The 57671-nt window shown below is 68.4% G+C and carries 30 protein-coding genes and 6 pseudogenes (1 of these 36 running past the window's edge); 11 read left to right on the plus strand and 25 right to left on the minus strand.

Translation table 11 applies throughout. The features are described 5' to 3' along the window. Nucleotides 1–45: 45 nt before the first annotated feature. From GTY47_RS39225 to GTY47_RS39245, 5 genes and pseudogenes are all read right to left on the minus strand, one after another. On the minus strand, nt 46–3357 hold the full coding sequence (locus GTY47_RS39225; RefSeq protein ID WP_010042594.1) for a WD40 repeat domain-containing protein: 3312 nt from the start codon (nt 3355–3357) through the stop codon (nt 46–48). Further along, nucleotides 3354–6224 carry a WD40 repeat domain-containing protein gene (locus GTY47_RS39230; RefSeq protein WP_010042596.1) on the minus strand — a complete coding sequence of 957 codons (2871 nt, stop codon included), beginning with the start codon at nt 6222–6224 and terminating at the stop codon, nt 3354–3356. The genes GTY47_RS39225 and GTY47_RS39230 overlap by 4 nt, the downstream gene beginning before the upstream one ends. A 6-nt stretch (nt 6225–6230) precedes the next feature. Continuing rightward, entirely contained in the window at nt 6231–8189 is a 1959-nt protein-coding gene (locus GTY47_RS39235; RefSeq protein WP_010042598.1) for a hypothetical protein, read from the minus strand. Beyond that, nucleotides 8186–9319, minus strand: coding sequence for a caspase family protein (locus tag GTY47_RS39240; RefSeq protein ID WP_158688427.1), 1134 nt, complete (start codon nt 9317–9319; stop codon nt 8186–8188). Before GTY47_RS39240 ends, GTY47_RS39235 begins: the two co-directional genes overlap by 4 nt. A gap of 1406 nt (nt 9320–10725) precedes the next feature. Beyond that, nucleotides 10726–11292, minus strand: a pseudogene (locus GTY47_RS39245) (helicase); the annotation flags it as partial. Nucleotides 11293–11797: 505 nt separating this feature from the next. On the opposite strand from GTY47_RS39245, the pseudogene GTY47_RS39250 reads away from it, so the two are divergent. After that, nucleotides 11798–13039: pseudogene (locus GTY47_RS39250) on the plus strand (IS3 family transposase). Nucleotides 13040–13082: 43 nt separating this feature from the next. Here GTY47_RS39250 and GTY47_RS39255 read toward each other — a convergent pair. The 7 genes from GTY47_RS39255 to GTY47_RS39280 form a co-directional block, all read right to left on the minus strand. After that, nucleotides 13083–14699, minus strand: a complete 1617-nt coding sequence (locus GTY47_RS39255) for a hypothetical protein (protein ID WP_010042608.1) — start codon at nt 14697–14699, stop codon at nt 13083–13085. Nucleotides 14700–14714: 15 nt separating this feature from the next. Next, the gene (locus tag GTY47_RS39260) at nt 14715–19304 is read right to left on the minus strand and encodes a hypothetical protein (protein ID WP_010042609.1); all 4590 of its coding nucleotides are present in this window, start codon (nt 19302–19304) and stop codon (nt 14715–14717) included. Next, complete coding sequence (locus GTY47_RS39265; RefSeq protein ID WP_010042611.1) at nt 19301–21997, minus strand: hypothetical protein; 2697 nt, start codon at nt 21995–21997, stop codon at nt 19301–19303. The genes GTY47_RS39260 and GTY47_RS39265 overlap by 4 nt, the downstream gene beginning before the upstream one ends. Before the next feature lie 19 nt (nt 21998–22016). After that, entirely contained in the window at nt 22017–25373 is a 3357-nt protein-coding gene (locus tag GTY47_RS39270) for a DUF6603 domain-containing protein (protein ID WP_050810271.1), read from the minus strand. Between the two features lie 43 nt (nt 25374–25416). Next, on the minus strand, nt 25417–26838 hold the full coding sequence (locus tag GTY47_RS39275; protein WP_158688428.1) for a hypothetical protein: 1422 nt from the start codon (nt 26836–26838) through the stop codon (nt 25417–25419). A gap of 759 nt (nt 26839–27597) precedes the next feature. Further along, nucleotides 27598–27867 carry a hypothetical protein gene (locus GTY47_RS40570; protein ID WP_040903498.1) on the minus strand — a complete coding sequence of 90 codons (270 nt, stop codon included), beginning with the start codon at nt 27865–27867 and terminating at the stop codon, nt 27598–27600. 115 nt (nt 27868–27982) lie between these two features. Then, nucleotides 27983–28951 carry a hypothetical protein gene (locus tag GTY47_RS39280; protein ID WP_010042618.1) on the minus strand — a complete coding sequence of 323 codons (969 nt, stop codon included), beginning with the start codon at nt 28949–28951 and terminating at the stop codon, nt 27983–27985. 202 nt (nt 28952–29153) lie between these two features. Here GTY47_RS39280 and GTY47_RS39285 point away from each other — a divergent pair, with 202 nt between their 5' ends. Continuing rightward, nucleotides 29154–30146, plus strand: coding sequence for a hypothetical protein (locus GTY47_RS39285; RefSeq protein ID WP_231911026.1), 993 nt, complete (start codon nt 29154–29156; stop codon nt 30144–30146). A gap of 355 nt (nt 30147–30501) precedes the next feature. Here the strand turns inward: GTY47_RS39285 and GTY47_RS39290 are convergent, their stop codons facing one another. From GTY47_RS39290 to GTY47_RS41525, 3 genes and pseudogenes are all read right to left on the minus strand, one after another. Then, on the minus strand, nt 30502–30651 hold the full coding sequence (locus GTY47_RS39290) for a hypothetical protein (protein WP_158688429.1): 150 nt from the start codon (nt 30649–30651) through the stop codon (nt 30502–30504). A 38-nt stretch (nt 30652–30689) separates the two neighbouring features. Then, nucleotides 30690–31196: a sigma-70 family RNA polymerase sigma factor gene (locus GTY47_RS41515; protein WP_267880844.1), complete on the minus strand. Its 507-nt coding sequence runs from the start codon at nt 31194–31196 to the stop codon at nt 30690–30692. Then, nucleotides 31182–31607 (minus strand): annotated as a pseudogene (locus GTY47_RS41525) (WhiB family transcriptional regulator); the annotation flags it as partial. The pseudogene GTY47_RS41525 and the gene GTY47_RS41515, both read right to left, overlap by 15 nt. Before the next feature lie 443 nt (nt 31608–32050). Between GTY47_RS41525 and GTY47_RS41530 the strand changes: the two are divergent. Together GTY47_RS41530 and GTY47_RS39310 are read left to right on the plus strand one after the other, a co-directional pair. Next, a complete protein-coding gene (locus tag GTY47_RS41530) occupies nt 32051–32626 on the plus strand; it encodes a hypothetical protein (protein ID WP_234025773.1) in 576 nt (191 codons plus the stop codon). Nucleotides 32627–33416: 790 nt separating this feature from the next. Beyond that, nucleotides 33417–33809 (plus strand): hypothetical protein, encoded by a 393-nt coding sequence (locus GTY47_RS39310; protein WP_158688430.1) that lies wholly within the window; start codon nt 33417–33419, stop codon nt 33807–33809. A 10-nt stretch (nt 33810–33819) separates the two neighbouring features. Here the strand turns inward: GTY47_RS39310 and GTY47_RS39315 are convergent, their stop codons facing one another. The 5 genes from GTY47_RS39315 to GTY47_RS39335 form a co-directional block, all read right to left on the minus strand. Next, a complete protein-coding gene (locus GTY47_RS39315) occupies nt 33820–37332 on the minus strand; it encodes a Helicase associated domain protein (RefSeq protein ID WP_158688431.1) in 3513 nt (1170 codons plus the stop codon). A gap of 17 nt (nt 37333–37349) precedes the next feature. Then, nucleotides 37350–38405, minus strand: a complete 1056-nt coding sequence (locus GTY47_RS39320) for a TniB family NTP-binding protein (RefSeq protein WP_231911015.1) — start codon at nt 38403–38405, stop codon at nt 37350–37352. Next, a complete protein-coding gene (locus GTY47_RS39325) occupies nt 38402–40531 on the minus strand; it encodes a Mu transposase C-terminal domain-containing protein (protein WP_063738914.1) in 2130 nt (709 codons plus the stop codon). The genes GTY47_RS39320 and GTY47_RS39325 overlap by 4 nt, the downstream gene beginning before the upstream one ends. 29 nt (nt 40532–40560) lie before the next feature. Beyond that, nucleotides 40561–41319 (minus strand): TnsA-like heteromeric transposase endonuclease subunit, encoded by a 759-nt coding sequence (locus tag GTY47_RS39330; RefSeq protein WP_078602882.1) that lies wholly within the window; start codon nt 41317–41319, stop codon nt 40561–40563. A 439-nt stretch (nt 41320–41758) separates the two neighbouring features. Further along, nucleotides 41759–42661, minus strand: a complete 903-nt coding sequence (locus GTY47_RS39335) for a hypothetical protein (RefSeq protein WP_010042635.1) — start codon at nt 42659–42661, stop codon at nt 41759–41761. A gap of 533 nt (nt 42662–43194) precedes the next feature. On the opposite strand from GTY47_RS39335, the pseudogene GTY47_RS41535 reads away from it, so the two are divergent. The 3 genes and pseudogenes from GTY47_RS41535 to GTY47_RS39345 all read left to right on the plus strand — a co-directional run. After that, nucleotides 43195–43500 (plus strand): annotated as a pseudogene (locus GTY47_RS41535) (WhiB family transcriptional regulator); the annotation flags it as partial. After that, a complete protein-coding gene (locus GTY47_RS41540) occupies nt 43474–44028 on the plus strand; it encodes a sigma-70 family RNA polymerase sigma factor (protein WP_010042637.1) in 555 nt (184 codons plus the stop codon). The pseudogene GTY47_RS41535 and the gene GTY47_RS41540, both read left to right, overlap by 27 nt. Then, entirely contained in the window at nt 44025–44249 is a 225-nt protein-coding gene (locus GTY47_RS39345; RefSeq protein WP_010042638.1) for a hypothetical protein, read from the plus strand. The genes GTY47_RS41540 and GTY47_RS39345 overlap by 4 nt, the downstream gene beginning before the upstream one ends. A gap of 163 nt (nt 44250–44412) precedes the next feature. On the opposite strand, the pseudogene GTY47_RS39350 reads toward GTY47_RS39345, so the two are convergent. The 5 genes and pseudogenes from GTY47_RS39350 to GTY47_RS39370 all read right to left on the minus strand — a co-directional run bounded on the left by GTY47_RS39350 (nt 44413) and on the right by GTY47_RS39370 (nt 50401). Further along, nucleotides 44413–45680 (minus strand): annotated as a pseudogene (locus tag GTY47_RS39350) (IS701 family transposase). 506 nt (nt 45681–46186) lie between these two features. Next, nucleotides 46187–46303: pseudogene (locus tag GTY47_RS39355) on the minus strand (helicase associated domain-containing protein); the annotation flags it as partial. Between the two features lie 1857 nt (nt 46304–48160). Continuing rightward, the gene (locus GTY47_RS39360) at nt 48161–48457 is read right to left on the minus strand and encodes a hypothetical protein (RefSeq protein ID WP_158688432.1); all 297 of its coding nucleotides are present in this window, start codon (nt 48455–48457) and stop codon (nt 48161–48163) included. Beyond that, nucleotides 48445–48777 carry a DEAD/DEAH box helicase gene (locus tag GTY47_RS39365; RefSeq protein WP_078602885.1) on the minus strand — a complete coding sequence of 111 codons (333 nt, stop codon included), beginning with the start codon at nt 48775–48777 and terminating at the stop codon, nt 48445–48447. The genes GTY47_RS39360 and GTY47_RS39365 overlap by 13 nt, the downstream gene beginning before the upstream one ends. 769 nt (nt 48778–49546) lie before the next feature. After that, nucleotides 49547–50401 carry an IS5 family transposase gene (locus GTY47_RS39370; protein ID WP_040903500.1) on the minus strand — a complete coding sequence of 285 codons (855 nt, stop codon included), beginning with the start codon at nt 50399–50401 and terminating at the stop codon, nt 49547–49549. A 1217-nt stretch (nt 50402–51618) separates the two neighbouring features. Here GTY47_RS39370 and GTY47_RS39375 point away from each other — a divergent pair. From GTY47_RS39375 to cas7e, 4 genes are all read left to right on the plus strand, one after another. Beyond that, entirely contained in the window at nt 51619–54687 is a 3069-nt protein-coding gene (locus GTY47_RS39375; RefSeq protein WP_231911013.1) for a CRISPR-associated endonuclease Cas3'', read from the plus strand. Nucleotides 54688–55018: 331 nt separating this feature from the next. After that, entirely contained in the window at nt 55019–56557 is a 1539-nt protein-coding gene (gene casA / locus GTY47_RS39380; RefSeq protein ID WP_010042648.1) for a type I-E CRISPR-associated protein Cse1/CasA, read from the plus strand. After that, entirely contained in the window at nt 56557–57198 is a 642-nt protein-coding gene (gene casB / locus GTY47_RS39385; RefSeq protein ID WP_010042650.1) for a type I-E CRISPR-associated protein Cse2/CasB, read from the plus strand. The genes casA and casB overlap by 1 nt, the downstream gene beginning before the upstream one ends. 263 nt (nt 57199–57461) lie before the next feature. Beyond that, a protein-coding gene (gene cas7e / locus GTY47_RS39390; protein WP_010042652.1) for a type I-E CRISPR-associated protein Cas7/Cse4/CasC crosses the window boundary here: on the plus strand, nt 57462–57671 show its 5' end (the start). The gene runs 954 nt beyond the window's last position; the window shows 210 of its 1164 coding nt (coding positions 1–210); it begins with the start codon at nt 57462–57464; its stop codon lies off the right edge, out of view.

Below are 57671 nucleotides of genomic sequence, written 5' to 3' on the forward strand. Positions count from 1 at the left end.
CCGTTCGAACCAGACCGAGCACACGACCGGATAGAGAACGGCCAGTTAGGGAGCATCGGCACCGCACAGGGCCCTCCCGCGTACGGACTCGGGTGCGTCCGGCCATACCTCCGCGGCAGTAGTCGGGGCGCTCTCGCCCAGCAGTGCACAGGCCCGGCTTAGGACGGCCGCTTCGTTTAGCGGGAAGGTGGTGACGGACGACGTGTCCTCGAAGATACGGACGGCGGAACCGTCGAAGTTCAGCGCGGTGGGCAGCAAGCGTCGCACCTCCATGTCGACGACCTGCGCGCCGGTTCGGCCGTCGTAGACGGCGATGTGGGAGGGCACGGTGACGACGATCTCGCGTCCGTAGGGCTGTATGAGGCCGATGCTGTCTCCCTTTCCGGCGAGCGGGAGTTCGGTCCAGGAGTCGCCGTGAGGCCGGTAGACCGCCAGCGCTCCGGTAAGGGTGCTGGCTACCACGCCACCGTCCTTGAGTGCCTTCGCCTGCATAAACACACCTGAGCTCAACAGCACGCGGTGCGCCCACGCGTACCGGCCCTCGCGGTAGGGCAGCGCGTACAGGTGCTGGTCGGTGGCGACGAACAGCCGCTTGCGCCCCGGGGCCGCGCTGACAGCGACGACCCGCTCCGTGTCGGGCAGGGTAATCGAGTACCTACGTTGCGGCTGCGACGTGGACTGTGCCAGTGAGTAGACGCGGATCTCATGGGCCCAGGCCGCGTAGAACTCCCGGTGCGGATCGTCGAACAGAGTGACCGATGCTCTCTGCCCGGCCGGTCCGGTCAGCTCGATGGCTGAGCCGAAAGAGAATGTGGCGGCTTTGACGTGGCGGAGCCGCACCAGGCCGTCGGTGCTCGCGACCGCGGCCATGCGCAGCCGCGGGCTGAAGGCGGAGGGCTGCTTACCCGAGACGGGGCCCATGTCCACGAGTTGCTTTCTGCCCTTGCGCCTCGTGGGGTCGTACACCCCCATGCGGGCGTGGCCGTAGGCACCGGTGACATAGAGCAGTGACGAGCTGTCGGGGATGCTTTCGACGAGTTGCGCGCCCAAGACGTAGAGGTACCGCCTGTCCGGAGCGGCAAGGCTGTAGAACACCAGGGCGCCGCTGCTGGAGGGCGTCACCAGGTGCTCTCCGTCGCCGCTCACCGCTAGCTGGGAACGTCCGCTGTTGGAGGACGCGAAGTAGTCCGAGGCGGAGGCGCGTTCATCGATGGTGTCTTCACCGGAGTCCGAGCCCAGGTCCTGCGGATCGGCGGAGTAGGCGGCGATCGTGTTGGCGGCCGCGAGATAGAGGGAGGAACGGGCAGAGCTGTAGCCGAGCATGGCCAGGTACGGCACATTGACGGGCATGTGTTCGACCTTGGCCGTGTCCGGCGCCAGGGTCAGGAGCCGGCCGCCGGACAGTGCGTAGAAGCACTTGCAGGCTGCCGCGTACAGGAGGTTCCGTGCGGGGGCGGGGAGGTTCGTGGCAGCGTGCTTCGGGCGGGCTGTGGTCCGCCAGTCCCACATGCGTACCGCGGTCGCCGTACCGATGGCCAACGTGGAGCCCGAGGGCGTGAACGCAAGTGTTGTCGGGCGGCCGTCATCGGCGAGAAGGGTACGGCGGCCGGCCGCCGTGGAGCCGGTTTCCTGGACCTCCACCGTGCCGTCGCGGCCGCCGATGGCCAGGCGGGATCCGTCGGCACTGTAGGCGACCGCGCTCGCCGGGGTCCTGGTGGACCACTGCGGAGCGCCCTCTCCGGCCGGATCCCATCGTGCGACTCCCCGTTCGGTGGCCACCGCGAGGGCGCCGTCGGTCTGCGGGAATCCGATCGTGTTCACCTTCCGGAGTTCCACAGGCACGGTCACCGGTGAGGCGCTGCGGGCGTCCCACACCCGCAGTCGCCGCTGCGCGTCGATCCCGGCGGCGTAGCGGCCGTCGTGGCTGAGGGCCAGGCTGTGCAGTCCGGTGGCCTTGGTACGGATGACCTTGCTGATGGAGGTCTCACGGTTGACCGCGGACAGTAGGGCGTCACGACTCCCCGGCGAGTTGGGGGCGAGGGCACGAGCGGTCAGCGCGTCCACGAGGGCCTGGTCCGGCGTACGGGTCTCCCGTTGCAGTGCCCGGTCGGCGAGTTCCTCGGCCTTCGTGGCGATGCGATCGCGGTCGGCGCGCTTCCTGCTCTCGTCGCCGTACCAGAGGCCGAACATCGTGGCGATGACGGTGAAGGCGCAGGCAGTGGCGACGAACCGCCGGGGCAACCGGCGAGAGCGGCGCAACGCCTGTGGCACGTCCCGGGCTTCGCGTACACGGTCGCGCGGAATGGCGGTCACCGGGCGGGTGTCCTGCTCACCCGGCGCGAACAGCAGTACGTGACCGGCGGCAAGCGCGTCGTGGACGGCGTCCGGCTGGGCGGGCACGGCGTGCAGGCGAGCGGGGGGTTGGATGCCAGCGTGCACGACGACGCGCGGGTCCGCGTCGCGGGGGTGTTCGCCCGCACGGGTGAACAGACCGCCGCGGCGACGGTGGAGGGCGCGGGCCAAGGCCACCGCGGCGGCCGCACCGACCTCGGTTCCGGCGGGGATGTTGGCCGCGACACTGTGCGGGCCGCCGAGCCGCCAGCGCATGCCGTGGCCGCGGGGGAAGTGTTCCTGGGCCCGGGCCCAGGAGAACGCCGCGGCCAGAGAGGTCTCCAGGGTCTCCAGGCCGGTGGTGAACAGCATGGTGTCCGTGTCCGGCAGGACCTCCTCGGCCGCGTCCTGGACCAGGTCCACGGTAAGGACGGCCACCCCCTCGGGGGTGACGCCGTCGGCGAGCACCTTGGCCGCGACGGACTCATGGCGGCGGCGCGGCCCGCGCAGACAGCGTTCCACCAACTCCTCGGCCAGCTTCCATGGCAGCTCAGGATGATCCGCGCGGAAGGTGGCCCGTTTGACATCGGCGAGGAGGGCGGGGGCGGCGGCGCTAGGGTAGGGCTGGCGGGCCGCGTCACACCACACGGCCGTCGCCCCTGTCTCGGCCCCGGCGTCGGCCAGGGCGCGGTCGGAGGGTATGGCTTCCCGCTCCAGTGCGGCTGCCCGTGCGGCGTGCCAGATCGCCCGTGCCATGGGGTGGTCACGCGTCGATCCCTTGTCGCGCAGCAGCCGCAGGGCCGCTGAGACCGGACCGTCCTCAGGCGGGCCGGTGAGCGGAGAACCGTCCAGGAGCCGGTCGCCGGACTGGGCGGCGGCCGCGCAACCGCGCAGCCACAGGCCGTCCCGGCACAGCCTGTCCGCGATCGCGGCCGCCGACAGCTTGGGGGCGGTCACGATCCGGCCCATGGCACAGGCCGCCAGGAGAGCGGCCCACTCCAGGAAGTCGTCCGGGCGTCGGCTCATCGGCACGCCTCCGAAACCTCATCAGCCCGTGTGCGGGCGTCGGTGAGTGCGCACAGGCGCCGGACCAGCTCGGCACCGTCGAGTGCGAGAGCGGTCAGGCGACCGGTGGTGCTGCCCAGGACCACCCACTTGCCGTCCGAGGTGAAGCCGCCCGCCGACCAAGCCCCGCCGTAGTAGGGGTCGTCGTCCGGATCCTCCGGGCTGGTGGCCCGGAACAGCTCGGCGCCATCGGGCAGTTGCTGCAACAGCGCGGTGTAGTCGACGCTCACGGTCAGCAGCGCGGACTCGTCCGGGGCCAGGGCGGTGCCCAGGACGGTCTGGTTATGCCGTTGGGGAAGCTGCTCGCGCAGTCCGATCTTCGGGCCGTACCGGGCGATGCGTCCGTCGCCGAAGCCGGCGAGGTAGCCGTCCCGGTAGGGAACGGCGGCAGCGAGGTCTCCCAGCCCGTCGTCGGTGCCGACGGCCGCGAAGTTCCGGGTGACGGTGGGGCGTGCGGTTCGGGGGTCCAGGACCTCGGCCCAGCCGAGCCGGTGCCCCACTAGCAGCCTGGTGCCGTCCGGCCGCCAGGCGAACGTGCCCACCGCGCCCGCGTCCCGCTCCGGCTCGGGGGCGACCTTCACCGTCCGGTGCGCCATGTTCCACAGCTGCACCTCACCCGCCGAGTCGCCGACGGCCAGGATCTGGTCGTCGGGGGAGAAAGCCAGGCGGAACACCGGGCTGTCCGCATGGTGCAGCGGTCGTCCCTTCGGTCTCATCGCGGGGTAGTCGTAGAGGGTGATACGGCCGGAGGCGTCGCCCACGGCGAGGGTCCGCCCCCTCCCGTCCACCGCCAGGGCCATTGTGGCCTGCGAACCGGCCTTGCGCAGCACCGTCGTACGCCCGTCACGGGCCCGATACCGGATCAGCCGGCCGTCAGCGCGGAGCACGAGGACGCTGCCGGGGGAGTGCGGATCGCCGACGACGGCTCCGACCTGTTCCTGTGCGTCCGTGCGCAGTGGCGGGGCGTACAGGAACACCCGGCTGCGGCCGGAGAGCGGGGCCGAGGCCACAACCGGTGCGCCGGTGATGGGGTGGACGGCCAGGACCGCGGTGAGCGACTCGGTGGCCTCGCTGTAGGCGACTCCCAGGGCACGGCCGCCGTCGGACATGTCCAGCGCGGTGACCGTCGGGCTGGCGGATGTGGTGTCGATGGGGGGGCGGTACGCGGGCCATTCGCGTGTCGCGGCCAGGACCGTGCGTCCGTCGGCGCTCGCCGAGAGGGCGTAGACGTATCCGTCGAGACTCACGGTCTTCTTCAGCCGCAGGGTTCGGGTGTCATAGACCTGCAGATCGATCCGGGACCCGCCGACCACCAGTGAGCGTCCGCCGTCGGTGACGGCCATGGTGGAGACGTTCTTCCGTAGCAGCCTCATCGCCTTGGTGGCGGTCAGGAGTGTCTTGGGCGAGGCGTTCGCCCGGTCGGCCGGGTAGACCTGAAGGGCGGGGTCGTTGCCGTCCGTCAGCCGTCCCACCGCGAGACGTCCGTCGGGCAGGAACGCCAGGGAGGTGACCAAGGGGTCGGTCGGCCGTACCTGTACCGGGGACGGCGAGCCGGGCCGGGCGACGGCCTCCACTCCGGCGCGCGTGGCCCATGCCACCCGCCCGCCCTCGCCCGCGGTCAGGGCCAGGACCGGTCCGTCGGCGTCACGCAGCACCCGCAGACCGATGTCGTCGCCCTCACCGAGCACCCCGTACAGAACCTCGCCGCGGTCGGTGCCCAGGATGAGCCCACGGCCGTCGGCGCTGAAAAGCACCTCGGTCACCGTGCCCGCTCGTGCGCCGGTGCGGGCCCGCACTCTTTGTCCGTCGGACTCGTACACCGTGACCTTGCCGCCCGTCGCCACCGCCAGCAGACGGCCGTCGGGGCTGTACCGCATGGCCCCCACCTGGTGTCCGGCGTCGATGACACCGGACAGCCGCAGGTCGCCGTAGGCCGCCGACAGCATCGCGGCGGTGGCCACGGGGGAGGTGGGGTCCAGGAGATGGGCCTGTAGGGCTGCACTCGCGGAGCGGTCCGGGGCCGCGCCGTGGTAGGCCCGGGCATGTGCGCTCAGGCTCTCCACCTGTGCCTGGGTGCGGGCATCGGCGCGATCGGCAGCGTTCGCGGCGGCCCACACCCCCGTCGCCGTCGCCGCCACGAGTGCGACGAAGGCCACCGGTAGCGCGAGGGACCGCCGCAGCAGACCGGCTCGTACCGCGTCGGCCACGCTGGTGACGGCCACCGCTTCGGGTCGCCCGCTCGACTGCGCGGCCAGCGCCCGTTCATGGGCTGCGCCCGCCACGAGCAGCCTGCCATGGTCGATGTCGGCCACGAGCGCGGCTTTCTGATCGATATGGGTAACCGGGCCGAGTAGTCCGAAAGCGTCGACCTCGGCGCTGAGCACCGCGCGCCGATCCCAGGGGCGCCTGCGGGCCAGCGGGGTCAGGCCGAACAGGAACGCCAGTGCGACCGCGAAGGCCCCTCCGGCCGAGGCTCCGCCGATCGGCGTCGTCACCTGCGATCCGTCGACCGTTCGCACTGTCCAGGTGATCCGGCCCCGGGTGGGAAAGCCCGCCTGGCCCTCGGCCCATCGCAGCGCCGTGGCCACTGCCTCGTCGAAGGCGGCGTCGGTGGGAGGCTGCGGATCGAGGCGCTCCAGTACTGCCGGGCCCTCGGCCTTACGGGGCCCGCGCTCGTATCGCATGACCAGGGTCAGCAGGGCGGAGGACTCACCGACGGCGAGCGTGATGCGCGCGCCGCGACGCCACTTCCGCGGGAGAACGGGAAGCCATGCGCGCCCGGATCGAAGCAGGGTCCACAGGAGGCGTCGTAGACGCGAGGAGCCCATGGGCGGTCATCCTTCCTCCGCTGTCGGCGCGGTCAGCACCTTTTGGATGGCTTCGCGCGTCCACGAGTCCGCTGCCCGCGCGAGTGAGCGCCGCAGGATCGCCTTACGTCCCGCCGCCGGCAGCTCGTCGACCGGCTCGGGCACCATGTACCAGTCGAGCGGCGCGGACGCCTTTCCCAGCAGGACGGTCGGCTCCGCGCCGAGTTCGGCGTCCTCGCCCGCCAGCGGCAGGGCGAACGTCTTGTACGGCCGGTCGGCTGCCGAGCGCTGCCCCACCAGCACCCAACCGGCCGAGGATTCGGGCACGCGAGAGCGCGCCGTCAACCGCCAGCGGTCCGCGCCACGTACCGGCTCCAGCAGGAATTCGAGCTGTGGGGTCACGACGCGGTGGTCCTGTTCGGGACCAGAGGCCGCCGCGTGCTGCAACACCGGGGGCGGAAGCACGACGGCGTCCTCCGGCTCCGCCGGCTCCGGGGTGACCAGTTTCGCGGTGGCGGAGCCGGTAAGACTGAACGTAGCCGTCCCCGCATCGGACAACCTGGCCACTTCCATCCGCCAACCCTCCGCCCCCACGAGGACCACCCCCATGCCGGCCAACGCCTTCGCCCGGCCGTGGCTGTCGACCGACAGCATCTGTCCGCCGCCGTCGGGCCGGTCGCTCCAGGTCAGAGTGAGCAGCGGGAGAGAGATCGTCCGTGTAAGCCCCGCGGTGACCGTGCCGAGCAGGTCCAGCGCCTTGGCCAACACCCCTGCGGAATCCGCGTCGTCCGACGCGACACTCGTAGCGGAACGGACGGCCGGCGCGTCCTCCGCCACCAGCGGTGTGTGGAGACCTGTGCCGGTGTAGGAGACGAACGGGTTCGCGGGATCGGCGGCGAGGAGATACGTGTTCACGGTGTGTGTCGCCGAGGTGAGCCGGGGATCCCACTGGCCGCTCGCACGGTCCGAACGGCTCAGTCGCTCCAGCGCGGTCCGCAGCAGCCGCAACCCCGCGAGATAGACGGGAAGGTCTTCTCCGGCCTCCGCAGCCGTGATCAACCGCTCTCTGGCATCTCGGGGCACGGGCCCGTCCTTCTCCAGAAGGAACCAGTCCGCCAACAGCGACACGTCGTCGGAGGAGGGGAAGGCGTCGGCCATCAGCCGCACCCACTGGCGTGCGCGGTCACGATCCGGATGGTCCATCAGGTGGTAGGCGACGGCGCAGCCCGCGGCCGGGTCGCCCCGGCCGGCTTCGATCCGGGCGCCGATGCTGCGTACAACGTGATCGGTGATGGCAGCGGCGGCGCCCAGGCGGCCCTGGGCGCGGTAGTCGAGCAGGGCGCGGGCGTCGGGGTCCGCCGGCCGCACCGTCACGTCTCCCTCACCGCCGTCGGGCTGTGCCGGGCTACGGATCCGCCCGACGCAGTTCGCTGGCAGAGACACGAACCGTGCCAGGTGGTCCTGGCCCTGTGTCACGCAGAGGTACGTCGAGCGGCCTTCGCCGGATGCCGGACGGCTGACCACGTACTCGTCCGCTACCTCGATCGGTCTCAGCAGGGTGCCGTCCGTGTCACAGACGAACAGACCGGTGCCCCGCAGCTCCCGGGCTGTGTGCAGCGCCTCGTCGGGCGGGAGTGCCGCCTTGCGCCTGGTCCCGGGCAGCAGGAGCCGCTTCAGAGGGGAGGGATTCACGGGCCGGTCGGTCGGCACGGCCTGGCCGCTGCCCGGTGAGGGGTGAGGATCGTCGAGGACGAAGTCCACCGTCAGTGCCGCTGGGCCTTCGGGAGGCACCACCACCGTGGCGCTCACGCGCTCGAGACCCGGAGGCGCCAGCCGTACGACGTAGGTGCCCGGCGGGAGTTCGGTCTCGAACGGCCGGCCGGACACCACAACCGCACTGCGCACGTTCCCCGATTCCGTGTCCAGGATCTCCGCAGCCACGGGGATACCCGGTGAGAGAGCGACCATCACACGCGTCAGGGTCATCGGACACGCTCCACGGCGACGGTGAACTCCAGGTCCGGCGGCAGGAAGGCATGAACCCCTGCCGGGGACGGGGCGGTGTAGTGGCCGTCGGGAAAGTCCATGCCCACCGCGTACACACCGGCCGGCGCGACGGTCCTCCACACCGTGTCGTGCAGTTCGAGGACCGGCCGCTTGTCCTCGGCGCCCCCGAGGCCCGACAGGGAGACATCGGCCAGACGGGCGGCGGCGTCGGGGTCGCACCGTACGCCTAGAGGCACATCCGGAGGGCCGTCGAGGACATGCAGGACCAAGTCCCCGTGCACGCTCATCCCCGGCACCTGAACCGGCGGGGCGGTACGGGTCAGTGTGTACACGGCCTCGTAGAGGTCCAGGCTGGTCACGCGCCACCGGCCGTCGCGCGTGGAGGCGGCGCGTCCCGCCAACGCGTCGAGGAGAGCACGGGTGTAGTCGCTCACTCGGTGCTGGTCCGCGTGCGCGGTGCCGCCGGACAGTGTCGCCGGCAGCACTGCGAGATCCCTGCGATGCTCGGGACCCTCCCGGATGTCCAGCAGCGGCAGTGTGTGCGTGTCCCGGAGGCTGGACAGCCGGGCAGTGCGTTCCCGGCAGGAGTCGAGGAAGTAGTACTGGTATCCCGCGCCACAGGCTCGCATCCCCTGGACGAAGCTTTCCAGGTTGACGGCGGCGTCTAGGATCCGGTTCCTGCTGCGCGCGAAGTCCTCCAGCAGCAGCAACGGGCTGCCGTTGTCCAGGCCGTGGCCGCTGAAGTAGAAGAGGGCGACGTTGGACGGGTGGCTGTCGCAGCGGCTCACCCACCGGTCTACGGCTCGCTGCACCGCATCCGCCGAGGGCACCTCGACCTCACGTAACCGCCCATCGGGCTCCGGTGCCTCGCCCGGGGACAGGAGCACGTCGACACTGCCGAGTCCCGCCACGGGGTGGCGCAGTTCATCCCTGACCCAGCGGGCGAAGGCCAGCGCGGACAGGGGAGGGGAGGTGAGTTGGCGGGTGACGATGGTGTCGTGCCGGACAGGATCGGAGCCGCCGCGCAGGTGCCGGTAGCCGCCCACCCCGATGACCAGCGCGTGTACCTGAGGTCCGTCCTGGACGGCGGTGTCAACGAGATAGGTCACCGCCACCCGTCCTCGGCGGCGAGGGCATGCGGCCCGGACCGCAACGGCCCCAGCCGCTCGCCGAGGCGGGCGTAGAAACTCGGCGCGAGGAAATAGGCACTGTGGGCGCGCAGCCGACCGGACCGGAAACTGTGGTCCTCCACACCCTCGAAGACGGGTTCGGCCCGGAACGACAGCAGGTCGTTCATGTCGTAGACGTTCAGCCACCGGCGCACTGCGGGCGGCCTCGGCAGCTTGAGGCCCGCCGTGCCGGGGATGTCCGGCGGGTGCGGCGAGAACAGGCTCAATTCTTCGAAGAAGGCGACCTGCGACCCGGCGGTCACCAGGAGATCGACGGTGAAGTCCTCGGCGGCCAGCGGTCCGGAAAGCAGGTCGTAGACGATGTTGCCGCCCATGCTGTGGGCGACCAGCACGAAGGGATCACGCGGACCGCGCTGGGCGTTCGCCTCCCGCAGGACATCCGCGATCTTCCCGCCGATGCCGGCGCCCGCTCCGGTGGCCGGCCGCCGACGGTAGTAGGTCAGGACGTCGCCGAGGAACTCGGTAATGCGCGGAGCGAGTTCGGCTCGCAGCCGGTCGGCGACCGGCGACGTCGTACGGTCCGCCAGCGTCTCCCGGATCCGTACGACGCCCTCCTGCAGCGCGGCGCGGACCCGCCCCGCACCGAAGCTCTCCCGGCCGGGGCCCGCTTCCTGTCCGCGCTCGATGTCCTCCAGGGCCTGGCACAGCCGGACGGTGAACTCCTCGTCGTCGTCGACCTCTGCCAGCCAGGTCGGGGCCGCCTCGACCACGGACGGTGTCAACGCCGAGGCGGCCGCCAACTCCTTCGCACTATCCGGTGACGCGAGGAGCGCGGCGGTCCACAGCAGATCCAGTGCGTCACCCATCGACGTCCGCGCTGTGGTGACGAGCCGTTCGCGAATCCGGGCGTCGTCGGGTACGACCTGGGCGACGAGGTCCGACAGCGGGCCGTCGCCTACACCTTCCCCGAAGCGTTCGGCGACCCGTGCGCTGTTTGGGACGCTCGCTCCGCCCCAGGCCAGGGAGGCGCCATCACCGCCCCAATACGGCTGGAGAATTTCGGCCGGTCCACCGTCCGCGCGCGACCATCCCGCCGTCACATACTGCTCGAACAGAGCCTTCCGGACCCTTGTTTCCTCCACATGTGGGCCGTCGATGCGATTGGCCACCCCATGGACAAAAACCAACGGCATCCGTGTCCCCCTCGACCCCCATCCGAGCACTTGCGACCCGGAGAAGGACACCGTACAGATGCAGCCTCGCCATGTGATGAGTTTTCGCGATAGTCGTAATGATGACGCGATTCCGGCGAAGCCGACGTCATGCAGAAGGCGTTGTAGCCGTGTGTGCAGCGCGCCGGGTTGAACGGGGTGGAGCAGTGCGGCGATGCACGTGCTGAGCCCGTGCTGCGCCATCGTGTGCAACAGAGCGGCCTGGAGCGCCCCCAGGCGCTGCCCGCGCACCTCCTCGCTGCGCCCGTCCTCGCCCTTCAGCCGCTCCGGGGTGACGACCGGGTCCTGGAGCTCCAGCACGATGATCTGGTACCGCGCCAGCAACCCGCGCGAGACGGCAGACGCCAAGCTGAGCTTGTACAGGACGGGCCCGAAGATCTCCTCGTGGTCCATGGAAGCCGCCATCTCCCGCGGCAGCGGGTCGCGCACTCCCTCGGCGACTTCCCGGTTGGGCCGTTCCTCCCAGATCCGCGGTGTGGCCGTCAGGTACAGCCGGCGGGCGGCAGGGATGACCTCCTGGTCGTGCACGGCCGCCCAGGCTTTGCCCATAGACCCGCTTGTCCTGTGGGCCTCGTCGACACACACCAGGTCCATCGGGGCCAGTTGCTGCCCGTAGGCGCCCTCGAAGGCCTCCGCGAGGACACCGAGACTGGCGTACGTCGCGTAGATGGTCACCGGGCCCTGCCCGTGCCACAGGGCCAGCTGCACGGGGTTGGTCGTGTGACAAATCCGCTGTGGATCACTGGACTGGTGATGCTCTGACCTGTGGATCTAGTGATCGTTCAGGATTTCTTGCCGTCATGTCGTGTGGATCTGGGCTGGGGTTTCCCTGGGAGGTCTGGAGGCTGGCAGGGCTCTGAAGTGCAGGTTTGTTGATCGTTTCGGAATGTGGTGATCGTCGTAGGACTTGTTTTTCGCTGCGTGGCTCAGGTGGCTGGTGTCTGCGCTGCACCGACGATGCGGCTCGGTCCATGATCAGGCGAACTGCGGTGGTGCTCAGTCCAACTGAGGTCTTTTTTCGCGGTCTTGTTCATACTGTTTCCCGGTGGGTTGTCAGTGCCCGCTCCTAGTCTGTGGGGCATGACGTCAGCGAGGCCCAAGCGGCCAGTCAGTGAACTCCCGGGCGATCCTGCTCGTTCACCTGCACTACGTTCACGGACATCCCGCAGTGCGTATGAACCGCTCCGGGTCTGATGGAGGCTCGATTCCCTGAGAGGATCGAGTCATGGCGCGTCCGTCCCCCTACCCTGCCGAGCTTCGTGAGCGCGCGGTGCGCATGGTCGCGGAGATCCGTCCCAACTACCCAACCGAGTGGGCCGCGATGAAGGCAGTCGCAGCCAAGCTGGGGATCGGTGCGGCTGAGACGGTGCGGACCTGGGTCCGCAAGGCCGAAGTCGACGCCGTCCAGCGGCCCGGCGTCACGTCCGAGGACGCTGCGGAGATCAAGCGGCTGCGGGCCTGGAACGCCGAGCTGCGACGGGCCAACGAGATCCTGAAGGCGGCGTCGGCTTTCTTCGCGGCCGAGCTCGACCGGCCGTCGAAACGCTCGTAGCGTTCATCGACGCACACCGCCAGGTGTTCGGAGTCGAGCCGATCTGCCGTGTCCTGACCAGCCACGGACTCAAGATCGCAACGAGCACCTACTACGCGGCGAAGAACCGCACCCCCAGCACCCGGGCGGTCCGCGACGCGGAACTCAAGACGCACATCAGCCGCGTCCACACGGACAACTTCAGCGTCTACGGGGTCCGGAAGGTGTGGCGGCAACTGCACCGCGAAGGCATACCGGCGGCACGCTGCACCGTCGCCCGGCTGATGCGCGACCTCGGCCTGGAGGGCGCCCGACGCGGGAAGAAGATCCGCACCACCATCCGCGACGACGGCCAGGAGCGGGCCGCGGACCTGCTCAGGCGCGACTTCACCGCGCCCAGTCCGAACGAGCGGTGGGTGGCTGACTTCACCTATGTCGCCACCTGGTCCGGGGTCGTCTACGTGGCGTTCGTCGTGGACGTGTTCTCGCGGGCGATCGTGGGCTGGTCCGCCGCCACCAGCAAACGGGCCAAGCTCGTCCTCGACGCCCTAGACATGGCCCTATGGCGGCGCAATCGGGCTGGAACTCCCGCTGGGCCGGGACTGATTCACCATTCCGACGCGGCAGTCAGTACACATCTTTCGCGTTCACCGCGCACCTTCTCGACGCCGGCATCGACGCCTCGATCGGCACCGTCGGCGACGCCCTGGACAACGCGCTCATGGAATCCCAGATCGGCCTCTACAAGACGGAGTTGATCAAGGCCAGCAAGCCCTGGCCGGCCTGGCGGACGTTGAACTGGCCACCGCGGAATGGACCGACTGGTTCAACAACCAGCGCCTTCACACCGCGATCGGCAACATCCCGCCCCACGAGCACGAGACCAACTACTACGCTCAACACCAGCCCCAACCGGCGGCTGGAGTCAACGCATAGAGCCTCCACCGATCCCGGAGCGGTTCACGCATGCTGGCTGGGCTCAGCGGATCGGTTGTGTGTGCGTGTCCTCGGCTAGTACGTCGAAGCGCATAGTCGTTCCGGGTGGGTGGAGTGATGGGGCTCGTCGATGCTCCCGCCACAGCAGTGGTTGACCTGTCACGTCACGGGCTAGGACGTATCGGCGTTCAAACACCATGCCGATCGATGGGACTGTTGAGGGCGCAATCTGGTGGATGGTTTCCGTGCCGGCGACCTGGGCTCGGAGGAGCTCCGTGGTCGGGGCGGGCATCAGCTCTGGCTGCGTCCGGGCGAGGTCGGCCAGGCGGCGTTGCACGAACCGGCGTCTGGGCACCCCGTCGGGTCCGGGTAGGTCCTCGACCTGGTAGGGGTGCCAGTACGGGGCGAGATCACGGCCTGGCACGTATGCGAACCGTTGGCGCCCGCCGGGGGCACCGCCGCGGTCGGGCAGCGCCAGTGTCGGGTTTAGGGCCTCCTGCTCGCGAGTGCGCTCGGGTGGGGCGAGAGTGTGTCCACTGACCTTCCGCTCGATGGCCCAGAGGATGTTGCTGTACTCGTCGAGGCCGAGGAGTACGTCCTCGATTGCGGGTCCCTCGATCGGGGTGAGTGCGCGGAGCCACATGACGAGCGAGTGATCGTCCAGTCCGGTCGTGCGGAACAGGGACCAACTCTTGGGGGGCGCCAGGTCGTGGGGCTGCCCGAAGCTGTCGATCACGGTGGGCCGCAGCAGTGTCACGACGTGGCCGACCCGGGCCGGGACGGGGAACATGAACCAGTCGTCGCTGTGTGAGGCAATGAGGTCGATCAGCAGTGTGGTGGCGAAGTGGCTGGTATCGGGTGGGTAGCCGCCGATGTCGACGGCCGCATCCTCGATCTCCCACCAGCGGGCCCGTGGCGCGCCGGGGTATTGCAGCGAGGTGGGGTAGCAGGTGATTGATGGTTCTTCGGGCTCGGGCGGCACGACGGCGGATGTCTGTGTTCCTTCGGCGTCGGCGGAGAACCAGTCGACTCGGCCCCCGCGGTGCCGGGGCAGCTGCAGGATTCGGTCGCTTGATGAATTGCCGAGGGGGAAGCCTGTCTCGTATACGAGTTCGTCGCTCTGCCAGTAGTTGGTGCTCGGGGTAGGGATGCCAAGCCCAGTGAAGGCTGTGTCGCCCATGCCGAGCTCAGCCCGGTCGCGCCACAGCGCGTACCCGTCGAATCCCCCGGCCAGCCTCTCGTATGGCGGGGGCAGTTGGCGGTCGGTGTTGGCGGAGTACGGCGGAGGTGGGGAGGCCAGCAGGTATTTCGGATCAACGGTGGCTGGATCGAGATCCTGCTGTGCGGCGACGACAGCGCCGACGCGGATGCGGCGACCGGTCGTCCACCACTCATCGGGTTCGCCTTCGATGATTGACTCAGCCGGAACGGAGGCGGGGTCGCGGTCAGGGCTGGCTGGTTCCGGGCGGATGGGGGTGTGAGCCGCGGTCAGGTTCACCAAGACCGGGGTGGTCGCATTCTCACCTTGGTGCTCGCCGAGTTGCCACTGCCGGGCGAGGAACCACAGGGGGTCGTGCAGGGTGGCGGCGAACCCGGCTGCGAACGTACGCGCCCGGGGATCTGGCTCCAGCCGGCGGTACAGGTCGTAGCGCTGCGCCATCAGTTTCCTCTCGATCTACAGCGGAAAGTGACTGCCGGTCTCCAGCCGCACTTGAGACCGGCCGGTGGCGCCAAATGCTGTCATTGGTACTGCCGCGAGGTAGCTGCCGATCGCGTCTGGGTCGGCCGCCCGGGCATGTGCCAGCTCACGTGTCTCGGCCAGTACCTCGATGAGTTCTGGTGTGTCGAGCCGTGCTCCGTAGCCGGCGTCGAGGTCGGAGGGGACAGCCAGGAGGATCGCTTGCTGGGCCCTGGCGGCGGGCCCATTGAAGCCGAATGTGGCGGTGGTGACCTGGTCTGAGTTGGGGGCGGTCTCGCTCCATGCATCGAGGAGACTGGCCGCGATGCGCTGTCCTTTGGCCCACGCAGGTGAGCCGACTGTATATGCGGCGACGAACCGTGGCATGGCGTCCCGTTGGCTGCCTGCCTCTTGGCGTCGGCGCCGCAGATCCTCGAGCGCAGTAGTCTGCCAGGGGTCTCCGGGAGAGCTGGTCCAGCCGGTGAAGCCTGGGAAGTCGCCCCCGGCGTAGGTGGCCGTCAATTGCAATGCCTCTACGGCGGCCAGCCTGGGTCGCACGGCTGCAGCGACGGTGAGCCATTCGGTATCCAAGCTCGGGTCCGGGGCTTCGGTGTGCAGACCCGCTGCCTGGGCGAAGTCCCCCGCATCGATGCCACTGAGTACGGCGAGCTGCCCACTGGGGGCTGCCAGTTCGGCGATCGCCTGTCCGAGTGGCTCTTCGGTGTTGGGCGCCGGGGCGGCGTTGAGCCTGGCACGCATTGCCTCCTCGGCTCGCTGGGCCAGGATGACGGCCACCGGTGTCAAGTCCGCGACGATGCCTGGGTCCTGGGTGAGGAGTCGGTACAGGGCACGGGGATCGTTGTCGTCTGCCAGGGGGGTGACTCCCCAGCGCAGTGCCCGGAACAGCGCCTGGTGAAGTGCCGAAGCGTCGCCCCCAGCCCGCGCGGCGGCGAGTTCATCAATCAACCGCTGGGCGCTGTCGCGCAGCGTCGTGTACCGGGTGCGGAGGTCGGCCAGAACGCCGGCATCAGCGGTACGGACTTCCTCGGCTTGCGCCGAGGACATGACGGACGGGGCGATATCGCGCAGGAACAGTGGCGTCCCGCCTAGTGCCTGGACCACGTCTCGGGCAAGTTCGTGCCGGGACCGGCCGCTGCCGGACAGTTTCACCTCCGGCTCGGCACCCAGAGCCGCCCGGGCCAGGTCGTCGAGCTGTTCTGAGGACAGGGACAGAGTGTCGGCCGGCTCCAGCCCCAGCTGGTTCAAAGTGATCTGGTTGCCATGGGGAGCCTGCCAGGTCCAAGTGGTGGCCTGGCCGACCAGGGCAGGCAGTGCGTCGGCGACCGATGCGTCGGCCAGACGGGCTGCGGGGATGGCAGGGTCCGAATCATTCGGCGCTGGCTTGTACGGGATCACCGCGACCGCAGCGGTGCTGAGCCCTTCGCCGTCCAGCGGCGTCTCGGTGAACGCCATGGTGGGGGGCTTGGTCAGTCCGGCGGCCGCGTCCATCGCTGCACCGGCCCGGTCTGCTTGACCGCTGACGACCTGGTGCACCGCTTCAGCGACGAGCAGGTCCCCGTAGGTGTCGAGCACTGCCTGCAGCTGTTCTAGTTCGGTGCGCTGTTCGGGGGTCGTGCCGAGGGGTGGATTCGGGCCCAGTAGGCCAGCCAGTGCGTCCGGGCCGTGGCACACGCGGCCCAGCTCGGCTCGGCCGGTCCGCATGGGGTATTTCTGCCGCAGGACATCGATGCGGCTGGTTGCCTCCACTACTGGACCTTGTGGCGTCCGGACGCCGATGATGTGCTCCACGCGCCGGCCGAGCGCCTCGTGCACGTGGCTGCCCAGGCGCACCTCCTCTGCCAGTTCCTCAGCGGTCCGGATCTGCCGCGAGTCGAGCTGCATCGACCACAGATCGGGGCGGCTGGGTTCCTCGGCGTGCTCGGTGATGCTCTTGTCCCGCAGGATCGCGGCGGTGAGCGCCTGTGCATGCGAGGGTGCATGCAGCAGGCCCCCTTCGGTGGGGCCCGGCGTTCCCAGGAGCGGGCCGTCGACCCAGCCGTACACACCGAGGCGGAACCGTGACTCGGGGCGGTCGCGCAGGTGCTCCAGTCGGCGGGCGGCCATGCCGGTCAGCCATGGGTCGATCCGGTGGGTGGCAGTGTCCAGGGTGGCGCGGAAGGCTCGCTCCAGCTGCGCGAGGACCTGTCTTTCAGGAGGCCAGCCGGCGATCTTGGCCAGTCGCTCCAGGCCGTCACGTACGGTGGTGCGCACCTTGCCGGCCGGATGATCGTGTGAGGCCTGCGGATCGTATTCATTGCTGAGCTTGGTGAGCACAGTGGGCTGGCTGGTGTCGCTGATCAGCGGCTCGCGAAGCGGCGCCGGAGCTCCTGCTGCGCTTTGGGCGGCGGCTGCCGCACTGAGCACGCTGGCGTGCAATGCGAGGCGCACCAATAGGCTGTCGGGCAGCACCCCCCGCCACATCTCGTAGACCTGATCATGCCGGTGTCCGTACTCGAGCAACGTCGCCAGCAGCCGGGCGATGCCGGCCTCGACGGTCATCACTGGAACGGGTTTGCCGTTCTCGTCGTACTCGATGTGGCCATCGTCGTGTTCATAGAACCAGTGGGGCCAGATGGTCGGCACCACCAGCGGGATGGCGAGCGGTTCGGGGCTACCGCCGGTGACCATCTGGCGGACACCTGGTGGCTCGGTGGGGTCGCGCCCGAGCAGCTCTTTCACGGGTGAGAAGGTGCTGTGCACCCAATCGTCGAAGCGCTGTTGATCGAAAGGGGCCATACTGCCGTACAGCGCAGCCCACAGCTCGACGGCGAGGAACGGGCGGTAGGCGTATCCGGCCGACACTCCATCCCGGCTGATCAAGTCCAGCAGCCGAGCGGTATTCGCACCGACTGCGGTGCCGGCGCCCCGTGCTGTGGCCGCCCAGTGGGCCCGCATCGCTAGGAGCGCCTGGCAGAGCCGCGGCTCCCAGCTCGCGAGGGGATCTTCGTCGGCCGACACCTGCCAGCGGAGTTGCCCGCCTCGCCCCATGGCGGCGACGGGCAGGAGCCCGTAGGGCTGTTGGTCGATCCGTAGGGGCGGCAGCGGCCCCTCCGGGCGCAGATTGCGGGCTGCCCAGGCGGCGATGCCGTCTGCGTCGTCGACGCAGCCCCACAAATCGCGTAGCTGGTGTCCCCACAAGGCTGGCCACAGCGCGCGCACCAGGGTGGCATCGAACCCCTCGACCACTGGCGCGAGCGGCATGGCGGGCAGCTTCGCGCCGTACCCTGCCAGCGAGCAGGTCAGGATGCTCTCATCTGGCGCGTGGCCAGTTTGGTGCAGGCGGTCTTGGGCGACGCGCCGCCAGAGCGCCGGGTCCTGGCCCAGGCTGGCTGCCTGCGCCCCGTCGACGGCGTTCGTGGGCGCCCCCAGGGGGAGGGTAGCCATCTCGCCGGCCTCGACCCGGGCCCGGAAGTGTACTTCGGGCGCCTCGTCGCCGATACCGATCACATACAAGGTCCGAAGATCGTCCAGAGACCGGTCGGGCGGCAGCGGAACCTCGACGCCCAGGCCAACGTCCTTGGCCGCCTGCCAGGAGACCCACCACCGATCGCTCTCATGTACCGGATCGGCGTCCGGACCGGCACGGCGCGTACCGATCACGTCGAAGCGGAGCGCCGCGCGATCCACCTGCGTCGTGGCGGCAAGAATGGGTTGCTCTTCGCCGAAGGCCAGCCACACCTCCAGTCGCTCGGGAAAGCCGCCGACCCGGTTGGGCTCGGGAGGTACGTCAGCGACCTGAGCGGTGTTGACGGTGACCGTGTCGCCGAGCCACTTCGGGTAGCAGGCTCTGGCCAGCCACGCCGCCCGGCCGGGGCCGACCTGCGTGCACAACGTCTCCCAGGCTCGCTGGCCGACTGGGGTGTCGAGCCAGTAGGGGAATGGCCAGAGCCGCTGAGCGTTGGTGAGGCCGGCGTGGATCGTCTGCCACATGGCGGCCACCCTGCTCGCCTCCACCGGCTTGGGCGTGGGGTCATGGCGCAGGATCGAGGCCTCGTCAGGAATGATGCGCAACCACAGCTGCCGATCATCGCCGTCGGGGGGCACCAGGGTTTCCAAGCGGGCCGGCAGGAGGACTGCGACGTCGCGTTCCAAGTACGGCCGCTCCTCGCCGGCGGTCGCCAGCCACCGAGCATGCGCCACGCCGGCCAGTTCCTCAAAGGGCAGATCGCCGCCGGCGGCCGCCCGCAGTGCGGGCACCTCCGCCAGACCGACGCGTTCACCTTCCGCGCGGCGCTGTGCGGCGACCCCCGCCACGGCCTGGGCAGCCGAGCCCGTCAGCGCCGGGGCCCGTCCAAGCGCCAGCAGCGCAGGGTCGGTGGCCATCATGTCCATCAGTTGAGGCCCGCCGGGCGGAGGCAGCGTCGCCAACCGCGCCAGCAGCGCCAGCTGGCAGGCCCGGTCGGTGAGGTCCCGTGGTGTGGCAGCCGCCAGACGGGCGGATTCGGACGTCAGCGACTCCAGTTGTGCCCCACCACCCGTGGCGAGGGCTTCGTCCAGCAGCGCACGACGGCGCTCCACAATGGTCATGGCCGCAATCCCAGTTGCTCGAGGTGCGGACCCGAGATGGCCACTCGGGTTCTGCGGTCGATGGTGGCGAGCGCGTACGCCGCACTGTGTGCGGCCGAGGCGCCCAGGAGCTGGCCGGTCTGGCCATCGCGGGCCCGGAATCGCAGCTCCGACGGCGGCTCATCGAGCACCAGCCAGTACTTGCTCAGCTCGGCGGGTGCGATGTCGAAGGCGAAGAATACGATGTCGCGGCCGAGCGCTCCCTGGAACGTCGGGCCGATATAGACCCGCTTGTCACGGTCAGCCGCGGACATTTTGAAGTCCGGCGTGGCTGTGAGGACAGCGTCGTCGGCAGCAGTGCCGCCTGGTTGCGCCTTCACCAAGTACACCTGCGTCGCCGGGTATCGCCAGAACAGGTCCGAGCGGAAGGCGATGACGAGGTCTTCCTTGCCCGTGGTGTCGCCCGGGTGCAGCACCTGGTGCTGCAGGCCGCCGATGATCGACTTACCGTCCCAGTCGGCGATGGGCCGGATCTCCGCCACCCTCTGGCCAGCTTCGAAATCGACGTGCCCCCAGAACATCAGCAGCGGCGTACCCGTCCGGTCGGCCGGTACATTGCGCCAGTGCAGTTCAGCCAGCAGCTGCTCATTGAGGCCAGCGAGGTAGGCGTCGATGAACGCCGGGTTGGTGCGCAGCGCCACCACGGAATCGCAGGGCATCCGCTCAACCCCTGGCAGAATCCATTCTCTCGCCCGGTCGCGCAGAAGCGTCCAGGTGGGAAAGTCCAGTCCTACCGGCACTTCCGGTGGGCGTAGGTCACCGATGGTGAGGCCGCCGATGCGTGACTGGATGCGCCGCCAGGCCGGCGTGTTCGGCCCGTGCGGGTCGACGGCCGCTGTCACCACGGCCGCGAAGTGGTCAAGGTCGGCGGGCCGGCAGCGGTCGGGCGGCGGCGCGCCGAGAAGCCCAGCGAGCGTCTCCCGGAGTCGGCCGATACTGACCTCCTGATCCTCGACCGGGGGCGGGGAAAAGTGTGGCTCCCAGCCAGTGGCCAGGACGCATCTGCGGGCCGCGGCGACGAGCAGCTCCCGAGTGGCGACTTCGCCCTGGTGGTCGCGTAGGAGAATGATGTGCAGCTCGCACGGTTCGTACTCGGCTGCGATCGCCTCGGTGAGCTCCCACACGTCACGGAAGAAGCCGTCGTCGATGAATCGGCCGGTCAGGTTGGCAATGGCCTGCTCAGTCCGTGGCCCCAGCGGTCGAAGGTCGAGCATGGTCGGGTCCTCGGCTGGCATCAGGCCGAGGGCCTCGCTGAGGCCGTCTGCGTGCGGTAGCCCTTCCACCACCCGCCGGGCGGGCCGCGGGCAGCGGTTCGCCGCCGCGACGAGATCGTCGCGGCCGACGACGCCTGCGGCGCTGTGCCGAACCCAGGCCGTGCTGCGACGCAGGGCGCGCCGCGCCGCCGAGGAGAACAGCGCCGCATCGAGCGGACTGTCTGGGCCCGTGACAGCAGACAGGGCAGTACTGCTGGTCGTCGCGCGCATCCGCCGCATCAGGGGCGCGAGCAGGTGCACCTGCCGGGCGGGCTCCGCGGGGAGCTTGCGGCGCCACAGCGACTGGGCGGCCATCAGCCCGCAGGCCAACCCTTCGATCAGATGCGCAGCCAGGCGTACTCCGCCGAGCTGCTCGAGCGCTGCGTCGAGCAGCTCCTGCTGGGCCTCGATGCCCATCCAGGTGCCAAGCCCGGCAGTACCGCGCAAGCGCGGGTCGCCATTGAGCGCCGCTCCCCAGGTGGTGGCTTCCGGATCGGCAGCCCAGGTGCGGCCGTAACGGGGAGGCCCGACGACCTTACGGCCGAGCGGGTCTGTGGCTGCGAGGCCGGCAACAGCCAGCTGATAGGCGGTCAGGTCGGCTTGAGCGGAGGCCTCGTCCGGCCCATCAGGCGTCCCACCGAGGCTGGTAATGGCGCCGCGCACTTCCAGTTCGACCACCACAGGTCCTCGGCGGTACGCCAGCGGGGCGCGTCCCAGACCCGGCACCTGTGCGGGCACGATGGCGAACGCCAGGGTCTCGAAATCCCCTGCCGGCCCGGTCCAGAACCGCCAGGAACGGAACGCCGGCAGCGCCGCGGGCACCCGGCCCTGCTCCGCATCCCAGGCGAACTCGCCTTTCTCGTTGTAGGCGGGCACCAGCGCAGCCACGTACGCGGTGTCGGGCTTCAGCTCCCGAGGGGAAATGAGCCGCGACAAGCGGCGCACCCCGTCGTCGTGCACGTGGGCCCAACGATGAGCTTGGACCGGTGGGTAGGCGTCGAACACCTCCCGGCTGCCGACCCGTAGCAACGGCCCGTCGACACGTACCTCGTCGGCGGTACCAACCAGCACGGCCAGCCAGGGCGGCAGCTGGTCACCAGACGCCCGGCGGGGAGTATAGCGCCACGGCATGTCGGGATCGGCGAAGTCAACGTGAACCAATTTGGTGGCCTCGACATCGCGGGCCAAGTCGCCAGGCACTGTACGAAGCACGGCGCGCTGCGCCAGCCCGCCTACGTCGTGCGGGCCCATCAGGTGGAAGCCGACGCTGCTGGTGGCGGTTTCGCCGCTGATGTCGTCGCGCAGTGTCAGCGGCAGCTCGCCCTTCAGGCGGCCGTCGACCAGGTCGCCGGACGACACGAGGCCGTAGACCGACGAGCGCTGCCAACTCAGAAACTGCACGCGCACCACTTCCCACGGGTCACAGCGCCACCGCCACATCTGCGCTGGGGAACGCGCTACCGGCACCGGACTGGACGAGCTGGAAGGCCTGGAACGGGGTCTCATGGGCCTGCTTCAGCGTCCCGTCAGGCGCGTAGACGTCCGCGGTCTCGGGAGCAACCGTCACCTTCGCCGAACCGGGATCGATGGTCGGCGTCATCGTCCGATCGTTCAGGGCCGCGTGCAGCGCTTTTGTGAGGTAGGCCTTCGCCAGTAGGTCGGTCAGCCGGAGGCGAGTGGGCCGCTTCACAAGGTCAATCCGTTCGGTATATGAAACGGCCGTCGGAGCCACAGCGTCGGCCGCTCCACCAAGCCGCACCCCGGACGGCAACTCAGCGAAGGCGGCGTTGTTCAGCGTCTGGGAATCGCGGAGGTCGAGGTCGGTGAAGGCACCCGGGTTGAACCAGTCACGCTCTTCGCTCACTTGCCATTCGGCGGGAACTTCGATCCGCAGCTGGTGAGCGCCATCGAGCGGAACTCCGCCGAGCCGGCGGATCAGCGTATTCAGCGGCGCCCGCTTCTGCTCCCAGACAAGGCTGCCCTTCGGCGTAACCAGCACACCTGGGACCACTGCCCGGTCCGGCCGCAGTAGGACCGAGGGGTCCTCTCCGCCGACCCGCAGGTTGCTGGCCCGCTTCAGTTCGTCTGCCAGGTGCTGGACCGGGCTGGAGATCGGCTGGACACGCTCCGCGTCATGGCTACCCAGCTCGAACGTGGCGCTGCCGGACACCGAGACACCCAGCCGCTTGACTCGACCCTTGGCATAGACCACCAGTGGTCCCGGACCGCTGATGCGTCCTGTGATAGCGACGCTGGCGAACGACAGGCCGAGAGCCTCCACAGAGAAGCCCGCGCTGAAGGTGGCCTCAAAGTGGAACGGCCGGAACTGCAGCAGCGCGTCGAACACGAAGTGGCCGTGCGCGCTGAGCGGCCCAAGCTCCACGCCTGCCTCAACCCGCGCTCCCGCCTGGAGAGTGTTCGCGGTGAACGCGAGATACATCTCCAGGCGTAGGTACGCGTGGGCGACGACGTTGACGTCCAACGAAGCACCAACCCGGTCCAGTCGCGGCAGGTCCAGCGGACCGGGGTCAAAACGTGGATGGAAACCGCCAACGCTGAACAGCACATACGGGTTACTGCCGTAGTCAAGCCGGAATGCCATGCCGCCAGCCAGCCGGAAGACACCAAGGGCATGCGAGCCAACCAGCACGGCGTCCAGAGAGATACGCCGACCGGCGAGGTCAACGACGCCGAGCACGTCCATCCGCAGGTAGAGCAGCGCCGCCCTCTCACTGATGCCGATCAACGCTCGGATTGACCCAAGGATCATCACCCTGGACGGCCCAGGCAGCTCGATGATCAGGCCGAGATCGATCCGCACGATCGGCGACAGCCAGCTGATCTGCACAGTCGGGCCGACCAGAAAACCCCCGTCGGCCGATGGAAAGAACGCCTCGAGGTCGCCAAGCAGCGCGGGCGCGTTACGCACCGGGTCCTCACAGAACAACACGTTGCCTGCCGCGCCGCTGGCGAGCCGCTCTCGTAGCAGGTCGATTTGGGCCCGTCGGTTGAGACCGATCAGGCCGCCCAATCCGGTCAGGGCAAACCCGAAGCCCAGCTGGATCCCCGGAGTGAAGCGGGCGCCGAGCACCGCGACGACGGACGTGCGGCCGGTGACCTGCTTATAGACGGCGTAGGCAGCCGCGTCGAAAAGGGCCAGCCGGAGTCGCAGGGCTCCCGCGTAGCGGTTGGCCGGCGGGTCGAACGCCAGGTACCCCGCTCCGGTCACGGGTCCAGCGTCCAGGCTGAGCCCGATACCACCCGGCGCGCGGAACCCGAACGACACATCCAACGGGCCGACATTCCCCCCACCAGGAGGAAACGCGAGGTTGGCCGTAATACCGACGCCTTCGATGAGCAGCGCCAGCGGACCAAGCATCGTACGGAGATTGACGGACAGCTCCACCGGCAGACCGCTCTCACCCGATGGGTCAAGGGCGACCGTGACGGTCTGCAGATCGACGGGCCCGAGTGAGAGATGCACTGGGAAGGCAGCCCGGAGACCAGCGCCCCCGCGCAGATAGATGCGGCCTTGTGACCATCGGATAGCAAGGTCCAGATCGGCTTGGACCAGATCCTTCGGGATCAACGCGCTCAGCAGTGCGCCCGCGCCCTCGAGGTTGAGCACGAAACGCCCGCCGTGAACAGCCAACTCCAGCACCGGCTCAGCCTGGGCCGAGCCGCTCGCAGCGTCCCAAACCAGTTCCGCGCGTGCCGCCGCTGTGACGGACGCGACCTCCAGCCGAGACTTTCCTGCCTGTCCGAGCAGCACCACATGGGTCTGCGGTGGCACCGCGGTGATCGTCGCCTCAGCGCTGACTGCGCCAGCTACATGCGGCGCTCCAGGCGGCGGCGTCACCACTACACGTCCCGGCGGGACCAGTTGAACACTCAGCCCCGCGGGCAGCTCCGGGCCTGAAGCCAGCCGCACCCGCCAGCCGGACTGCTTGAGGGGAAGATCGAAAGTCTGCGCGGCTGGGAGCGCGATCCGCAAACCACCGCGCAGCCCGGGTGGACTCGTACTCGCGTCCGCCGTGACCGTTCCGCCGAGCAAGTCGAGCAAGGGACCCGATGGCCCGTCCACGAGCACAACAGGCAAAGAAGCCAAGCGCCCCGCCTCGCCAAGCTGCGCCAGCAGCGCATGGCCGTCGAAGGCAGGGTCGCTCCACCCATAGATCGTGCTCAGGTACTTGCCGGGTGAACGGAGCAGTGGCCCCAGCCGGTCGAGCCGTAGCCGCCGCACGACGTGGGTCGGCCGTGCCGGATCATTGGGAACGCCCTGTTCGCGGCGTCTCTCGATCAATCCGGAAAGAGCCAGCCCGTTCAGCAGGCCCCGCGTGGTCCGCTCGAGATGGTTGACCACCATCAACTCCAGCATGCGCCTGGGCAACTCCGCGGCGAAGGCAGCCACTTCACTGGCAGGCATGCTTGGGAACGCTGGTGCAAGGGTGGCCAGCCTGTCGCCAACCGCAGTCAGCCGGTCGCGGAGCATGGTGATTCGCCCGGCCAGAGCAGCGGTGTGGGCGACGATGGCCGCGTTGTCGTCGGTGACAATCGCCGCCGTCAGCTGCTCCACCAGGCCGGGCAATTCCCCTGCCGTGTCGCGAGCCTTGCTAACTGACGTACGCCAAACTGGGTCGTCGCGCACCTGCGGCGGCAGTCCCAGGCCAAGGTCGGCGAAGAGGCCATCGACTTGTTCCGGATCCAAGGCCATACGAAGCGGTGCCAGTGCCCCTGCCAGGCCGCGGCACAGCAACGCCAGCGTGCCCGCGCTCATGACCGCATCCGACGGAGAAGGCTCAGGCGGACGGCGTGACTACTCACCCTGGTGCTCCGCCGGGACGGATACCTGCAGTCGAATCCACATCTAGGCCCTCAATCAAATCCATCAACTGCCCATACGTGCGGCCGCCAAGACTGACTAGAAACGGCGCCATCCGGTCGACGTCCCGTACCAGCGCCGGGCTGCCAAGCGCCCGCAACGCCTGGACGACTGCGCTGACGTGGTCCGCCCAGGAGCGACCCGCCACCTCTGTCGGCAGAACCTCGGCCTGGCGTTCCGCTACTGCGGCCAAAGCCCGGACCAACTCGGGGCCCTGGCCATGGTGCCAAGCCACGACGAACCGGCGACTTTCCCGCAGCAGCTTGCGGACTTCGGACTCATGCCGCCCGTACAGATCCAGTAGACCCCGCCCGGAGGCTGTGCCTGCAAGGGCGCGGTGTGTCTGGCCCAGCGGAGAAGTGACGGTCGCCCCCCAAATGCTCGGCGGCGGGGTGGCGGCGATCCGGATCTTGAGCCGCTCCTCCACGTACTTGATCGGGACCGCCCAGGTGAGCCCAATCTCGTCCAAAGTGGTTGCACCGCCCGTCAGCAGAGCTACCACCCGCCGCTTCCCGTCGATGACCATGGATCCTGAGTCGCCGCCCGCAGAGAACGCCTCCGCGTCCTTGCCTGTCGACGAGATGAGGATATGCGGCGCCACCGTCGTACCGAAGTATTGTCCTTGCCTGCCATACACTTCGACGCAGCCAACTAGGCCTTTTGTCCAGCCTGTCTCGGCCCCATATTTGTAAACCTCATAGTTGACATGCTTCAACGCCATCTGCACGTCAGGGGGTAGTGTGGACCATTGCGGACCCGGGTTAAGGTGGACGGTGCCAGCCAGTACCACATTATCAATCTTCCCTTCCTGCACTTCCCAATCGTCATTGATCGTCGCAATCGCAGCGTCGACCTTCGGGTCACCCCGGAGGACTTTGGCAACGTCAGGCTCGCAGCAATTCGAGCAGCTGAGCTGCACAACTCGGTCGCCCTTCGTTTCTCCCATTACGTGATGACACGAGAGAAATACGTTCGGCCGTTTGTCGGGTGGCACCCCCTCGGTTCGTGCGGCAATGCCCAGCGTGCCGATGTACTTATCAATGCCTGGGATGATGACGGAGGGATATGCTCGGATCCGACTACCGCTTGTCACCAGCTTGCTCTGAGGCTCAGTCTGACGCTTCGTCACCTCGACGATGTGAGTCTTGACCCCGTCGTACTCCGAGCGGATGACACTTCTGATAGGTCTCAAGCCGGGCTGCGGATCCCCATACACAATCACCCAGATGGCCAGCTCTCCGGTGGGCCTACCATTTTCTACCTTGCCGCCCAGTCCGACCGCGAGCACCCTGGTGTCCAAGTCGATAATTTCATTCTCCCTGGCGCGCTTAACGAGCAGTGCCTCCTCGTCACTGGCCATGGCACTCCCTCAAACGTGATCGCCTGCCCACTTAGAGTAAGTCACATGGGATGCGCAGCGCAGACGAATCGCCGGTCGCTGGAGCACGGTGAAAGGTGGCGCGGGTGTCGGCTGCTGCTGATGCATTGCGAATGCGGCGCTCGCGTACGCCGCGGTCGGGCACCGTTTCAAGAACCGGATGGACGCGCCCCGCGTCCCGCGGGTGGTAACGCTCGGAGGGGGGTTTGTTGGTGTATCGCGCGCTTGCTGGCCTGGTGTGTTGTGGGTTCGTTGAGAGCGGCGGGGTGCGAGGTTCTAGCGGGTGGTTCGGGGTGTGAGCTGGGGTTGTGTGCTGAGTGGGACTGGGCTCGTTGTGGGTTTCGCTAGCGCGTAAAGGCTCGGTTGGTGTTTGTGCTGGTCAGCGTTTCTTCCTGGATGCCGCACAGCCTTGCCAGGACCTGACGCCCCGCAGCGTTCAGCAGGACGTCCGCGTCGGCACGTGCGCCGCCCACGCCTTCGTGCTGGGGCCGGTAGTTGCGCCACTTCCAGTGGGACCGCAGGGCCTTGGTCTGCGGTCCGTAGCGTGTTGCCAGGCGGCATATCAGTGACGACGTCGTCTCCCCGGCGAAGGGAGCGACGCTGAAGACTCCGGCGGGCCGCGGGACGCCCGCGTGAGGCGGTGTGGAAAAGTTGATCACTCTGAGTCCCAGCCTTCTTACGAGGATGCGTCCTGCGTGGCTGCTGCGGCGGCCGGTTCGGGCCGCCGCCCCGCAGCGTGTTCTAGCGGTCGATGATTTTGTGGAAGAAGAGGACGGCGCCGGCGAAGGCGGCGCCACCGGCCAGGACGGCGGTGGCGGCGTCTTGCTGGACGAGGTAGGTCAGTACACCGGCGCCGGTGGCGACGAGGACACCGAGCATCAAAACGATGGCACTGCGCAGGCCGAGCAGGGGTCCTTCATTGCCCGGGGCCGGGTTGTGCGGTGGGTGGGGTCCGGCCGGTGCCTGCTGGTGGGAGGGAGCCTGCGAGGCTTGGCCGGGGGGTGCGCTCACGTCGATTCATGCACTCCATTGTGCGAGCCCCCACTGACACCACGGCCTCACTCTGTGAGGTCACAGGGCTCTGTGCCGCAGGTAGCGCGCCTTACCGGGAGCCAAGCACGTCGTTCTAGAAGCTGTCGTGGGCGTGGGTTCGCACAGTCGGCAGGGCGAGCTTGAGTGTGGCAAGGCGTTCTGCAGGGTCAGGGCCTTCGGCGACGATGCGCGTCAGGTCCTCCACGGAGTAGCGGACAACGGTCGGCAGGCCGGCGGCCTCGACCTCATCAGTGCTGGAGAGGTGGAACCCGCACAGCCCGCACAGGAGACCTTCGGCCGTCAGCTCCATGTCGAACAGCGGGGAGTCCTCGCCCACGGCCAGGAACAGAGCGGCAGCTTCCCGGTCGCAGGCGGGGCACTGGCTCAGCGTCTGGAACAGCGCCTTTCCTGGACCGACCTCGACCACTATCAGCCCGCGCTCACTCACCGCCTGCGCGGCACCCTCGACCGCTCCGTCCGGGAGGTCAGCGAAGCGCGTCCGGAACCGGTGCCGGGCCTGGTCCATCCTCAGCCGGACGGCCTTCTGCAAGCGGTCTGCCCTGTCGTCGAGGATCACCTGGACCGTGTCCGACCACGACTCCCAAAAGGCTTCGCGGTCCCGCTTCACGTGCTGCAAGAGCTTGTCCACGGTCGCCGTGAGGACTCCCAGGTAGTCCTCCACGTCCTCTGCACCGAGGTGAGCGACACCGTTGCGCAGCTCGATCAGGCCATCGAGGTCAGCAGCCTCGCTTTTGGGCTTCTGCGGGAGAACGTCCATCTTCCGCAGCCGACCGATCGCTGTCGACGCGCCAACGGTCTTGAGCCGGGCCGGCGGTTCAGACACCGCTCCCGCGAAGTGCAGCAGCATGTCGTCCTTGCCGTTCACCTCGGTGAGCAAGGTGGGATGGACAAGGACCAGTGCCGCCTTCGCCAGGCGTTCGACGCTGACGCCAGCGTGTAACAGGAAGACCTCCTGGTCCTCTTCGGCGTGGGCTTCCATCGCCAGGCGCGCGAAGCGCTTGGCACCTTCGTAGAGACGATCGAACGTGACCGGCGATTCCATGACCGGACGGTACCGACAGCCGCTGGCAGGGCGGGGTGCATTTTCAGGGCGAAGCCCACCCTTCGACAGCCCCACCCCCGCCCTGACCACACGATCGGCTAATCCTTACGGGTGACGGTTTGTCAGTCCTGCTGCGTACCGTTCCGGTTCATCACGACTCAACCGCGCCATGGTGGCGCCTGTTGCCCAAGGCGGTGACTTGATGAGCCTGACCTCCGGGATTCACTGTCCACGCACCCCGCTGCGCCGGTTCCTTGACCGTGAACTGTCGGCCGGTGCCCACCCGCTGCGTAAAAGCTTCCGGGCTCGGGACCACAGCAGCCAGATCCTGATGCCAGGACCAGGCGTCGGCACAGAGGCCGGCAACGTCGGCACCGCAATCGACTACCGGCTCCGCCTGGCATTCACCGCCGCCGAACCAGTCGACCACGTCGCCCGCCTCGGCATCCTGCTCACCGGCTCCTACGAATCCGACGCACGGCAACGGATGCGGGACGTGGGCGAAGAACTCATCGAGCGCCTCCCGGAAACGGTCATGCGTCTGCAGCTCGACAACCGAGAGCTCCCGATGGACCGCGCCCATGATGAGGAAGAGGACCTGGCCCGCCTGCTGATCGCCGCAGCCTGGTACCAGGTCAACTACCGCACCTCGATCGGGTTCGCCTTCACCCCGCTGGCCATTGCCGCCCGAGAAGACCCCGGCGCCTTCACCCTGGACCGGCTACTCCAGCTGCCGCACCGCGACATGGTGGCCGACGTCGTCGCCCAGCTCTACAAGGCCGCCGACGGTCCGCTGGACGCCCTGCGGGCCCGTACCCGGCCCAGGGACTGCACACCGGCACCCACGTTCCCCACCGACCAGATCAGCGTGGACGCCGACCTCGCCGTCGACGGACTGCTGCTCGACTTCAAGAGCACCCGGTACGCCCGCACGCTCCGCCAGGCCGAAGCGTGGCAGCTGGCTGGCTACCTGCTGCTCGACACCGCCGACCAGTACCGGATCGACAGGGTCGGCCTGTACCTCTCACGCTCCGGCACGCTCGCCATCTGGTGGAGGAGTACCTGGACCTGCTCGGAGCCTGCCGCCGCGAGATCCCCGCCTTCCGCGCCGCGTTCACCGAGCTGCTCGAGGACTGCACGGCTGACGTCGAACCGTACGAGCAAGAGGAGGAAGACCGGGTGCGTGACCTGCTGAAGCGCCTGGCGCCCGTCGCCGCCCCAGGCCAGTGCCTGGTGTGCACCCAGCCCTGCCCCGCGTCCGGGCGCCGGCCCCGGGAGTTCTGTTCCTCCTGGTGCCGCGGCCGCGTCAGGTTCCTACGCAACAGGGGCCTGCTGCCCGGCGGCCCGGACGTCTTGCTCCCTCGGCCGCGCCAGCGACTGGATCTGCCCGACGACGCGGAGATTGTGAGTCTCACACCCCGTTTTCCCCAGGTAGACGGAGTGAGCGGTGAGGTAGCTGCTCGCACCCCGCCTCCGTACGCTCACCGGCCCGGAGGACGATCAAGTCACCAGAGCCAATGCGCCCGCCGCTGACGGACCCTGCCTTCAAATCAGCGCACACAAGCACCATGACCGATCTCGAGTGCGATGCCGCGAGGATCGGCCAATACGCGTACCTGGCGCAGATGTGCATCGGCATCCACGCGGGAGCGCAGGTCGTCGTGGAGTTCTGTAAGGCTGGCACGCACCGCTTGGTCCATGGCCTCTGTGTACTCGGGTTCGCTGCCCGCTACATCCATTAGGGAACGATTCCTTCCTGAGTGATGAGGCGCGCCAGGGCCGTCCTGGCTCGCTTCAAGTTCTGCCGTACGTTCGCCGCCGGAACCCCGAGGGCAGCGGCAGTCTCAGAGGGTGTGCATCCGTCGTATGCGAATGCGAGTACGACGCGCTGCTGCTCTGGCAGACGGCTCAACAGCTGAAGGACTCTGTGTCGCTCGACCAGATCCGCGTCGTCTCCTTGCGCAACCACAGCATCCCCACCCACATCAGCAACGGGATGTTCACGGCTCTGGAACACAACTTTGGACCACATGCGGTGTGCCACGCGCCGTAGCCAACCAGTACGTTCGCAGACCTCCGTCCAGTGCCTGGCCAGTTCGACGAACGCCATCTGCACGGCATCCTCAGCATCTTGGCGGCGGGCACCCGCCGTGATGAGGAATCCCACCATGCGGTGGAACTGTTCTTCGAAGAGGGAGGCGAAGTCGAGGTCGAAGGTGGCGGCAACGAGGTCGTACTCGGCAATCGCCGTTTCAAGCAAGTGCCTCCAGGCCTCCACGCCAGGGTGGCTCCGCAGCAGGTGACGCCGTTCTTGCTCGGTGAGTCCACCCCAGATGCCGTAGGGTTCCTCATATTTCAGTGCGAGCTCGGCGCAGTCGAACCGTACAGAGCACGTCTTGCACAAGGACCTGACCGCTGCGGCGTCGGCCAGCGAGTGCGCCCAGAACATCGACGTGAGGCGTTCGTGCTCCTGATCGCCACGGGCGTCGTACCGGCATGCGGCATTCAGCTGCCACTCCGCCTCCCAGTCGCTCTCGTCGGGCTCAGCCACGGCCGGTTTCCTTCCCTTCCTCGCCCGGCCGGAGGCCGACCTCGATCGTCGTGCCGTGCCGGTTCTCAATGATCCGGCTGCCCGGGGGCAACTGCCGCGTGGCATCGCGGTACACCTCGCGTCGGGAACGCTCCAACTGAACTTTCCCCCGTACCTGCACCCAGGCACCAAGGAAGGCCAACAGGTTCCCGACCACTACCACGGCGGCAGCTACTACTACATCCGACACGTCACACTCTCCGATCCATCTGTCTGAAGGTCCTGTCGGAGAGCTGTGCGCTGCGGAAGGTCGTCCCGTGACGTCCTGAACCAAAATTTTTCTGGGGCATGAGCCCGTACGACCAAGACCAGGACGGATATCCGGAGACCGCCGCGCCCTGGACAGCACCGCCCTGTAAGCCGCCGCTCCCTGTCTGCTCCTGGGGAGACTCACAGGCGTCTTCCCAAGTGAAAACGCATGCAGAGAGGCTGTGAGGCGAGAGGTGAAGCTCGGGCCAGTGCTTTCGCACGCCCTGGTGCCGCCCGCCGGCCCGGAGGACGATGGAGTCGTGGGCGAGCACGACGAGGACCAGGAGCAGGGCGCCGAACCGGCGCGGCCGCCGCTCACCGCGGCCCGCGCCCGGGAGATGACGGCCGGGCTGCGTGAGGCGATGGACGACGTCCGGCGCTCCGTGGCGGTGCTCGCCGCCCGGGTCCGCGACGCGCACGTTGCCCGCGTCTGGCTTCCGCTCGGGCACAGCAGCTGGGAGTCGTACTGCGACGCGGAGTTCGGCATCAGCCGCGCTCAGGCGTACCGGCTCCTGGACGTCGCCCGCTCCCTCGCCGCGATCCACGGCGCGGTCACCGCCGGCACCGAGACGTCTCGCACGCGAGACACCGGCCCGGCCACCGCGGCCGCGCTCGACTACGGCCTGTCCCAGCGCGCCCTGATCGCCGTCTCCAGCCGCGCGGACGTCGTCGCGGAGCTGATCACCCGCCGCCTCGCCACGCTCGGCAACCAGTGCGTGCCATCCGCCTCACGGACCGGCACCGCGACGGTGTCCGTCCGCGGCGCGCCCTTCTTGCCGACCGGCGCCGCCACCACGAACAGGCATCCGGGATCCTGGGCAGGAACGTCGATGTAGACCACGCACGCGCCCTGCCGGTCGTCGGACCACTCCACGCTTGTCCCGCGCGGTGCCGGGGTGATGTGCTGGCGGATCAGCTTGCGCCACTGGTCGAGATCGACGGACCCTCGGCCGACCGAGTTCACCTTGTCGAGGATCTCCCGCCCGTGCTCCAGACGCGTGGTGATCCCCACGACGATGACGCCGCCGCCCCCGTTGGCGAATGCCGCGACGTCCTTGGCGAGTTCCTCGACACCGTGAGGGTTACGCAGCTCGTACGGGGCCCCCTTGGCGTCAAGCCACTGCCCCTCGGGCAACTCCAGGAGAGCCGCCGGGCTGTGGGCGCGCAACTCCGCCCGTACGGCTTCGAGATCCAACTCTGGCATTCCCGAAGTATCCCGGACCTGCCAGCACCGGTGCGCGTTCCTTCCAGCAGACGTCCACTTCGGGTGATCGCCCGTACAACCAAGCGCGGACCGGCCGCGTGCACTACCCGGCCAGGCTGGAGCTGCTGCAGAGCCGAACCAGCCAAGCGGGCGGGCCGGTCAGCCTCCTCCACCGGTGCGCATGCTCCCATCGGCCCCGGAGCGTGCAGCAGAAGCGCAGCTATCTGCACCAGGGCAAGAGCACCGTCAGTCACCGCCTTCCTCGACGACCTTCCACGGATGCAGGCACGCCCAGAACACCGCCTGAACTTGCCGCGCCCGGCTTGCGTGACGCGGCCAGCCGCGCGTGCCTGCATAGGAAGCTGCAGCTTGCGTCCGCATAAATCGGCGGCCAAGGTCTCGTCGCTACGGGACGATGGGCCATGCTCAAAGATCGCACGCATGTACAGCCTCATGTCGCTGATGCCCTGCGCCAGATCAACGGATGGCAGAAAGCGACCAGCGAGCCCAGCCCTGCGGTGGAACCGGGCAGCAGCCTCAGCGGAGACGACGCCAAGGTCCCAACACTCAGGGTGTCCAGCGCCGCCTACCAGTGCTTTACACACGCGGTTGACCATCTGCACGCGGTACAAGCCCTGCTTTTTGAAGCAAAGGTCATCCACTCCTATGCCCCTTACAGCCTGCTACGGGCTGCTGTCGAAGCCGCTGGCGAGGCGATCTGGCTTCTGGAACCCCAGCCGCCAGGAACGGATACGTCGCTGTCTCAAGCGGGCATGTCGTGGTTCGTTCTTTCTGATCGGTGGCCGGAGGGCTGAGCTGGGCTGATCAGTTGGCTGGTTGGGTTCGAGGGTGTGCTGTGTGCTGGCGAGGTGCTTGGCGTTGCTTGCGGGCCCCGACTGGGCGGGCTTGTGAGCTGCGGGTTTCCTGCTCTGGGGCGGTCTCGTGGGTGTTGATCAGTTCCGTTGGTTGGTTGGTCAGGTGCACTGGTCGGCTGTTGTAGCGGTGCAGGGGTGTGGGCCCGTGGATGCCGATGGTGGTCATCAGGTGTTGTTGGTGGGGGTGGAGCTGAGTCCAGGTTCGTTGTTGGGTGCGGATCCATTTGGTGGTCTGGTTGGGGAAGGGCCGAGCGGTGCTGTGGTGGGCGTGGGCTTGGTGCCAGCTGTGGTTCCAGGTGGCTCGCCAGGGCGGGTTCCACCACGGGTCGAGGGCGGCGAGTTGCGCATCGTGGGGCCAGGGCCGGCCGGTTCGTTTCACGTGGGCGTGGGCGGCTCGGCGTTGTTTGTACAGCCACCATCCCAGGGGGAAGCCGTCGTGTTCGGTGCGGTAGTCGGCTGAGGTGAGGTTGCCGTGCTGGGCGGTCCAGGCTTGGGCGTAGGGCAGGCCGGCCGCGAAGGCGCAGGGCGGGTTCTTCAGCCGCGGGCGGGCTGGGCGGGCTGGTCGGGGAGGTTTCGGTGGTGGTGCCAGAGCGCGGGCGCGTTCGCTGGTGAGGCCGGTCTCGGCGAGCAGCTGTTGCTGCTCGGGGTGGAGGCTGGCGTAACTGGAGCACTGGGTGAACAGCCATTTCGCTGTCGCGGATGGGAGCGCGTCGAGGTCGGCGGTGGTGGCCAGGGAGCGGCCGGTGGTGTGGGTGCGGGCGGTGAGGTAGGCCTGCTGCCAGCGCAGTCCTCCCGCCGGGTTCCAGAGGGGATCGATGGCTTCCAGGGCTTTGATGCGGTCGGCGGGCAGTTTTCCGCGGCTGGCGCGGCGGCGTTGGGTGCGCAGCCAGGTGCCGAGGCGGTAGCCGTCGTGGCGGGCGGGTTCGGCAACGGTGAGGTTGCCGTGCTCCTGGGCCCAGGCGCGGGCGTGGGCGAGGCCGGCGGCGAAGGCTGCGGCTTGGGGGATGCGGCGGGGTAGGGCGGTGCGGGCGCCTTCGGCGGTGAGGCCGAGGTCGGCGAGGAGCTGCTGCTGGCGGGGGTGGAGGTCGTCGTAGACGGCGCACTGGCTGTACAGCCACTGTCCGGTCCAGTCCGGTGTGTTGGGGAAGCCCTCCTGGGGGGCGAGGTTTTGGCCGGGGGTGAGTTGTGTGTGGGCGGCCTGGTAGCGGCGTTGCCATTTCATGCCCCAGGGCGGGTTCCAGTACGGATCGATGCGGGCGAGGTGTTCCTCGTGCGGCCAGGGGGTGTCGAAGAGGTCGCGGTGGAGGTTGGCTTGGTGTCGTTGTGTGGCGAGCCAGCGGCCGAGGGGAAAACCTAGGTGGCGGGCGGTGCGGGGGAGGTCGAGAGCGCCGTGCTGGGCTGCCCAGTCCCGGGCGTAGTGCAGCCCTGTTTCCATGGCGGGATGCCGGGTGGCCGGGGCGGGCACGGCGCTGCCCGCGACAGGCTTGGTGAGGCCGAGGCGGGCCAGGAGGTGCTGCTGGCCGGGCTGGAGGGCGGTGTAGTTGACGCACTGGGCGTACAGCCACTGCCCGGTGCGGTCGTCGAAGTTGCGGAATCCGGCTTCGGGGTCGAGGAGGGTGCCGGCCGTGACGGCGGCGTGGGCGTTGTGGTGCTCGCGCTGCCAGTCGGTGGGCCAGGGCGGGCTCCATGAGGAGTCGATGTCGGTCAGCGCCTGGTTGAGTGCGGGGTCGAGTTGGCCGCGCCGGGCGCGCACTCGCTGGCTGTGCAGCCATTTGCCGATGGCGAAGCCGTCCTGGCGTGCGGAGGTGGGAGCACACAGGTGGCCGTGCTCGTCGGCGTAGGCGCGGGCATGGTCCAGGGCGGTGCGCCGGGCTGCCTTGAGATCCCGGCGCCGGGGCATGACGTCGCGGGCGCGTTCAGGCGTGATGCCGAGGTCGGCGAGGAGACGCTGCTGTCCGGGATGGAGGCTGCTGTAGCTGGTGCACTGCTCGTAGAGCCAGGTGCCGAGGTTCTCCGTGGTGCCGGGGAATCCGTGTTCGGGCTTGAGCGGCTGCCCGGCCTTCACCAGTGCCTTGGCGCGGTGGTAGATGCGCTGCCACCACAGGTTCCAAGGCGGGTTCCACCACGGGTCGAGGGCGTCGAGGGCGGCGGCGCGTTCGGGAGCGAGTTCAGGTCCTGCGGCGCGCTGGTTGGCGAGCCACAGGCCGACGGCGAAGCCTTCCATCTGCACCGTGTTGGGCGCGCACAGGTGGCTGTGCTCGGCGGCGTAGGTACGAGCATGGCGCAGCCCACGCGCGAACCCCCGGGCAGCATCTTCGGCGCTGTCTGGGAGCGACGCAGGCTCGGGCTGCACGGGTGTCTCGCCCCGGTCACTGCTGTCGGCCAGGAGCTGGGAAACCGGGGTGGGCCGGTGGGGCGGGGAGATGCGCCACATGCTCCGCGTCTTCGGATTGTGTCCGGCTTGGCTGCGGACGCAGGCGCGTACCCAGGCGTTCAGCGGCCCTGTCGTGACCGCAGCGAGGCGGCCGGCGATCCACGGCCGCTCGAGACGCCGGGCCAGTTCGCCGGTGAGGCGGGGGACATCGGCGAGCGAGTGCGGTTGATGCCGGCCCGCCTCGTCGAGCAGTTGCTGCTGCACACCCGCATCGGCCAGGGCCGCGGCCAGCGTGACGGCTTCCGGATAGGTCACCGCATCCCGCGCCGCTCCACGCCATACGAGGCCGTCACCCAAAGCCATCGACCGCAGCCGGTCGGGCCAGAGGGTCTCTTCCGGCCAGGCCTCGTCCCACCACGACGCTGTAACCGCCTGCGCCACAGCGAACGCTTCGCCGGCGTGCGGGCTGCGCCGCAGCAGCCGTGCATGACGACGCTGGGCCGTTGCGATCTGCGGCACGTGCCGCACGTCCAGCTGCCCGGGGCCCGCCGTCGCTCCGTCGACGACGGGGGCTTCGAGCATCCAGCACTGGTGCTTGACGCAGACCCGTGCGTGCGGCAGGAGGTAGCGGCGTGCTTCTTCCCGGCCCTGTGATGCGGTCGCGGTGCAGGCCCGGCAGCCGGGGCCGGTCGGCGGGATCGTGGCTGAGGTGCGGACCCAGGCGGCCGGACCGCTTTCCAGCCTGCTCGAGGGAACCTCCCGGCCCCAGGCCGGTAGGGCACGGAGCAGGTGTTCTTCGGGCATGCGGCAGAAGGCGGCGACCACCACCCGGGCCTCGGTGTTGAAGACGACTTCGCCGTCGGGCCGCACGGTGAAGAGGTTGGGACGCCGTCCCACGTCCACGAGCGCGCCGATGAGTTCTTTGGCCGTGAGCCGGTAGCGGGAGGCAACCCGGCTCATGTACGACAGCGTCGTCTCACCGCGCAGCGGCGCTACCCGCACCGCACCCAAAGCCCCTGCGTGCCCGGAGAGTTCGGGCTGCTCTCGCTCAAAGAGCTGCGCCTGCTGCCCGCTGGGGGTCTTCGTCACCGCTGCTCCGGCCTCCGTCAGGATCCCGCGTTGTGGCTGCGCGGGCGCGGGAGGCGTTTTCGGGGCGGGCGGGCTTGCTGTTCCGCGCGGATGTCGAGCTGGATGCCGGCCAGGAGCTTCTTGGTGATCTTCTCACTGCCGTCGAGCAGGGCGGTCAGGGCGGCTTCGCGGATGAGGTGAGAGAGGCTGCCCATGACGCCGCCGGTGCGCTGGTGGAGGTAGTCGGAGTGCCGCGCCAGGGTGTGCGGGGTGTGGTGGCGCAGGCGCAGGGCTTGCTCCATGTCGGTGACCAGAGAACGCCAGATCTCGCGTTGCTCTTCGGTGGCGCAGGGCAGCGCGGTGTTGCGGATCAGGGTGAAGCGGCCGGCTAGCTGGGCGCCGCGCGGCCCGGTCAGCAGGGGAGAGGCTTCGACGTCGACGCCGGCGTAAACGAAGGTGGCGGGGATGCGCTCGCCGAGGTGTTTCATCTGGTCGGAGGTCTCCGCGCCGGACCGGGTGCGGGTGTCGAGCAGGTGGACGTCGTCCACGAGGACCAGCTTCGTCTCCAGGAGGCACAGCAGGTGGCAGACGGCGTCGGTGATCTGGGCCTGGTTCATGCGGGTGGCGATGGGGATGCCGAGGAACCGGGCGAACTCGCTGACCAGCATCTTGGGTGTGGAGGCCGGTGGCACGGCCAGGAAGACCACGGGCAGGCGGTCCGTGCTGCCGGGGTGCCGGCGCTGCTCGGCGAGTTCGAAGGTGCGGCCCATTTCCAGCAGGGTGGTGGTCTTGCCTGTGGTGGGCGGCCCGGAGACGATCAGGCCGCGGCGTGCGGTGCCCTGCTGGCGGCGGTTGAGGAGCATCAGACGCCGCAGCGACAGGGAGATGCGTTCCATGGCCGGGGTGGTCAGCACCACGAACCGGGAGTGGTAATCCAGCCGTTCCTCCAGCGACCAGTCCTCGTCGGCGGCCGGATGGGGCTGCAGCGGGGGAGCGGCGACGAACTGCTGCCAGCCGTCTCGCGTGGTCGGCGGCGCGTACGCCGCGGCCCTCGCTCCGTCGTGAAGGGTGCTGTCGGCAGGCGCGTCTGTCACCACTGTGCTGCTTCCTGGTAGGCGTCATAGATCCGGGAAGGGCGCGGAACTTGAGCGGGGGAGTCCGGCCGTTCGTCTCCGGCATGCTCATCGGCGTCAGCGGGGCCGGGCAGGTCGTCGTCCTCGTCCCAGCCGTCCTCGAACCCTGCCTCCCCTTGCTGATCCTCTTCCTCGATCGGGGCGAAGGCGCCCACCAGGCTGTAGGAGAGGGTCGGAGCCGCCACAGGGTCCGGGACCGCCTGCGGCGAGGCTGGTCGGGCCAGGGACGCTGCGGCGCTGGCGCGCGCCGCCACCGTCTGCTCGCGGCGAGTCCCGGCACCGTTGCTCGCACGCCGCAGGAGGCGGTCCAGGGCCTGGGCCAGCTGCCGCTCGTGCTCGACGCGGTCGCCGCGGCGCTCGACTGCGGCACGGACGTGCTGCCAGGTGAAGTCGGTGAAGGGCAGGCTGATACAGCCGCGGTGGATCCACGGCACCTCTTCCCACCCGGTGGGCAGCCGCACCCAGATCTGATTGGGGTCGTAGGGGTTGTGGTGCACCTCCCATCTACCGTCCGGCGCGCCCGACCGGTCCCCGCGATGCGCATTGAGGACCTTGTGGTCGTAGGTGCGGTAGTCGAAGCGGATGCCGTAGTCGTTGATGGCCACCCGCTTGACGGGCATGAGCTCGATGTAATCGTCCGCGCTCAGCGGCACCGGGACATAGCCGGTGACTCCCACGAGCGCGCCCCACATCTCGTTCGGCGACAGGGCGAGCTTCGGTGCCAGCGGATGGCGCAGCGACGCGTGCGGGCGGTGCTGCCAGTCGGTGACCAGCCACTCATCCAGCAGGTCCTGCACCTGCGCAAGCGTCCAGCACGCCTCGTCCTCAACGTGCGTGCCGCGCCGGGTGACATCCGAGCCGCTGTAGCCGGCCACGTACTGGGAAAACCGGTCCCCAATGCTGCGGAACGTCCGCTCCACATGGCCCTTGGCCGGGCCATTGGCCGGCGGCGCCGGCTGAACGGACACCCCCAGGCTCTCGCACGCGGCAATGAAGGAACGGGAGACAAACACCGCACCTTGGTCGACCACCACCGTCTCCGGCATGATCACCGGCCGGGCCGCTGCCCCTTCCAGCCGCGCATCCAACGACACCAACCGCTCATAGGGGATGACTGACCGAGACATCGCCAGCGCCGAATCCCACCCCGGGCGCATCCGCATGGGCGTGACCATCTGCGCCAGCAGCACTGCCGCATCCACCGATCTCGTGCCCACCGGCCGCACGACCGCGGCACAGATACTGCGCGTTGCCACGTCCAACGCGATCGACAACTCGACCGACCCCGTCACCCCGTCGGCGAGCACCACCAGCACATCCAGCGGCGTACTGTCCAGCATCACCAGCTCACCCGGTCGCAGCGCCACGGTCGGGGTGAAGGGAGGCGCCGGCCGCGACGTGCGCCGCCGCTGCTGTGCCGCCGACCCCAGCAGCCCATGGCCGTCGGCGAGCGCGTGCACCAGCCGGTTGAACGTCGTCACCGGCGGCAACTGCACCGCGCCGGGCCCATGGGTTTCCTCCAGAATCCACCCGACCATGCGCCGCAGCCGGCTCAGCGTGCCAGTGGAGCGTTCCCGCTGTGCCTCCAGCACCTGAGTGATCGCAGCGACCACACGCTCATCGGCCCGTCCCACCACAGAACGCCTACGCGCCGTGCGCTGGTCGACCAGCCCCCACAGCCCCTTCTCGCGGTAACGGGCCCGCATCCGCCGCACGGTCACCGCACTCGTCGGCTGCCCCGCCGCGGTCAACTCCGCTGCCTTGGCCTCCTCCCGTTCCGCCACAGTCCGCTGCGCCGGATCGAACTCCGCCCGCGGAACACCGCCCTGCCCCGGCACCGGAAGGCCGGTCTCCACCTCGCGCACGTGCCGCTCCCAGGCCTCAGCCCGCTCGCGTGCCTGAACAGGCAGTTCCTCCAGGAGCCCGAACGGAGGCACCTCGGGGCGGGGCGCTCCTACGAGTTCGAAGTCAGGAGCAGCGAACAGATAGTTCACCAGCACCGTTGCCGGGGAGTTGTCCGAGTCGACCAGCCTGGCACGCGCTCCTTCGAGCATCACCACCGTCCAGGAGCGATCCTCGAACCGCACCTGGCTCCCCACCTCGAGTACTGCCGCCGTCACGCAGACGCCCACTCGCCCGGGCCTGCTGTCACGGTCACCCGTTCATGCAAGGGCTCGTTCAGCGGGGCTGACAGCGCCCCGGTCCATAGGGCATGGAAGAGGGCCGGGAGAACCCTGATGGTGTCCCCGAGGTCACGTGCCCCTTCGATCAGCGGCCGAGGACGGGCAAATGCCCGTATCGCCTCCTCCACGATCGCGGTGTCCCGGTAGCGGGGGTGCCGGTATCCCGACAGCCAGCCCAGGTTGGCAGCGACAACCGGTTCTGGAGGCGACGCCACTCTGTACTGCCATCCCACCGCTGCCATGACGGCAGCACGGTGCGCGAGCCGGGGAGAGATCTCCCCTCGTCCGGCACAGTCGAGCAGCAGACCGCCGCCGTCGCTGAACCGTGCCATCAGATGCGGCGCATGCGACACCACGGTCCCCTCAGATCCCCGCCAGGACAGCTCTACAGGGCGGCATGTCATCGCCATGACCGAAGGATCACGGTCCAGCAGCATCACCTGAGTGCGCATGACACCCGACCCGTAGTGCACCAGCCGCCCGGTGGTAGCCGACCACCACCAGCCCGGCGCGAAACGACGGCCAGATCGCAAGGGAAACGGACGTACCGCACCGCAGTCCTCCAGACGAACGACACGAGCGGCCTCGCCCCACGGCATCCGCTGTTCTTTCCCGTACGGATCCAGGAAACGGGCGCTGTAGTTACAGGGATCAGCGACCGCCGGGTGCGCCGAGGAGCCTTGCTGCCACATGCACCTTCAACCGATGAGCATCCCATCAGGTAATGGCCACACGGCATGCGCCGTGGCGTCCCGGACCTGGCTCTGTAGTCGTACCGTGCGCTGGGCGCCCGCCTGCCCGCCGTCTCGCCGCGCCGTTGCGGGGAGTGAGTCGAGCACAGTGATGTCGATGATCGCTGGTATGCGGCCGGGGAGGGGGGGAGAGGGTCCTGCCGGATGGAGGTACCGCTGTGACCGTCCGACTCCTGGGCGGTTTGCTTGCCCGACTGGGGACCACCGATGCTTGGGTCGGTCAGTGGCTCAGCCGGTGACGCCGACTGGGGGCCTGTACGTCCCCGTACGGCGACCCGGCGACCGGCATCGCCCTGACAGAGCCCTGGGGCACCATTCCACGCAGCTGGCCATCCCCGGCCGCGCCCGACGTCAACGGAGACGCGGAGGGCGGGGCAGGTCACCTGTCTCTGTAGAGGTCCTCGTCGGGCTCCCAATTCACATAGAACTCGTCCACGGTCACATCGAGGACGACCTCCTCAGCAAAGTCTCCGAGATCCCAGAGTTCCTCGTTCTCGACATCAAGGTCGCAGGCGGAGCAGGCGAAGACGTAGGGCGTGAAGACCACGACGGGCTCGTTCGTCTCGTCGATATGGGTGTCGCCCATGAGCCAGCCCTTCGAGCCGCAGGCCGGACAGGGCCTCTCTTCGTCGTGCTCCATGTATCTCGGCGACTGCCGCGTGATCGTCGCCAGGACGATCTCACGCTCCTTCGCTGCCAAGTGCCCGTAGCGCTGCGCGAAGAGAGTTCGCGCCCTAGCGAGCTTGCCCTCCAACTGGATTCGGACGGCCTTGACCTGCTCCTCGATCAGCCTGTCGTGCAGCGAGACATAGCTCCCCCAGTAGACCTCCGGGTCGATCTCCAACTCGGTGAGCAACGGATCGATCAGTCGAAGGCAGGTGGTGAATACGGTCTGGACCTCGGCGATGTCATGGAGGCCGCTGTGCGCGACGCCGTTGCGGGCATTCGCAACCGGCAGCAGGGCCCGCTGGTCGACCGGGATCTGCTTGCGAAGGATCTTGTGCACTCGGGCGTGTGCTTCGACCAGGCCGATGGTCTTCGCACGGCTTGCCGGAGCGGACGCGTGCGTGCCGTGACCAGTGGCGTGGAGCAGCGAGTCGAAGTCCTTGGCTTCGACTATCAGCGCCGGGTGAAGTGACGAGAGGTAGGCCTTGAGAAGGTGTTCGGCTGCGATCCCTGCGTGGTGAACGGCGAAGTCGTGGGAGTCGGCCCCCTGAGCGAACGCCGTGAGCGCCGCTGTCATCCACCTCTGAGAGGAGAGCTTGAGCTTTTCCGCATGCATGGGCTGGACTCTAAGTGCCTGTTTCTGAACCCGCCTGGACTCCGGCGCCATCTCCCACTACCGCACCAGCTCCCACCCGACTGGCCCAAGCCGGTGCGCGTCGAGGCGCTCGACAAAGGCCGGCCGCATGCGCGAGTTCCGCACCCGCCGTCAGCTGTGGGCGTACCAGGACAGCGCGAAACGGATTCGCGTCGCCGGACGGCCCGCCGCGGCCGACCAAAAAAAGTCGACGGGCGACGTCACGCCTGAGCCCTCTGGATGGCACTCCTCTATGACGACTTCAGCGGACCAGCGAACGGAGCATGGGGCGATGCCGGAGTATGTGATTGCAGCAGGCGTCACTGTGGCGGGGTGCCTGGTGGGGGTGCTGCGGGTTTGGATCCGTGCGAGGGGGGTGGTCCAGGTGGAGAAGATTCGCGGGTCGCTACGCCGTGACTTGGTGCGTGAGCTTCCTCGGGGCAGCCGCCTCGTTGATCGCGCGAACAGGGTGACCATCGAAATCGGGCGGTCCGTGGAACGTGAAGGGGGGCCGCGTGGGATGGGTGACTGACTGGTCTGCTCAGGCTGCCTGCCGTACAACCGATCCGGATGAGCTGTTCGTGGCTGAGGCCGCACAGAACAGGGCCAAGGCCGTGTGCACAGGATGCCCTGTACGCACTGAGTGTCTGGCCGATGCGCTGGACAACCGTGTCAAATTCGGTGTGTGGGGAGGCATGACGGCGCGGGAACGCCGTGCGCTGCTTCGTAGGCTTCCCACGGTGACCTCGTGGCGGCGGCTGCTGGAGACAGCCCGAACGGAGTACGAGCGAGGGGTGGGCACCCTGACCCTGGACGACGACACAGTCGAACCGGTGCGCAGGGTCTCGGGCTTGAAGTGGAGGCGCCCGGAGGACGAGCTGGCCTTCCTGTCCGTCTACAAGGAGCAGATCAAACCCTTGGTGGGATTGCTCATCAACGCAGGTGCCTCCAAGCACGATGCGGAGGATGCGGCGCAGAGTGCGCTCGAAGAGCTCGCGAAGAAGTGGTACGAGGTGGCCCGGCCCAAGCCATGGCTGCGAACGACGGCCTCCAGGATGTGGTTAAGAGCCGTGCGCCGCGTCAGACCAGACGAGCTAACCGATTCAGTTCCAGAGGAAGGTGTCGTCGACCATAGTGCTGACGTAGTCGAGAAGACGGACATGAACCAGCTTCTCCGGCGTCTGCCGCCCCTCCAGCGTATGGTGATGGCATTCCAAATTGACGGCTGCTCGCCATCCGAGACGGCGGAAGCTCTGCGGATGCCGGCAGTGAACGTACGGCAGAACCTGCGACGGGCGCGCCTCAACCTGGCGCGCATGCTTGAGGAGGACGAGGGAGGTACGCAGTGAGCGCTGAGACATCCTGGAATGACGAGCCAGACCTCGACGAAGAGACTGCGGCCCGACTCGACCGCTTCCTGCAGGCGGGGAAGGCAGAGACCCAGCGGCTTCTTGACGAGTCGGTCGACGTCGAGCAGAAGCTGGCGGAATCGCTGGAGCGGCTGGCAACGGATGACTCTGAAGACGCCTCTTGGCCTCAGCCTTTGCTCAAGTGGCATCGCACTGCTTAACAGCGAGAGCTTCGCAAACGGACCGCCGCCATGGCCCAGCTTCCTTCAATCTCGCCACATCAGCCGCAGCGGATCCCGTTCGGGGAACGGTCACGGTGACCGTTCCCCGAACGCTTACACAAAGCTCTTATACCGGACTAGTACTCCAGTGCGGTTTCGTGATCTATCCAGTGAGTTGGTCAGTTGACCGTTGTCGGTAGTGGCTGCGGCGGGCTGTTGCTTGGTGGCGTCGGAGCCATGTGGACCAGTGCAGGAGCCTGGCCGCTGGCACGGCCGGGGGTTGAGCGCGACGACGAGTAGGCGGCGGATTTCGGGGACGGTCAGCGTGATCGGGTCGCTGCCGCGGGCGGGGTGGTGGGGATCGATGGGCCGGTCGGGGGCTGCGTCGGCGGCGAGGGCGGTCAGGAAGGCCAGGGCGAGCATGGCGAGTGTGATGTGGCGGTGCCACGAGGTCCAGTTGCGGACCTGGTAGTGATCGAGTCCGACCTGGCCCTTGGCGGCCTGGAAGCACTCCTCCACGCTCCAGCGGACGCCAGCCACGCGGACCAGCTCCGCCAGCGTCACCTCGGTGGGTGACCAGCACAGGTAGAAGGCAAGTTCACCAGTAGTGCGGTTGCGGCGGACGAGCAGGTGGCGGTGTCCGTCGGTGCCGATGTGGATCCAGGCCCAGTCGTAGTAGCGCGGGCCCTTCGCGCCGTTGCCTGCGCTGTGCCGCTGCCAGGCGCTGGCGGGCAGGCGTTCGGCGACGGTGTCCGCGCGCATGGTGGTGCGGCCTGAGTTGATCCGTACCCGGGTGGAGCAGGCGACGGCCATCACGTAGCCGGTCCCGCGTGCCTCCAGGGCGGCACGAAGCTGAGGGTCCTGCCCGTAGGCTTCGTCGCCGGTCACCCACGGTGCCTCCACCCCGGCGTCCAGCGCGGCGGCGATCATCTCCCAGGCCAGGCGGGGCTTGGTCTGGAACTGCACAGTCTCGGGTATCCCGGCCGCCTGGCGGCGTCCGGGATCGGAGCACCAGGACTGTTCGGGCAGGTAGAGCCTGCGGTCGATCAGCGTCCGCCCCCGGCTGGTGGCATAGGCGAGGAAGACGCCGACCTGGGAGTTCTCGATGCGCCCGGCGGTGCCGGTGTACTGGCGCTGCACGCCCGCCGAGGCCCGGCCCTTCTTCACGAAGCCGGTCTCGTCCACGATCAGCACCGCGCCCTGGGCGCCGAGGTGTTCGACGGCGTAGGCGCGGATGTCGTCGCGGACGGCGTCGGCGTCCCAGCGGGCGCAGCGCAGCAGCCGCTGCATCGGGCCCGGCCGCGCATGGCCTGCCTGTTCGGCCGGCTGCCAGCAGTTCTTCCGCTCGGCATGCGACAGCAGTCCGAGCAGGTAGGCGCGGGCGGTAGCCCGGGGTTCAACTCGGCTGAACCGGCCCGCAATCCGCGCCATGGCCTGCTCGAACATCGCCCGCCATCGGGCGCCGTCTATGCTGTGACCTGCGGCCATCGCACGATCGTCATGAGTCCACACAACCCTTGATGATCACGCGGTGGCCGTTCCAGTTCTCACGCGGGTCTGACCCAAGATCGCGAAGTCACACTGGAGTACTAGCGGCCCTTGACCTGCTGTCACCGGATTCAGAAACAGGCACTAAGCCTGTCGGAACCACAGTCGAACGCGACTTTCGTGGTCGACCTGATACTTCCCAAGACCAGCGATCCCAGTCCGCGCATCTTCGGGCGCCACCCCGGCGCATACGGCGTCTCCGAACCCACTACTCGCGCATCAAAGCTTTGCACGCCCTCAGGTTGGTCAACCTCAGTGATCAAGTTCTTCGATGCGGAACTGCCTGCCGGCGATAACAGCCCCAAGCCCCTGGGCGCTGCTATGGCAGCCCGGGGGCTATGTGCGAACGGGCGTCTCATACAGGTCGGCGCCACGACCCGCCGACAGTGTTATGCCCACTTCATGCCGAGCTCCCGTAGTGCGTCCAGCTGGTCCTGGGTGAGCTTGTCGCGCCTCTGCTTGGTGTTGGAGACCCATACACCGAGCTTTACGGGCACCGGTTCCGTGCTGACTCTCACTTCCGTGCCATGCGCGATTCTCATGAAGATGTCGTCTGGGTGATGTCCATGGCCCGCTAGCTGGGGGGCATCATGGGATTGCTTCAGACGCAACATGAGAACTGTCGGTTCAGGCATCTGAGAATCGCCAGTTCGGCCCACTGAGAATCACAATACGAAGAGAGCTGTGACCTGCTGTTTCACTCTGAAGGCGTGGCGAGATGGTCTTCACACACTTCCATGCCGACTGGGCTCGCGTGTGCTGCATCTGGGTCAGCTGACGATATGTCACCCCCGCTCGCGCGGGGCCGAGTCACGGGTACAGGGCCCAAAGCAGGTGCCTCTCGAGTCACCCCCGCTCGCGCGGGGTGGAGTACCCGTGCACACCGGGGCACGGAACTCCCGCCGAGTCACCCCCCACCCCGCGCGGCCTCTGCCTCGAGGTCGCCGGGAAGGCCGCCACGGTGGCCGGTTCACTCCCGCTCGCGCGGGCTTCACCCCGGGCAATCGTCGTCGACCGGGGCAAGGTCGAGTCACTCCCGCTTGCACGAGCAGAGATGGACCTAGGTATCGTCGGCAGCGTAGGAGTCCTGTCATCTACGCAGTTGATACGGAGCGGGTTTCGCCGGCCAGGTTTTGAACATTCCGATTAGTCCCGCTTGCGTAGACCCACCTCATCAGCGAAGAACTCAGAGTACATCGTCGATGCACTCCCGGTTGGGGCTCGCCAAGCCGCCGGCCGGCCGGATCGATCTCAGCGTCGGTTCCCTCCGGCCGCGCTCTGAACGCCGAGCCCTCCAAGACCGACTCAATCCCGCTCCCGCGGCTCCACAGGAAGTAACGGAGGCGTTCGGCCAGGGCGGTCGAGTCACCCCCGCTCACGCGGGCCCTGATCCGGCCAGTGTTTCCTGTGGCTTGCAGTGAGCCACACGGACTCTCCAGGCCGTCGGCCACCCGGATCGACACTAGCGTCGAGTCACTCCCACTCGCGCGGGCGCAATGCCGACCTGATCAACGGCAGACTGGATCGTCACGGCTCACTCCCGCTCGCGGTAACTTCAGCGTAAGCCGATCGACTTTCACAGGGCAGCGTCGAGGCGTTCCCACTTGCGCGGGTTCCACGGCGCCCACAGACGCCGTTCGGTGCGCCGGTTCGGTCCGGGTCCGGGTCACTCCCGCTCACGCGGGCGATACACCGAGGCCGCGGCAGAGTCGGCACTACTGCACGAGTCACTCCCGCTCGCACGGGCTCTGCGTCCATCACAACCATCACGACGTGCGCCAGATCGAGTCACTCCGGCTTGTGCAGGCTTTGCTTGATCACCCCCGCCGCATCCGCGCTGGAGTGCGAGTCGGTCCCGCTCACGCGGGCGGTACGGCGGCTGGTGCAGCAAGCTGAACAGGGCCGCGGAGTCACCCCCGCTCGTGCGGGCTCTCCCCGATCACTGCCGCCTCGTGCGCGCTGGAGTGTGGGTCACTCCCGCTCGCGCGGGCTTACCGTCCATGTGTAGGGCGAATACCTCGCTGCCCGGGCTCTCTCGCGCGTGGGCGGCTACGCCCTCCGTTCCTGTCTAGCCCAGTGCGCCAACGGGTCACCCCCGCTCGCGCGGGGCGGACCTGTGTGTGACGTCAGTGACCTGCTGGGGGATCGAGTCACCCCCGCTCGCACGGGCGCTACGCGCGAGGCCTCTTGTGTGCCTCTGTGACGTCCGAGTCATTCCCGCTGGCGCGGGCGTTGCCCTCTCTGACCTGGTCAATCTAGCGCGGGGCGGACTGCACGTCCTGCCTACAAGGCTGCTGGCTGGGAGCCGGTGCGGACGCGGGTCCCTCGAGCCCGTCGGCCTGAGGGACCCGCGTGCCGTTTCACTACCCCTTGATCGGGGTCGTTTTCAGCAGGGGCAGCCACTGTGATGGCAGCGCTTGCTCGGCCCGGCTGTCAAGGTACGCACTCTCCTCGGTCTTGCGGGAGATGGCGAGACTCCACGGACTGGCCACATGCCCCTCGGCCGCGTGAGCGTCGTCCAGGACGAGCATGCCAGCATTGTCGAGAGCCGGATTCGAGTTGAAGACATGACTGTAGACGCTGACGGCGACGGCTTCCCCTGCCTCGTACCGCGCCTGGTGGGCTGGATTCCATGTTTTCACGCGATTCACGAGCAGCACGTTTGGATCCCATACTCGTCGAACTTTGCTGCCGTCTGCCGCGCCAATTGCCGAGTGGGACAGAGGTAGGCGACACGTTCGCCGTACTTGCGGCGCTGGTACTCGCCAATCAGGCCTCCGACAAGAGTTTTACCCGCCCCGGTCGGCAGCTCAATTGCTACGTCTGACGCGTCTGACTTCTTCTCGTGCCAGTCCCGAAGGACATCCTGCTGGTTTCCCCACACGAATTCAGGCCCACGATTCGTCAGGGCAAGAATCCGATACAGGTCAACCGGGTCATCCGGCATGGCCGCATCGGCGGAATTGAGCTTGAAGGCCACTGCACTCCGTTCCCGCCGCTGAGCTGACAAGAGCTCAGCATCTATCCCCGTTGCTCGGCTTCTCAAAGTACTGCAGCATGTCGGGCCGCTGGCAACAACTGCTGCTGGAGGTCGACCGCCGCACCGAGGACGCGCACGACCTGGTCGCCAAGCTGCGCCGGTACTGGGGGTGGGGCCGCCCGCTCGCGCAGGCTCTTCCCGATTGCTGCTGCCTCGTGCGCGCTGGAGTCCGAGTCACTCCGCTCATGCGGGCTCTACCTGCACCCCGGACTCCGAGGTCTGGCTCACTGGCGTATCACTCCCGCTTGCGCGGGTTCTATATCGAGGCCGAGGTAAACCAGTCGCGCGCGGCCGCGGCACTCCCGCTCGCGCGGGCCAAGTACGCGGGGCCGAGCACAGCTAGCGCATCACCGAGCACCCTGAGCCACTCCCGCTCGCGCAGACACCAAGTGTTCCACCACATGGTGAAGGAGGCCGAGGCCGTATCACCCCCGCTCGCGCGGGCTCTATGCGATCCATGACAACATTCGCATCCCGGCCGACGGGTTACTCCCGCTGCCGCGGGCCTCACAGTGCGGGCCGACCATACATCACACAAGCTACGGGTCACTCCCGCTCGCGGGCGCTACGAGCTGCTGCAGATCGTGGGGCGGGCTCTGCGAGGGGTCACTCCCGCTTGCGCGGCCTTACTTCCACCGAATCGACGACGGCTATGCCGAGTCACTCCCGCTCGCGCGGGCTCCGCCCTAAGAGAGCGTCTGATCACCGTTCAGGCTGTTGTGGCGGTCATGTCCGTTTCGATTCGCCAGGTAGGCGTAGATTCTCCCGTCAGTTCGCGGGACATTTTGTTAGCCATCGCCCAGTGGATCATTGCTCGGGATCTCTGGGGCAGGGCTTCGTAGTCCCGGGCCAGGCGGCGGTGCTGCATCAGCCAGCCGAAGGTCCGCTCGATCACCCAGCGTTTTGGCAGCGGCTCGAACCCCCTGGCTCGAGGCCGCTGCACCACCTCCACGTCGATGCCGAGCAGGGCACCGTGATTGAAGATGCTGTTCTGGTATCCGCCGTCGGCCCAGACCTTGGAGACACTGGGGTAGTTCGCGGCCACGTCGTCGAGCAGGAGCTTGCCGCCGGTGGTCTCGTGCACGTTCGCGGCAGTGATGAGGACGGCCAGCACGAGACCGAGCGTGTCGGTGATCAGGTGCCGTTTGCGTCCTTTGATCTTCTTGCCGGCGTCGATGCCCTGGCTGGTCTCGGCCACGTTTGCCGAGGTCTTCACGCTCTGGGCGTCGACCACGGCCGCAGTCGGATCGGCACTGCGGCCGTGGGCTCGGCGGGTCTTGTCACGTAACAGGTCGTGGACCTGCTGGGTCGTGCCGTCCGCTTCCCACTTTGCGTAGTAGTAGTCGTAGACGGTCTTGTACGGCGGGAAGTCATGAGGCAGGTACTCCCATGGGATGCCGGTGCGGTTGACGTAGAGGATCGCGTTGACGATCTCTCGCAGGTCGTGCACCCGGACCGCCGTACCGGGGCCAGTCCGTCTCGCCCGCCAGGCGGTGAAGACCGGCTCGATCAGAGCCCAGCGGGCATCGGACACATCACTGCGGTACGAACGGCGAGCACTCACACACGGTGCAACGACCGCCAGCACCACCGGTCACACAAACATCCCAGAACACCCACTATCTAGATCAGATGCCCTCTAAGACAATCGTCGTCGACCGAGGCAAAGTCGAGTCACTCCTGCCTGGATAGGCCCACCTCATCATCGAAACGAAGCGGGTATACCTCGCCGACGCACTCCCGCTTCCGCGGGCGTCAGGTCCGCCTTCGGCCGGGCTGCACCTAAGGCGTGGGGTCATCCCCGCTCCCGCTGGGGTTGGGCCGGAGCGGCACAGGCGGGCGTCCGAGGGCGCCGTCTCAGCAGGGACTGCATCCGGTCACACAGCTCACCCTGGCGTTGCCGGCAGGTGGCCACCAGTGAGCCGCAGTGGAAGGAGTCGCCCCCGCTCACGCGGTCTAACCGCAGGTGCCAGTCGCCCTCACTCGCGTATCTTCATGCGACGAGGGGCCCGAGCCAGGCACAGCAGGCCGGGTCACTCCCGCTGGCGCGGACTCTGCACACGCCTCTGGCTTTGGAGGAGACCATGTGCCGAGTCACTTCCGCTCCTGCGGGTCCTACCCCCCGCCTCGCCCAACTCGCCGCCCTGACCTACGAGTCACTCCCGCTCGCGCGGGCTGGCGATTCTCAGATGCCTGCACCAACAGTTCTCATGTTGTGTCTGAAGCAATCCCATGATGCCTCTGCAACTAGCGGGTTACCGACATCACTCAGACGACTTTGCATGAGAATCGTGCACGGCACGGAAGTGAGAGTCAGCAGTCACCCCGCTCATGCGGGCTCTCCCCGATCACTGCCGCCTCGTGCACGCTGGAGTGTGGGTCACTCCCACTCGCGTGGGCACGACGTCGGGTCACTCCCGCTCACGCGGGTCCTTCAAGAAGGACTGGTCGGACGGCCTGTCGGCCGCCGAGTCGCTCCCGCTCGCGCGGGCTTTACATCCAGGCCGACGTGAACCACTCTCGCGCCGCCGAGTCACTCCCGCTCGCGCGGGGTCCTGCCCTCGCATTGCCCAGTTCCCGGCCCTGAGTCTCGCCCGTTCGGACGCTCTTCGGCAAGGCACTCTGTGGAACACGGTGATGCTCCGAGTCCGCTCGCGGGGCTCCGCAGGCCTTTGACCACGGGTCACTCCCGCTCGCGCGGGCGTTGCTCGGTGGTGCAGTCGTCGAAGACGATCACCGTCGAGTCACTCCCGCTCGCGCGGACTCCACCACGCCGAGCGGATGCGTGCACGGCTCGCCGACGGGCTCCACAAAATCTGGGTCACTCTCGCTCGCGCGGGCTTTGACCCGGTCCTTTTGAGGCAGGTTGTCTGGGATTTGCTCGTGCTCCAGGGGGATGATGCCATACGGGCTGGACGCGGGTGTAGATGTTCCGTCTTTCTGGTGATCATGTTTTCGGAAGGTCCGCGGGGGTGGCAGCGTCAGGGGATGGGAGTTGTTGAGGATGGGCGTTACGACGGTGTTGACCTCCGTCCGTGGGGGAAGTTCGATCGGGCGACGCTGAGGGTGTATTCGCTGCTGTTCCACTTGATCGATGTGGGGGCGGTGGCGGGGGTGCTGTGGGACCGATTCCTGACCCCGAGTCAGCGCAGGGTCATCAGCGCCGGGCTCGACATGCCGCAGGAGCAGGCGCGTTCGGGGGTGTGTTTCCTGGCGGGCATGCATGACATCGGGAAGCTGACTCCGTATTTCCAGGCTCTCGAGCCGGTGGCGTATGTGCGGTTGGGGGAGGAGCTGCCGGCGGATGCGGGCCAGGTGGTGCACGTGCCGCACGCGCGTGCGTCAATGCATGTGGGTCTGCATCTGCTGGGCGAGCTGGGCTTTGCCGTGGGCGGCAACGACAGTCCCGCCGTGCGTGCTGCTCAGTGTCTGGGCGGGCATCACGGCCGGTTTCTCCAGCTCGATGTCGACGGGGCGGCGTCCGCGCAGCGAGTGCAGGCCACGCTGGGCGGGCCCGAGTGGCAGGAGCTGCGCCGCCGCTATGTCCGGTTGCTGTGGCACCTGTTCGGCGTCGACGAAGCTCCGAAGGCGATGTCGGTGGAGGCTGCGGTGCTGATCACGGGGCTGACGATGGTCGCTGACCGCATCGCGAGCCAGCGCCGGTACTGGGTGCCCAACGCGGACACACCGTCTTTCGGTGCTGCCGAGCACCACAGCCGTGCCCGCCGGCAGGCCGAGGAGGAGGTCGAGCGGCTCGGCCTTGCCCGCTTCGCGCTGGACCGTATCCCGTTCACCACCGCCCACCCGGCGCTTAAGGAACCGAACGCTCTGCAGGCTTCCGTGATGGAGGAGTTTCCGCGCCTGGTCGCCGAGCGGGGGAGTGGTATCGCGGTGGTCACGGACGCGATGGGCACGGGCAAGAGCGTGGCCGCGCTGGAGATGGCGCGGATCTTCAACGAGCACAGCGGAACCCAGGGGGTGATGTGGCTGCTGCCGGCGACGGCCGCCGCGGACCAGGCCTACGAGGTCCTTGACCGGTATGTGCGCGGCCACCGGCCCGAGTACGCGCCGGTGACGCTGGTGCACCACCACAGTGACCTCAACGAGGCATACACCGGCCGTCTCCTGTCCCCGGCGGACACCTCCGTCCTGGGCGGACCGCCCGATGACCCGTTCGCCGACCACCAAGACGACATCGACGACGAGAGGGAGTACGGTCCGGGCGTCGCGGGGCCCGATGGGTGGCTGCGAGGACGGGACAACGCGCTCCTGGCCCAGTACACCGTCTCCACCACCGACCAGGCGCAGATGGCAGTCCTGCCCGTCCGCCACAGCGCGCTGCGCATGCTGGCCCTGACGGGCAAGACGGTCGTGGTCGACGAAGCCCACGCACTGGATGCGTTCAGCCAGCTTCAGCTTCTGCGCCTGCTGCAGTGGCTGGGAGCGATGAACTGCCCGGTCGTCCTGTTGTCGGCGACGATGCCCGCGCCCACCGCCACCGAGCTGGTGCGGGCCTACCTGTGGGGAGCCGGCCGAACCGGTCTGCACGCTGTGTCGTTCGCTCCCGGCTACCCCGGGTGGCTGTTCGCGGACGCGGCGACCGCCACCGCCCACCGCATGTCCGAGCCGGCCCGCCATGAGCAGCGGGCCGCCCAGCGCAGGAATGCTCACATCCGCGTCCGCAAGGTCATCTACCAGCCCCTCGGGCAGGCCGGCCGTGCGGTCGAGGCGGGGGAGCGCCTGGCTGTGATCGCCGACGTCCTCCAGCCGGTCATCCGCCGCGGCGGATGCGCGGCCGTGGTGTGCGCGACCGTCGCCGACGCGCAGGACACCTACGCCTACCTGCGCCGCATCTGGACCGGCCGTGGCGAGGACCTGGTCCTCCTCCACGCCCGGGTGAGGGGCCGGCGACGGCAGAGCACACTGGAAGATCTCCGCCACCAGTTGGGGCCAACGGGTCCGCGCCCGGCCCGGCGCGTGATCGTCACCACCAGCCTCCTCGACGTGAGTCTCGACGTCGATGTCGACCTGATGGTCAGCGACCTCGCCTCCGTGGCACGCCTCCTGCAGCGTCTGGGCCGCCTGGGCCGCTTCACGCACCTGTGGAGCGGGCAGAACCGCCGGCCCGCCTGGTGGAACGCTGGCACCAGCCCGACACTGACAGTGCTGCACCCGGTCAACTCCTTCGGGGCGACCGCCCTGCCGCCCGGCTGGGACACGGTCGAGCCCGCTGTCGCCCTCCATGAAACCGCCCGGCTCCTGCCAGCCCTGGAGACGGAACCGCTCGTCGTCCCCGACGCTGTCCAGGCGCTCGTCGAACACGTCCACGGCGTCACCTCCCATTTCGCGGCCCAGACGACGCGCCTGCAGCAGATGGCCGCCACGCACCAGGCCCGCACCACCCGACAGGAGCAGCTCAGCGCAATCCACCTGGTGCCCCCGGCCAAACGGGTTTCCTCCCTGGCCGACCTGCACCGCCAGCACCTCACCACCGCCCAGGCAGCCACCCGGCCCGGCCTCCTGCCCCGCCGGCTGCTGCCCTGCCACCGCAGCGCCGACGGCACCCTCACGCTCGACGCGGCAGGCCTGCTTCCGATCCCGGACCAAGAACACCTCAGCCCCCGTCACCTGCGCGGCATCCTCGAGCACTCGCTACCGGTCCCGGCCGCCTGGGTCGCGCGCGCATCCGCCGGGCACCAGCCGCCCGCCAGCTGGAAGCAGCACCCCCTGCTCGCCGACATCGTGCTGCTGCCCACCGACTCCGTAGCCCGTGAGAGTGAACATCGTTTCGGCCAGCACTGGCTCCGCATGGATGAAGAACTCGGCCTCCAGCACCGCAAACAGCAGTAATCACACTGCGTGAAGCCCGGCGCCGGAAGTATCACGCCATTACTTGATCGTCGGACTTTCTCACCGGTCGTGAGACGCGGCAGCGGCATGATTCGCTGTGTTCGCAGCTCTTCGAACCCCTGGCCGTACCTCGCACACCATTCCCCTGCCCCACAAGGGCGCTGTTGGTGGCCCCTGCACAGCACTTGGCCAAACGCCCCACGTACTGCCTTGCTTCAACAGCAACAGACCACAGGGGATCACCACCCTGGTCCTGGCCGGCCGCACCCACAGAACCCGCCGCCGCCCGTCACCGCACCTTCAGCTTCCTCAGTCCTCGAAAGACGCGCCCTTGTCCCCATTACCCCCTTCCACCACCACGTTCAGCGCGGCCGACAACCCTTGGATCGACGTCCGCACCGGCTACAGCTACGACCAAGTGGGCCTGCGAGGCCTGTTCCTGAATGCCCACCGCATCGACGATCTAGCCCTGCCCCACCCGCCGGCAGCCTCAGCGCTCCTGCGGATCGCGGCCGCCATCACAGCCCGCATCACCGGCCTCGACGACCCCGAGCTCACCGCCTCCCAATGGAACGCGCTGCGCCGCAGCCGCCTGGCTGAAGGCCGCTTCGACCCGGACGCCGTCCACGCCTACTTCGACCAGCACACCTGGGACGCCTTCCACCCCATCCATCCCTGGCTGCAAGACCCCGCGCTGCGCGACCAGTGCGACCACCCAACCGGCATCAACGCCTTCGTGCCCGGGCGTCCCGCCGGCAACAACCTCGACTGGTTCAGCCCGCACGGCCACCACAGTACTGAGCCCGTCCCCACCGCCGAGGCCCTGCAGATCCTGCTCATCCACCACTACTACGGGCGGTCCGGCACCGGAACCCCCCGCACCCTGAACGGTGTCACCAGCAGAAAGCAGACCAGCGGCCCTTTGCGCTCCAGCGTGTCCTTCCACCCTCTGGGCCGCACCCTGCACGAAACGCTCCTGGCCGGTGTGCCCGCCTTCACCGGCGACGACCAGCCACCAGGCGCGGACGCCTGCCCCTGGGAAGAAGCCACACCACCCAGTCCGCAGGCCACCGGCCGTGCGATGACCTGGCCCGGCCGGCAACTGACCGGCCTGAGCCGGCACGCGATCCTCCTCGTGCCCGGCCACGACGGCACCACCGTCACCGACGCCTACATCACCTGGTCCACCCAGCAGCCCAAGCCCCTCACCACCGACCCCTACCTCGCCTACCGCATCACCCCCGAACGCAAGAACGTCGCCCGGCGCCGCACCCTCCACCGCGCCGACGCATCCCGCGCCTGGTGGCGGGAGCTGGAGACACTGCTCCTAGCCCCGGACGAACACGGCACACACCGCCGGCCGGCCATCTTCGACACCCTCAACGACCTCCCCGAACCCGTGCGACGCAGCCTGCGGACCCGCGTCCACGGATTCGACCAGGACGGCAAGGTGATCGACCGGCAGTGGTACACCGCCATCACCCCGCCCCTGCTGAACTTCACCCAGGAACACGACCCGGTCAAAGCCCAGCGCATCGCCGAGTGCTGCCGGGAAGCCGAACACATCGCACAGCGGCTGGCGACCGTCGCCAAGCAAGCCTGGAACACTGCCACCCACAGCCGCACCACACAGCCCTCCTGGGCGCACAGGGCACTGACCCGGTACTGGCCCAAGGCCGAGAAGGTGTTCTGGCGTCTTGTGCAGGAGCCCGACACCACAGCCTGCACCGCCTTCGCCGACGCCGCCGCGGCCGCTCTGCGCGAGATCACCGAAGCCGCTCGGATCCGTCACACCTCGGCGGCCCGCGCCGTCGCCCACGCCGTCAGGGACCTCTACCGCCGGCCCGCCCCACCCCAGAAGGCCGCCTGATGCCCACCGCAGCCGAACACCGCGCCTCCTGCGACGCGTTCGTCGCCCACATCCACCTCCTGTGCGCCGAACCCGGGGTCCGCGTCCGCCTCAGCCGAGGCAGAGGCCGGCCCGTGGAGGAATGCGCCCCCATGGACCGCTACCTGTCCAGGCGCACCGCGCACCGCCAAGGACGCCGCGCCTACTACACCGTCGCAAGCCTCATCGCGATGGCCGGACCCCAGTCCCACACTCCGGGCGTCCGCCCCGATGACGGCCCCGGCCTGCTCAGCACCGAGGACAGCCTCGCCGGCCACCTCCTCATCGCCCCTGCCGAGCCCCAGCTGCCACCAGCCGAGCCGGACCCGGCGGCCTGGTTCGCCCGGCCCAACCTCGGCGCCACCCTCGCAGCCGCCGTACGCCGGGCAGGCCACGCAGCTGAGCGCACCGAGAGCCTCCTGCACGTCCTGACCCGCCTCAGTGACGATCAACTCCACCGTCGGCTGCCCGCACCCATCACGCGGCTGCTGAAGGACGGCATCACCCCCGACTGGGCAGTCCTTCTCCACGACCTGGTGCAGCGCACCTACCGTCGTGACCAGGTCGGACTGCGCTGGCGCGACGCCTTCTACCTCGCCGCCCCCCAACCCCGGCGCACCTGAAGCACTCATCGGCCGCGCCCGAGCCCGCGCCCGCACGATCAAGAGTCAGCTGCGGCCGTCCCCTCTACAGCACCCGCCGACGTGAGCGTGTGCGCAGCGGTCTGCTCAACCCGGCGCCCGCACGGCCACAACACCACCCCACGGCGCGACACTTACCGGCCAACGAACACCGCGCCGACCCCTCTTCCTTTTGTCCGGCAGTCCCGTCCGTGGGCTGCACCAGCGGCATGCCCGCCGCCCCTACCGCGAAAGAGCCCTTCTTCATGTACATCCCGGCACGCTTCCTCGACCTGCACGTCCTGCAGCCCGTGACCGCGGCGAACCTCAACCGCGACGCCGACAACGAACCCAAGACCATCTCGTTCGGTAACGCGACGAGGGCCTTCGTCTCGCCCCAGGCGTGGAAGCGGCCCATCCGCCTCAACGTCGAACAGGACCTGGGCGAGCACGCCGCCCGCACCCGCATGGTGCCG

It is taken from the genome of Streptomyces sp. SID5464 (assembly GCF_009862985.1).
Lineage (GTDB): Bacteria > Actinomycetota > Actinomycetes > Streptomycetales > Streptomycetaceae > Streptomyces > Streptomyces chartreusis_D.

What these genes read in the sequence shown, in the direction of transcription:
- GTY47_RS39225 (WP_010042594.1), bottom strand. Translation starts at nt 3,357, where the DNA reads ATGAGCCGACGCCCGGACGACTTCCTGGAGTGGGCCGCTCTCCTGGCG.
- GTY47_RS39230 (WP_010042596.1), bottom strand. Translation starts at nt 6,224, where the DNA reads ATGGGCTCCTCGCGTCTACGACGCCTCCTGTGGACCCTGCTTCGATCC.
- GTY47_RS39235 (WP_010042598.1), bottom strand. Translation starts at nt 8,189, where the DNA reads ATGACCCTGACGCGTGTGATGGTCGCTCTCTCACCGGGTATCCCCGTG.
- GTY47_RS39255 (WP_010042608.1), bottom strand. Translation starts at nt 14,699, where the DNA reads ATGGCGCAGCGCTACGACCTGTACCGCCGGCTGGAGCCAGATCCCCGG.
- GTY47_RS39260 (WP_010042609.1), bottom strand. Translation starts at nt 19,304, where the DNA reads ATGACCATTGTGGAGCGCCGTCGTGCGCTGCTGGACGAAGCCCTCGCC.
- GTY47_RS39270 (WP_050810271.1), bottom strand. Translation starts at nt 25,373, where the DNA reads ATGAGCGCGGGCACGCTGGCGTTGCTGTGCCGCGGCCTGGCAGGGGCA.
- GTY47_RS39275 (WP_158688428.1), bottom strand. Translation starts at nt 26,838, where the DNA reads ATGGCCAGTGACGAGGAGGCACTGCTCGTTAAGCGCGCCAGGGAGAAT.
- GTY47_RS39280 (WP_010042618.1), bottom strand. Translation starts at nt 28,951, where the DNA reads ATGGAATCGCCGGTCACGTTCGATCGTCTCTACGAAGGTGCCAAGCGC.
- GTY47_RS39285 (WP_231911026.1), top strand. Translation starts at nt 29,154, where the DNA reads ATGAGCCTGACCTCCGGGATTCACTGTCCACGCACCCCGCTGCGCCGG.
- GTY47_RS39290 (WP_158688429.1), bottom strand. Translation starts at nt 30,651, where the DNA reads ATGGACCAAGCGGTGCGTGCCAGCCTTACAGAACTCCACGACGACCTG.
- GTY47_RS39310 (WP_158688430.1), top strand. Translation starts at nt 33,417, where the DNA reads ATGCTCAAAGATCGCACGCATGTACAGCCTCATGTCGCTGATGCCCTG.
- GTY47_RS39330 (WP_078602882.1), bottom strand. Translation starts at nt 41,319, where the DNA reads ATGTGGCAGCAAGGCTCCTCGGCGCACCCGGCGGTCGCTGATCCCTGT.
- GTY47_RS39335 (WP_010042635.1), bottom strand. Translation starts at nt 42,661, where the DNA reads ATGCATGCGGAAAAGCTCAAGCTCTCCTCTCAGAGGTGGATGACAGCG.
- GTY47_RS39375 (WP_231911013.1), top strand. Translation starts at nt 51,619, where the DNA reads ATGCGTGCACGGCTCGCCGACGGGCTCCACAAAATCTGGGTCACTCTC.
- casB (WP_010042650.1), top strand. Translation starts at nt 56,557, where the DNA reads ATGCCCACCGCAGCCGAACACCGCGCCTCCTGCGACGCGTTCGTCGCC.